This window comes from Mycobacterium sp. 852002-50816_SCH5313054-b (assembly GCF_001667185.1).
Lineage (GTDB): Bacteria > Actinomycetota > Actinomycetes > Mycobacteriales > Mycobacteriaceae > Mycobacterium.
On sequence record NZ_LZIC01000052.1, the window covers coordinates 1 to 55,130 of the forward strand.

48 protein-coding genes, 1 tRNA gene and 1 pseudogene are annotated in these 55,130 nt (G+C 68.2%); 19 read left to right on the forward strand and 31 right to left on the reverse strand.

Features of this window, described 5'->3' with window-relative positions:
• The 11 genes from A5787_RS10895 to A5787_RS10945 all read right to left on the reverse strand — a co-directional run.
• A partial coding sequence (locus A5787_RS10895) for a methyltransferase domain-containing protein (RefSeq protein ID WP_066965997.1) occupies positions 1-846 on the reverse strand: 846 nt, incomplete at its 3' end.
• Complete coding sequence (locus A5787_RS10900; protein ID WP_156763887.1) at positions 827-2,275, reverse strand: hypothetical protein; 1,449 nt, start codon at positions 2,273-2,275, stop codon at positions 827-829. The genes A5787_RS10900 and A5787_RS10895, both read right to left, overlap by 20 nt.
• Positions 2,272-4,284, reverse strand: coding sequence for a glycosyltransferase (locus A5787_RS10905; RefSeq protein ID WP_066965872.1), 2,013 nt, complete (start codon positions 4,282-4,284; stop codon positions 2,272-2,274). Before A5787_RS10905 ends, A5787_RS10900 begins: the two co-directional genes overlap by 4 nt.
• The gene (locus tag A5787_RS10910; RefSeq protein ID WP_066965874.1) at positions 4,281-5,771 is read right to left on the reverse strand and encodes an oligosaccharide flippase family protein; all 1,491 of its coding nucleotides are present in this window, start codon (positions 5,769-5,771) and stop codon (positions 4,281-4,283) included. The genes A5787_RS10905 and A5787_RS10910 overlap by 4 nt, the downstream gene beginning before the upstream one ends.
• A complete protein-coding gene (locus A5787_RS10915; RefSeq protein WP_082977164.1) occupies positions 5,771-7,276 on the reverse strand; it encodes a sugar transferase in 1,506 nt (501 codons plus the stop codon). Before A5787_RS10915 ends, A5787_RS10910 begins: the two co-directional genes overlap by 1 nt.
• A 17-nt stretch (positions 7,277-7,293) precedes the next feature.
• Complete coding sequence (locus A5787_RS10920; RefSeq protein WP_066965881.1) at positions 7,294-8,139, reverse strand: WecB/TagA/CpsF family glycosyltransferase; 846 nt, start codon at positions 8,137-8,139, stop codon at positions 7,294-7,296.
• Entirely contained in the window at positions 8,136-8,687 is a 552-nt protein-coding gene (gene rfbC, locus A5787_RS10925; RefSeq protein WP_066965883.1) for a dTDP-4-dehydrorhamnose 3,5-epimerase, read from the reverse strand. Before rfbC ends, A5787_RS10920 begins: the two co-directional genes overlap by 4 nt.
• Positions 8,684-9,730 carry an NAD(P)-dependent oxidoreductase gene (locus A5787_RS10930; protein ID WP_066965885.1) on the reverse strand — a complete coding sequence of 349 codons (1,047 nt, stop codon included), beginning with the start codon at positions 9,728-9,730 and terminating at the stop codon, positions 8,684-8,686. The genes rfbC and A5787_RS10930 overlap by 4 nt, the downstream gene beginning before the upstream one ends.
• Before the next feature lie 18 nt (positions 9,731-9,748).
• Complete coding sequence (locus A5787_RS10935) at positions 9,749-10,405, reverse strand: PIG-L deacetylase family protein (RefSeq protein ID WP_066965887.1); 657 nt, start codon at positions 10,403-10,405, stop codon at positions 9,749-9,751.
• Positions 10,402-11,196, reverse strand: a complete 795-nt coding sequence (locus tag A5787_RS10940; RefSeq protein ID WP_066965890.1) for a glucose-1-phosphate cytidylyltransferase — start codon at positions 11,194-11,196, stop codon at positions 10,402-10,404. Before A5787_RS10940 ends, A5787_RS10935 begins: the two co-directional genes overlap by 4 nt.
• 136 nt (positions 11,197-11,332) lie before the next feature.
• Complete coding sequence (locus A5787_RS10945) at positions 11,333-12,547, reverse strand: PPE family protein (RefSeq protein ID WP_066965893.1); 1,215 nt, start codon at positions 12,545-12,547, stop codon at positions 11,333-11,335.
• Between the two features lie 496 nt (positions 12,548-13,043).
• On the opposite strand from A5787_RS10945, the gene A5787_RS10950 reads away from it, so the two are divergent.
• Both A5787_RS10950 and A5787_RS10955 read left to right on the forward strand, forming a co-directional pair.
• A complete protein-coding gene (locus tag A5787_RS10950; protein ID WP_066965896.1) occupies positions 13,044-13,721 on the forward strand; it encodes a TetR/AcrR family transcriptional regulator in 678 nt (225 codons plus the stop codon).
• Between the two features lie 134 nt (positions 13,722-13,855).
• Positions 13,856-14,584, forward strand: a complete 729-nt coding sequence (locus tag A5787_RS10955) for a TetR/AcrR family transcriptional regulator (RefSeq protein WP_066965899.1) — start codon at positions 13,856-13,858, stop codon at positions 14,582-14,584.
• A gap of 101 nt (positions 14,585-14,685) precedes the next feature.
• Here the strand turns inward: A5787_RS10955 and A5787_RS10960 are convergent, their stop codons facing one another.
• Positions 14,686-15,048: a PAS domain S-box protein gene (locus tag A5787_RS10960; protein WP_082977165.1), complete on the reverse strand. Its 363-nt coding sequence runs from the start codon at positions 15,046-15,048 to the stop codon at positions 14,686-14,688.
• A gap of 143 nt (positions 15,049-15,191) precedes the next feature.
• A complete protein-coding gene (gene metG, locus A5787_RS10965) occupies positions 15,192-16,751 on the reverse strand; it encodes a methionine--tRNA ligase (protein WP_066965905.1) in 1,560 nt (519 codons plus the stop codon).
• A gap of 18 nt (positions 16,752-16,769) precedes the next feature.
• Between metG and A5787_RS10970 the strand changes: the two genes are divergently transcribed.
• The 5 genes from A5787_RS10970 (at position 16,770) to A5787_RS10990 (ending at position 22,723) form a co-directional block, all read left to right on the forward strand.
• Positions 16,770-17,621 carry a TatD family hydrolase gene (locus A5787_RS10970; protein ID WP_066965908.1) on the forward strand — a complete coding sequence of 284 codons (852 nt, stop codon included), beginning with the start codon at positions 16,770-16,772 and terminating at the stop codon, positions 17,619-17,621.
• Positions 17,622-17,795: 174 nt separating this feature from the next.
• Positions 17,796-18,923, forward strand: a complete 1,128-nt coding sequence (locus A5787_RS10975; RefSeq protein WP_066965911.1) for a resuscitation-promoting factor — start codon at positions 17,796-17,798, stop codon at positions 18,921-18,923.
• On the forward strand, positions 18,887-19,822 hold the full coding sequence (gene rsmA / locus A5787_RS10980; protein ID WP_066965914.1) for a 16S rRNA (adenine(1518)-N(6)/adenine(1519)-N(6))-dimethyltransferase RsmA: 936 nt from the start codon (positions 18,887-18,889) through the stop codon (positions 19,820-19,822). The genes A5787_RS10975 and rsmA overlap by 37 nt, the downstream gene beginning before the upstream one ends.
• 53 nt (positions 19,823-19,875) lie before the next feature.
• The gene (locus A5787_RS10985; protein ID WP_197507078.1) at positions 19,876-20,832 is read left to right on the forward strand and encodes a 4-(cytidine 5'-diphospho)-2-C-methyl-D-erythritol kinase; all 957 of its coding nucleotides are present in this window, start codon (positions 19,876-19,878) and stop codon (positions 20,830-20,832) included.
• Positions 20,833-21,088: 256 nt separating this feature from the next.
• Entirely contained in the window at positions 21,089-22,723 is a 1,635-nt protein-coding gene (locus A5787_RS10990) for a fatty acyl-AMP ligase (RefSeq protein ID WP_066966000.1), read from the forward strand.
• 90 nt (positions 22,724-22,813) lie between these two features.
• Here the strand turns inward: A5787_RS10990 and A5787_RS10995 are convergent, their stop codons facing one another.
• A complete protein-coding gene (locus A5787_RS10995) occupies positions 22,814-23,413 on the reverse strand; it encodes a TetR/AcrR family transcriptional regulator (protein ID WP_066965920.1) in 600 nt (199 codons plus the stop codon).
• Between the two features lie 140 nt (positions 23,414-23,553).
• Here A5787_RS10995 and A5787_RS11000 point away from each other — a divergent pair, with 140 nt between their 5' ends.
• Positions 23,554-25,119: an NAD(P)/FAD-dependent oxidoreductase gene (locus A5787_RS11000; RefSeq protein WP_066965923.1), complete on the forward strand. Its 1,566-nt coding sequence runs from the start codon at positions 23,554-23,556 to the stop codon at positions 25,117-25,119.
• Positions 25,120-25,126: 7 nt separating this feature from the next.
• Here the strand turns inward: A5787_RS11000 and pth are convergent, their stop codons facing one another.
• From pth to A5787_RS11040, 8 genes are all read right to left on the reverse strand, one after another.
• Positions 25,127-25,702, reverse strand: a complete 576-nt coding sequence (pth, locus tag A5787_RS11005) for an aminoacyl-tRNA hydrolase (RefSeq protein ID WP_066965925.1) — start codon at positions 25,700-25,702, stop codon at positions 25,127-25,129.
• Between the two features lie 12 nt (positions 25,703-25,714).
• Positions 25,715-26,377, reverse strand: coding sequence for a 50S ribosomal protein L25/general stress protein Ctc (locus A5787_RS11010; RefSeq protein WP_066965926.1), 663 nt, complete (start codon positions 26,375-26,377; stop codon positions 25,715-25,717).
• A 124-nt stretch (positions 26,378-26,501) separates the two neighbouring features.
• Positions 26,502-27,371: an oxidoreductase gene (locus tag A5787_RS11015; RefSeq protein ID WP_066965929.1), complete on the reverse strand. Its 870-nt coding sequence runs from the start codon at positions 27,369-27,371 to the stop codon at positions 26,502-26,504.
• Between the two features lie 15 nt (positions 27,372-27,386).
• On the reverse strand, positions 27,387-28,043 hold the full coding sequence (locus A5787_RS11020) for an LpqN/LpqT family lipoprotein (protein WP_066965931.1): 657 nt from the start codon (positions 28,041-28,043) through the stop codon (positions 27,387-27,389).
• On the reverse strand, positions 28,040-28,384 hold the full coding sequence (arsC, locus tag A5787_RS11025; protein WP_066965934.1) for an arsenate reductase (glutaredoxin): 345 nt from the start codon (positions 28,382-28,384) through the stop codon (positions 28,040-28,042). Before arsC ends, A5787_RS11020 begins: the two co-directional genes overlap by 4 nt.
• Positions 28,385-29,365, reverse strand: coding sequence for a ribose-phosphate diphosphokinase (locus tag A5787_RS11030; protein ID WP_066965936.1), 981 nt, complete (start codon positions 29,363-29,365; stop codon positions 28,385-28,387).
• Between the two features lie 100 nt (positions 29,366-29,465).
• The gene (gene glmU, locus A5787_RS11035; RefSeq protein WP_066965939.1) at positions 29,466-30,950 is read right to left on the reverse strand and encodes a bifunctional UDP-N-acetylglucosamine diphosphorylase/glucosamine-1-phosphate N-acetyltransferase GlmU; all 1,485 of its coding nucleotides are present in this window, start codon (positions 30,948-30,950) and stop codon (positions 29,466-29,468) included.
• Between the two features lie 96 nt (positions 30,951-31,046).
• Positions 31,047-31,118 (reverse strand) — tRNA-Gln (locus tag A5787_RS11040).
• 142 nt (positions 31,119-31,260) lie between these two features.
• On the opposite strand from A5787_RS11040, the gene A5787_RS11045 reads away from it, so the two are divergent.
• The 9 genes from A5787_RS11045 (at position 31,261) to A5787_RS11085 (ending at position 41,385) form a co-directional block, all read left to right on the forward strand.
• Positions 31,261-31,854 (forward strand): TetR/AcrR family transcriptional regulator, encoded by a 594-nt coding sequence (locus A5787_RS11045; RefSeq protein WP_156763892.1) that lies wholly within the window; start codon positions 31,261-31,263, stop codon positions 31,852-31,854.
• Positions 31,855-32,007: 153 nt separating this feature from the next.
• A complete protein-coding gene (mfd, locus tag A5787_RS11050) occupies positions 32,008-35,652 on the forward strand; it encodes a transcription-repair coupling factor (protein ID WP_066965944.1) in 3,645 nt (1,214 codons plus the stop codon).
• Complete coding sequence (locus A5787_RS11055; RefSeq protein ID WP_066965947.1) at positions 35,649-36,665, forward strand: nucleoside triphosphate pyrophosphohydrolase; 1,017 nt, start codon at positions 35,649-35,651, stop codon at positions 36,663-36,665. Before mfd ends, A5787_RS11055 begins: the two co-directional genes overlap by 4 nt.
• A gap of 116 nt (positions 36,666-36,781) precedes the next feature.
• On the forward strand, positions 36,782-37,510 hold the full coding sequence (locus A5787_RS11060) for a lytic transglycosylase domain-containing protein (protein ID WP_156763893.1): 729 nt from the start codon (positions 36,782-36,784) through the stop codon (positions 37,508-37,510).
• A gap of 44 nt (positions 37,511-37,554) precedes the next feature.
• On the forward strand, positions 37,555-38,844 hold the full coding sequence (gene eno / locus A5787_RS11065; RefSeq protein ID WP_066965953.1) for a phosphopyruvate hydratase: 1,290 nt from the start codon (positions 37,555-37,557) through the stop codon (positions 38,842-38,844).
• 11 nt (positions 38,845-38,855) lie between these two features.
• Positions 38,856-39,473 carry a septum formation initiator family protein gene (locus A5787_RS11070; RefSeq protein ID WP_066965956.1) on the forward strand — a complete coding sequence of 206 codons (618 nt, stop codon included), beginning with the start codon at positions 38,856-38,858 and terminating at the stop codon, positions 39,471-39,473.
• A complete protein-coding gene (locus A5787_RS11075; RefSeq protein ID WP_066965959.1) occupies positions 39,466-39,954 on the forward strand; it encodes a DUF501 domain-containing protein in 489 nt (162 codons plus the stop codon). Before A5787_RS11070 ends, A5787_RS11075 begins: the two co-directional genes overlap by 8 nt.
• Positions 39,948-40,892 (forward strand): Ppx/GppA phosphatase family protein, encoded by a 945-nt coding sequence (locus A5787_RS11080; RefSeq protein WP_156763888.1) that lies wholly within the window; start codon positions 39,948-39,950, stop codon positions 40,890-40,892. The genes A5787_RS11075 and A5787_RS11080 overlap by 7 nt, the downstream gene beginning before the upstream one ends.
• 205 nt (positions 40,893-41,097) lie before the next feature.
• Entirely contained in the window at positions 41,098-41,385 is a 288-nt protein-coding gene (locus A5787_RS11085; protein ID WP_066965962.1) for a hypothetical protein, read from the forward strand.
• A gap of 70 nt (positions 41,386-41,455) precedes the next feature.
• Here the strand turns inward: A5787_RS11085 and A5787_RS11090 are convergent, their stop codons facing one another.
• Genes A5787_RS11090 through kdpF form a run of 6 tightly spaced genes read right to left on the reverse strand, consistent with a single transcriptional unit; the run spans position 41,456 to position 49,546 of the window.
• Entirely contained in the window at positions 41,456-42,136 is a 681-nt protein-coding gene (locus A5787_RS11090) for a response regulator (protein ID WP_066965965.1), read from the reverse strand.
• Positions 42,133-44,700: a sensor histidine kinase KdpD gene (locus tag A5787_RS11095; protein WP_066965968.1), complete on the reverse strand. Its 2,568-nt coding sequence runs from the start codon at positions 44,698-44,700 to the stop codon at positions 42,133-42,135. The genes A5787_RS11090 and A5787_RS11095 overlap by 4 nt, the downstream gene beginning before the upstream one ends.
• Before the next feature lie 11 nt (positions 44,701-44,711).
• Positions 44,712-45,635 carry a potassium-transporting ATPase subunit C gene (locus A5787_RS11100; RefSeq protein ID WP_066965971.1) on the reverse strand — a complete coding sequence of 308 codons (924 nt, stop codon included), beginning with the start codon at positions 45,633-45,635 and terminating at the stop codon, positions 44,712-44,714.
• A 1-nt stretch (position 45,636) separates the two neighbouring features.
• Entirely contained in the window at positions 45,637-47,787 is a 2,151-nt protein-coding gene (gene kdpB / locus A5787_RS11105) for a potassium-transporting ATPase subunit KdpB (RefSeq protein WP_066965974.1), read from the reverse strand.
• The gene (gene kdpA, locus A5787_RS11110; RefSeq protein ID WP_066965978.1) at positions 47,787-49,457 is read right to left on the reverse strand and encodes a potassium-transporting ATPase subunit KdpA; all 1,671 of its coding nucleotides are present in this window, start codon (positions 49,455-49,457) and stop codon (positions 47,787-47,789) included. Before kdpA ends, kdpB begins: the two co-directional genes overlap by 1 nt.
• On the reverse strand, positions 49,457-49,546 hold the full coding sequence (gene kdpF, locus A5787_RS28120) for a K(+)-transporting ATPase subunit F (RefSeq protein WP_156763889.1): 90 nt from the start codon (positions 49,544-49,546) through the stop codon (positions 49,457-49,459). Before kdpF ends, kdpA begins: the two co-directional genes overlap by 1 nt.
• A 370-nt stretch (positions 49,547-49,916) precedes the next feature.
• Between kdpF and A5787_RS11120 the strand changes: the two genes are divergently transcribed.
• A complete protein-coding gene (locus A5787_RS11120) occupies positions 49,917-50,483 on the forward strand; it encodes a DUF6611 family protein (protein ID WP_369829106.1) in 567 nt (188 codons plus the stop codon).
• 185 nt (positions 50,484-50,668) lie between these two features.
• Here A5787_RS11120 and A5787_RS11125 read toward each other — a convergent pair whose 3' ends face one another.
• Positions 50,669-52,198: a cell wall metabolism sensor histidine kinase WalK gene (locus A5787_RS11125; RefSeq protein WP_066965987.1), complete on the reverse strand. Its 1,530-nt coding sequence runs from the start codon at positions 52,196-52,198 to the stop codon at positions 50,669-50,671.
• Positions 52,195-52,968: a response regulator transcription factor gene (locus A5787_RS11130; protein WP_066965990.1), complete on the reverse strand. Its 774-nt coding sequence runs from the start codon at positions 52,966-52,968 to the stop codon at positions 52,195-52,197. Before A5787_RS11130 ends, A5787_RS11125 begins: the two co-directional genes overlap by 4 nt.
• Before the next feature lie 703 nt (positions 52,969-53,671).
• Between A5787_RS11130 and A5787_RS11135 the strand changes: the two genes are divergently transcribed.
• Complete coding sequence (locus A5787_RS11135) at positions 53,672-54,985, forward strand: PPE family protein (protein WP_066965993.1); 1,314 nt, start codon at positions 53,672-53,674, stop codon at positions 54,983-54,985.
• Between the two features lie 66 nt (positions 54,986-55,051).
• Here the strand turns inward: A5787_RS11135 and A5787_RS11140 are convergent.
• Positions 55,052-55,130: pseudogene (locus A5787_RS11140) on the reverse strand (type VII secretion protein EsxI); the annotation flags it as partial.

A 55,130-nucleotide genomic window follows, 5' to 3' on the forward strand; every position in this document is an offset into this window, starting at 1 on the left:
GTCGACCTGGTGCAGCCCGGCGGCCTCCTCGAGGCGCATCACCTTCTCCACCCGTTCCGTCGGCTTTCCGGCGATCTCCGCAGACCGGGCCCAGACCCGGATGGACCCGCCATGGGTGGGCAGGAGCTCGACGTCGACCACGGCCAGCCCGGCGGTGGCCAGCGCGCAGATCGCCGAAAACAGCGTGTAGTACTGGAAGTGCTCGTGGTAGATCGTGTCGAACTGCCCGAGCCGCACCAGGTTCAGCGCGTGGTGCACCTCGATGCTCAGCCAGCCGTCGTCGTCCATCAGCGTCCGCAGGGACCGGGTGAAGCCGCGCAGGTCGGGGATGTGCGCGTAGACGTTGTTCGCCACAACGAGGTCGGCCGGACCGTGTTCGTTGCGGACCTTCGCCGCGATCTCCTCGTCCAGAAACGCCGTCACCGTGGGGACGTTGCGCTCGCGGGCGGCCGCGCCGACGTTCGCCGACGGCTCGATGCCCAGGCACGGCACGCCCGCCGCGACGACGTGCTGCAGCAGATAGCCGTCATTGCTGGCGACCTCGACCACGCGCGAGTCGGGTCCGAGCCCGAGCCGCCCCATGGCCGCGTCGACGAAGTCCTTGGCGTGCTGCACCCAGCTGTCCGAATACGAAGCGAAGTAGGCGTATTCGGTGAACGTGTCCTCGGGCGTGATCAGCGCCGGTATCTGCAGCAGTAGGCAGTCCGCGCACAGCCGCAGGTGCAGCGGGAAGGTCGGCTCCGGCAGATCGATCTCGTCGGCCGCCAAAAACTTCTCACACGGGGGAGTGGCGCCGAGATCCAGGATGCTGACCAGGCGGTCCGAATCACACAACCGACAAAGCATCTGACTCCCGATCCTCCCTGAGGGTGCTGCCGGCGACGGCCGACAAGTCCGCGAGATGCCGCGCCCGCCGCCGCGTGCCGTCGTAAATCAATTGGCCGAGCCCATTTTGGTACAGCCACAGGCTGTTCTGCTGGCCGGCGAAGGACTCCTCTCCGGCCATCACGCCCCACGGCCGGAACCCGCTGCCCAGCCCGGCCCCGAACACGCCCGGGATCGGTGTCCCGTCCTCGGCCAGCAGCCGCGCGTCCGGCGCGACCGCCGGGCCGCATCGAGCCAGCGGCACCCGGGCGCCGTGCGCGTCGTAGACGGGAATCGTGGCAAGGCGATAACCCAGCGCGGGAACGATGAGATCGCACTCCGTGAGAAGCCGCAGCAGGTCCGCGCGCGGCAGGCCGCCGATCGGTAAGGCGACGACGCGGTCGTCCCGCTCCGTGCCGGGCTTGCGATGCAGGCGCCGCCACACCTCCCGGCCATCGCCCTGCAGCCCGCCCAGCCGATGCACGCGGCCGGTGGCCGCGCACACGTCGGATTCGGAGAACTCGTAATAGTCGACGTGTGCGGCGGCGCGCGACGGGTACGTGGGCCGTGGTTCGCTGCGATGCAGGATCTGCACGCCGTGCTGGCCGAAGCTGTGGGCCGAAACACGTTCCAGCAGAAGCCACGCCGCCGCAAACGCACTGTGCGCGCCGCCCAGTACGACCACACGAGGGCTGCCGGGCGCGCGGGCCAGCCGGCGCGCCACCTCCTGGGCGCCGCCACGGCTGAGTAACCGGTGGCTGGAAACGATTTTGTCCCGCCAGTGCCCCAGGTGAACGCCGGGTGCCACCTGGATCTCTGACCACGACGCGTTCGGGCGCCCGCCGAGCGCCACGACCGCACTGGCGGCGCGGACCACCACGCGCCGCCCGTCCGTCGCGGTGGTGACGACCGCGACCGAGCCGTCATCCTGCAGGCGTATCGCCTGGGCGCGGGTCCCGGTGAAGGCGCGGCTGTTGGGGTGCCGGCCGAACTCGGCCACGATGGCGGCCCCCAGGCGGCGCCCGAAACGGCCGACCAATTCGAGGGTCGGGTGCGCGGCGCGGAAGCTTTCCAGTTCTGCCGCAACGGGATCGGTCCTCAGGTCGGTGAGAAAGGGCGCGCAGTCCGGGCCGTCCAGGCATTCCACGAAGGAGGTGCCGCGCGAGTCGGCGTTGAGCGGGTATTCGCCGAGCGATCCGCCCAGCTCCTCCGCCTGCTCGACCAGCGCCACGCCGCTGTCCAGCCACGCGCCCAAACGGCCGTGCCGCGCCGCCCAGACAAGCGGCCCGGTCCCGGCCGGTCCGCCGCCCAGGATCACCGTCTCGTACAACGGCGTTCGTTCGGGGTCGGCCGTCCGCCCGCGTCCCCGTCCGCGCAGGGGAGATTTCCACGTCGCTCGCAAACCGCTCACAGCACGGCCTCGATCGCCTGCAGGTAATCATCGGTCATCGCCTCGACCGTGTAGCGCCGGCGCATGCGCTCGTGGCCGCGCCGCCCCACCGAAGGCAGCGCCGCGGGGTCGGCGAGGATCTCCGCGAGGCGCTCGTGCCATGCCGGCACGGACGCGGGCTCGACGACATAGCCCGCGTTCCCGAAGTCCAGCATCTCCGGGACCGCGCAAATCGCCGACGCCGCAACCGGTACCGCCCGGGCCATCGCCTCGAGGATCGCCACCGGGAACGCCTCGGAGCGGCTGGGCACGCACAGCAGATCGGCCTCGGCCAGCGCCGGCCCCGGTCCGGCCGACCAGCCGCGCCAGTGCACCCGGTCGCGCAACGCGGCGGGGGTGCGTGCCTGCAGCCTCTCGCGGTCGGGGCCGTCACCGAAGATGGACAGCTGCCATGGCATGTCGGTGAGGCCGCCGAGCGCCTCGATCAGTAGGTGCGGGTTCTTGTGTTCGACGATGCGCGAGAGCATCACCAGGTTCACCGGCTCACCCGCGGCGCGGATCCGGGGTGCCGGCTCATCCGCCACGGCGACACCGTTGGGCGCGATGAATCGGCGCCCGCCGAGTCGATGATGCTCGGTCAGCATGTCCCAATGGCGCCGGGCCAGAACGACGAACGCGTCGCAGCGGCGCATCGCGGCGGCCAGCGGCCGCGAGTAGATGGGACGGTCGGGTTCCGGCGGAACGTGCGGCGCGACCAGCCAGCGGCGGTCGGCGCCCGCGGCCCGCCACAAGGTCGCGAACCCCGTCTCGGTGTTGGTGTCGCCGCTGATCAGCACCGCAGGTCCGGCGGGAAGGTCGACGGCCGGCGCCCACCAGGGCTGGCGTACCACCCGGACGCTGTGCGGAATCTCCCGGATCAGCGGTCCGAACCGTTGCATGCAGACAATGGTGACGGGGTAGCCGCGCCGATCCAACTCGGTGGCCAGCAAAGCTTTTTGGCGCTCGGCCCCGCCGTAGACCAGGCGGTTGGTGGTGATCACGATCGCCGGCTTTGCGGTTCGGCGGGCGACGGTCAGCGCCCGCCGGCGGGCCTCGCGCTTCGACCGCTGCATCCGCTCCAGCACCGTGGTGCCGGCCAGATAGGCATCCGCGTGGTGCACGCCGTCCTGATGTTCGAGCAGCAGCGCGATGTTGGCGCGCAGCAGGTCCCGATTGCGGCGGCGTTCGGGGGTCGAGACCTCGGCGCCGTGCGCGGCGTCGGGCTCCTCCGATTGGCCCGCGGCCGCCGGATTGCCGTGCTCGATGTCGGTTTCGTTGGCCAGCAGGATGCGCCAGCTGGCCCCGGTGGCCCGGGCCTGCCAATCGGTTTCTTCCCCGTAGAGGAAGAACTCCTCGTCGAAGCCGCCGATCTCGTTCCAGGCCGCACGATTGATCGCCAGGCAGGCGCCGCCCACGTAACCGTCGATACCGTGCGATTCGTCGGGCTGACGCGCGTACAGGTGTGAAATCGGCGTGCCGCGCAGGCGATCCGAGTAGCCGGCGGCGGCGACCAGCGCCCGGCTCAGGGTGCGGCGCCGCGTCGCGATGTCCCACTGCGCCGGCCCGGGCGCCCCGTCGTCGTGCACCATGGGCGATACCGCGGCGACCTTCGTCTGGAGCAGCAATTCCCGAGTGCGCGCGAGCCGCCCCTGCAACCGGGCGTCGGCGTTGAGCAGCAGCAGATCTGCATCTGGGGGGGTGTGCTCCACCAGGGCGTTGAACGCCGCGGCGAAGCCGAGGTTGACCGGACCCAGCACCCAGCGCACCTCGGGGTGGCGGGCGGCCAGTTCGTCGCGACCGGGATACCCGTCGCCGCTGTTCTCATAGACGTACACCGGCAGTTCGGGCAGGTGCTCGGCGACGCTGGCCAGGCACTGCTCGACCAGGTCGTGGCTTTTGTAGGTCACGATCATCACCACCATGGGCCGACCGGACCTGATGAGCGTGCCGACCGGGCGTTTCAGGTACGCCCGGTCCAATTCGCGCGTCATGCCACCACCCCCGTTTGGCGCAGTGCGGTCAATTGAGTGCGCAACGAAGACCAGGTGAACGGACCGACCGTCACGCTGGCGACCAAGTACACGGCAGCGGCGGCGGTCACGACCAGCGCCACATGGTGGCCCGCCAGGAGCAGCGCCACCGCGACACAGGCCCCCGTGGGCACCAGCAGCCGAAGCAGGAACGCCACCGGCGTGCGGTAGTCGCACGCGCGGCGCAGCCACCAGCTGGCAATCACCATGCCGAACAACTCGGTGCCCACCAACGCCAGACCGGCGCCCACCGCGCCGAACGGCTTGTCCAGCACCACGTTCAGCGCGATGTTGAACGCCAATGTGGCAATGGACAGCCGGAACAGGAACTTCTGCTGGTGGCAGGCGAACAGGCCCTGGCCGAGGGTGCCGGTGACGAAACGCAGTGCCACGGCGACGAAGAGCATCGCGAGTGTGGGTGCGCCGCGCTCCACGAACTCGCGATCGCCGAACAACTCGATCAGGGGGCGCGCCAGCAACGCCCCGACGACGGCGACCGGGACACCCACGAAATACATCAGCTCGACGCAACGCCGCAAGAAGCCGGCGAACGCTTCGACGTTGCGCGAGAACAGCTCCGTGGCGGTCGACAGCGTCGCCTTGAGGAAGAACATCGAGACCACCAGGGTGTTGAACGCGACCGTGTAGGCCAGCCCGTAGACCCCGACCTCGGAATGCGTGCTGACCTTCGACAGGATGACGCCGTCGGTGCGCCAGTACAGGACGCCGACCACGGCCACGCCGATCGGAAAGATGCTCTCCCGCAACAGGTCCGCGACCTCACGCGGCGCGAAGATCGGCCGCAGCGAGATGTGCCGTGCCGCCGCGCTGCCCTGGATCAGCAGCTGCAGCGCCGGCGGTATGAGCTGTGCGACCGCGAACCAGACGACGTCGGCGCGAACGGCCACCAGGTAGCTGACCATGCCGAGCGTGCCCAGCCGGCCCAGCACGTCGGAGATCGCCACGGCCGAGAAGCGGACGGTGGACAAGAACACCGGCTCGAACCGCGTCGTCATGGTCAGCATCAGCAGCTGGCCCGACAACACCACCAGCATGACGCGGACGTCGGCGTCGCCATAGAGCAGCAGACCCGTGCCGGCCGCCGCCGCCGCGACCGGGAGGCAGTACACCAGCGACAGGCCGCTGTTGACGCGGACCAGCCGTTCCAGGTCGCCGGTGCCGGAGGTGACCCGGCGCACGATCACGGTGCCGATGCCGAGATCGGCCAGGCTGGCCCACATTCCGACGAAGGCGACCGCGATGGTGAGCTGGCCGTAGCGCCCCGGTCCGAGGTAGCGGGCGGTCATCGCGACCGAGACCACCGAGGCGAGCATCCCCAGCGCCCGGCAGATCAGTTGGACGGAGAACGCGTGCGCGATCCGCGACCGCGACACCGAGGCGCCGGTCGGCTCCGTCGCGGCCGGCTCAATCGTGTTCTGGCGCACCATCAGTAGGCCCCGTCACTCGACATGACGGCCTTGAGCGTCCGGGCGATGATCAACAGGTCGCCGGTCATCGACCAGTTGTCGACGTAGGACAGGTCGAGCCGCACCGAGTCCTCCCAGGAAAGGTCCGAACGGCCGCTGACCTGCCACAGCCCGGTGACTCCCGGCTTCACCAGGAGCCGCCGCTTGACCTGGCCGTCGTAGTTCTCGACCTCGCGGCGCAGCGGCGGCCGCGGGCCGACGACGCTCATGTCCTGCTTGAGCACGTTGATGAACTGCGGCAACTCGTCGATGCTGAAACGGCGAAGTATCTTGCCGACGGGCGTCACCCGGGGATCCTCGCGGATCTTGAACAGCATGCCGCCGGCGCCCTCGTTCAGCGGAAGCAGGCATTCGACCTGGGTGTCGGCGCCGTTTACCATCGTCCGGAACTTGAGCATCGTGAAGGGCTTGCCGTCCAGGCCGATGCGCTCGGCGCGGTAGAAGACCGGCCCCCTGCTCGTCGCCTTGATCCAGATGGCCGCGGTGATGAGCAGCGGCGACGTCCCGATCAGCGCGGCCAGCGAAAAGCAGAAGTCGAACGCGCGCTTCTGGAACCGTTGCGTGCCTTCGTATTGCGGCTTGTCGACGTGCAGCAACGGAAATCCCGCGATCGGCTTCAGGGTCAACCGCGCCCCGGCGACGTCTGCCACCCCGGGCGCCACCACGAGGTCGACGTCCATCGTCTCCAACTGCCACATCAGATCCCGGATGCCGTGCAAGCCGAAATGCTCGGTGCGGGTCACCGCGACGGTGTCCGCGCCGCAGCCCGCGATCGCGGTCACCGCGGTGGTTTCGTCGCCCAGGATCGCGATCGTCTGGCCTTGGACGGTGAGCGTTTCGCCGCGCGGCGGACCGTAGCCCGGAATGCACACGCCGACCACCGCGTAGCCGTCGTTCGGGTTGCGGATCAGCTCGCGGGCCAGCTGCGAGACACCGAGCCGGTCACCGATCGCCAACACCATTGACTGGTAGTCGCCCTGCGCCCGTTTGCGCCAGACGTGCTTGCGCCACAGGTTGCGGCTCGTCAGCAGTCCGATGGTGCCCACGGGAAGCGCGACCGCCAGATAGCCGCGGGCCAGTTCGATCTTGGCGAGCAGCGTGACCATGGCGATGAACCCGAACGTCCAGAACGATGCGCTGGCGATGCGCCGGTACTCGTCGATTCCGGCGCCGATGATGCGCGTCGACCGCGTCTGAAACATCGACATCGACGAAAGCCACAGTGCGGCAAAGAGCGCCGAGAACAGCGTCATCACCGGGCCGGGGTATCCCGACGTGTTCGGCTCGTCCCCGAACCGGACGAACTGAGCGAGCGCGACCGCGGCGCACACGATCGCCGAGTCGGTGACCCGCAGCCGGGCCGAATACCTCTGCTGCCAGCGCGAAACGCCCTTGGCGCGCGGCCGCGGCACGGCCGGCGGCCGAAGCGGCGATACGCCGCTGTCGGCTCGAAGCGTTGTCGTCATGCTGGCGGCTCTCTGGCTTAGGCCGTCGCCGATTCGGCTGCGCCGGACAGGGTCCGGGCAACGTGCTGGATGGGCGTTCCGGCGTAGTAGGAGCCGGGATAGCAGATCAGCTGGGCCCGCGATGCGCGCAACAGGGCGAGCGGACCCTGGAGCAGGTACCGGCGGGCCAGCCGGCGCGGTTCGCGGGTCAGCCGATAGAGCCACTCGAGCCCGACCCGTTGCATCCAGTCCGGTGCGCGCCGGGTCTTGCCGGCCAGGAAGTCGATCGCGCCACCGGACGGCAGGAAGACCCGCGCCCCGGTGGCGAACCCGTGCCGGTCGATCCATTGCTCCTGACGCGGCTTGCCCAGGCTGACCACCAGAATGTCGGTGCGCGCGGTGCGGATGGCGGAAACGAAAGCGTCAGAACCTGATTCGATGTCCGTCGGGCCCGGTGCCCACATCCCCGAGATCGCGAGCCGGGGGTACTGCGCCCGCAGGTGCTCTGCCAGCAGGAGGTGGGTCTCGGCGCTGCCGCCGAAGAAGCCGACCCGTTGGCCCGTCGATTCGGCCAGCGTCAGGACCGCGGGCAGCAGGTCGGCTCCGGTGACGCGTGGCCAGGGCTGCGCGGTCAGCAGTTGTCCTCGCCACGCGATCGGCATGCCGTCGGCCACTAGCAGCCATTCCAGCCGGCCCGCCGGCGCCGCACCGAGGCTGCGAAAGTGGTGGAGGTGATCGAGGTTCACCGAGCCCACCGCCAGGCCGGGCGACCCGGAGTCCAGGCGGTCCGCGATGATCGACAGCACTTCGTCGGTGTCGCAGCGTTCGACGACGCTCCCGCTGACGACCATGCGTACCGGTAGCGTTGACACGGCCGACGTCATGACGCCTCGCTCTCCACCGACTCCTCCAACGAGGGCCAGCTCGCGTCCTTCTCCGACATGACGGTCACCGGCAGCGGCCACTTGATGCCGAATTCGGCTTCGTCCCAGCGGAATCCCTCTTCGCTGTCCGGCACGTACGGACCGCTGATCTGGTACAGGATCTCGGTGTCGTCGGTCAGCGTCTGAAACCCGTGCGCCACGTAGGGCGGCAGGAACAGCGCCCGGTGGTTGTCCGCGCTCAGCTCCACCATCACGTGCGCGCCATAGGTTTGCGACTCGGGGCGGACGTCGACGGCGACGTCGGCGATGGCGCCCCGGACGCAGCGCACCAGTTTGGCCTCCGCGTGCGGCGGCGCCTGCCGGTGCAGGCCGCGCACCGTGCCGCGCGTGTAGTTGAAGCAGATGTTCGTCTGTGCCACTTCGGGAATCAGACCGTGGTTGAGGAATTCGTCGGCGCAGAAGGATCGAGAGAAGAAGCCGCGATGGTCGCGATGGGGCTCGATGTCAATGATCGTGACCCCTGCGACAGTCGTGGGCGTGTACTTCACTGCGTCTCCTTCCAGAACAGTCGCTCGTCGACCTGCTCCGTCTTGAGCAGGTATTCGATCTGCTTGAGGCGCGTGTGCCCGCGGCCGTAGAACGTCTCGGGTTCCATGGCGATGGCCTGGAACACGCGGTGCAGTTGCGCCGCACCCGCCGCGACGTCCCACGCGGCGCGGAAATCGGCGAATACCTCCTGGATCTTGCTGAAGGAGACGCGGTAGCTGCGGTTGTCCGCGTTGGGCGGGCCGAAGGTGAGTTCGCAACCGGGGAACTCGGCGCTGACCGTCTCCGCGATTTCGCGCACGGTGCGGTTGTTTTCGTCGCTGCCGACGTTGACCACCAGCTTGTGCACGGTCTGCCGGTCGGCGCGCAGTGCGCACCGGATCGCCTGGGCGATGTCGAGCGCGTGGACCAGCGGTCGCCACGGCGTGCCGTCGCTGGTCATCGCGATTCGGTGTTCGGTCCACGCGAGGCCGGCCAGATTGTTCAGCACGATGTCGAAGCGCATCCGCGGTGAGGCGCCGAATGCCGTTGCGTTGCGCAGGAATGCCGGCGAGAAGTCGTCGTCGGCCATCGCGGTGAGGTCGCGTTCGACCAGGGCTTTGCATTTGGCGTACGGGGTCAGCGGGTTGATGGGACTGGTCTCGTCGACGGTCCCGTCCGCGATGCCGTACACGCTGCACGACGACATGTAGATGAACCGGCTGACACCCGCGCGTTTGGCGCACTCGGCCAAGTGCACGCTGCCGCGGTGGTTTACCTCGAAAGTCACATCGCCGATCAGGTCGCCGATCGGATCGTTGCTCAGCTCCGCCATGTGCACGACCGCATCGACCCCGCGCAGGTCCGCGACGGTGACGTCGCGAATGTCCTTGATGAGGCTCAGCGGTGCGACTCCGTGGGGGCTGTCGGCGAGCGGGCCGGGGCACAACCAACCGGCCTTGTAGTAGCCCGTGTCCAGTCCGACGACGTCGTGGCCGTCTTCGAGAAGTAGCGGTGCCAGAAGGCAACCCAGGTAGCCTTCCGTGCCGGTGACCAGCACTCGCATCGTCGTGTCGCTCCTGTCCTATGATTGGGCGCCGAATGGACGCAAGATCGCCTTCTCGCTCACGAAGGCCTCGGCGTAGCGAACGCGCGACTGCACGCCGCGGAACCGCATGAGGCCCAGGAACGCTTCGTCGTCGAACCAGTCGCGACCCGCCTGAGACGGATACGACTCCGCGAGCAGCTCCGTCTTGCGGCGGGCCGCCTCGTCCGGAATTTCTACGTAGAGAGTCGGATTCGGCAAGTCGGACTCCCATTTGAGAATCTCGTAGCCCAGCACCAGATGCGCACGAAACTCGGTCGGGATGAGCTCGGCGACCAGGCGGTGGTCCTGGTGGTAATCGTGGCGGTGCGGACCGATCACCAGGTCGGGCTCGCATTGGCTGCGGAACCGGGCGAGGTGTTGCTTGACGGATCCCCAGTGGTCCGGCAGGCGGCCGTCGGGCAGATCGGCAACCGTCAACCGAACCTCCGACCGCGGGAACAGGGCCGCGAAGGCGTTCTTCTCCTCGATCTCGCGCTCGGTCCCGGCGCCGGTCAATACCAAGGCGTGCACGACGACATCGGGGTTGTGCCGGGCGATTTGCAACAGCGTCGCGCCGGCGCCGATGACGATGTCATCGCAGTGCGCCCCCAGGACCGCAACCGAATTGATTGCGCCCGTGTGCAGGCCGATCATGCCGAACGTCTCGCCGGAGACTGCTCCCAGACCATCCACGGGCGGTTCCCCGCGTTATAGTCGGCGTCGAGTTCGGCGCGCTCCTTGAACGTGTCGGCCGGCTTCCAGAAGCCGTCGTGCTGATACCCCAGGAGCCGGCCGGTCCCCGCCAGCGACATGCAAGCATCGCCGACAAGGTCGCCGTTTTCGGGGATGAGGTCGAAGACCTCCTGGGTCAGCACGAAATAGCCGCCGTTCACCCAGATGGGGAACTTGGCGATCGGGGCGATCTCCTTGATGTCGCCGGCGGAGCTGACATCGACGCAGTGGAACGACGACTGCGGCGGCACGATGAGCATGGAGGCCGCCGCGCCGCTGGTCTTCAACCGGTCGACCATGGTGTCGAGCGGCGCGTCGGTCAGCACGTCGGCGTAGTTGGCCAGGAAGTACTCGTCGCCCGCGACGTACTTGCGCACCCGGCGCAGCCGCTCGCCGATCGGCGACTCCAGCCCGGTGTCGACGAAGGTGATGGTCCAGTCGGACATGTCGGAATCGAGCAACTCGATCTCACCGGCGCGCATGACGAAGTCGTTGGACTCCATCTCGCGGTAGTTGAGGAAGAAGTCCTTGACCATCGCCTGGCCATAACCGAGGCACAGGATGAATTCCTTGTGCCCGTAGTGGGCGTAGTAGCGCATCACGTGCCACAGCAGCGGTCGGGGACCGACCATCTGCAGCGGCTTGGGCACCAGGTCGCCTTCGGCCGTGCGCATACGCATGCCGTAACCGCCGCAGAAAAGTACGACCTTCATGACACCCAACCCTTCGGACGACGGACCGCGCGCGGAGAGCGCGCGACGGGGTGAAAACCAGGTATCCGCTCAGCGGCGATAACCAATACTTTTGGTATCTCAGGCATCGGCCGGTGTCCGGCGCCCACGGACGGGGTCATATGATCGCCGCCCCGTAGCCGCCGGACGGCGGTTGCGCCATCACGGTGGGGATCAGCCCGTACCGCGGGCCGGGGGCTCCACGGCCTGCGGCGCCCCGCGGCAGGCCACCGAGCATGCTTGGGGGCATGCCCGCCCCGCCGGGAGCGGCTGCGTTCGCCAGCTCCGCGCCGGCGCTGGTCAGATGGGCGGTGGGGATGACGCTGGTCCAGCTGGCCGGCACCGACAGCGAGCCGAGGGAGGCCGCCTGGCCCATGCTGCCGACCAGGCCCGCACCCGCGGCCTCGGCCGCGCCGGCGGCCTCGGCGGCGGCTGAACCTGCGACATCGGCCACGCCCGCGGCCGCCGTGGTCGCCATCCCCTGCAGGGTCTGGGCCATGCCGAGCACGCTGGACAGCCCGTACAAGGGCGTCGCGGCCACCATCAGATAGCCGGGCAGCAGGGCGGGCATGTTGCTTTCGAACTCGCTCATGAAGCTCGACAGCGAGAGCCCGCCCGTCCCGGACGAAAGGCCGCCCAGCAGCGTTCCCCACGGCGTCGTCTCGGCCGCGCTCGCCGTGGCCGGGGTGGCCAGGCTCTGCAACATCGAGGACAGCGCGGACATCAGGCTGGACAGGGTGAGTTGTTGGGTGGACGAGCCCGCGGCCGCTTCCGAAAGCGCGCTGGCCTGGCCCGCGGCGCCGGCCGGGTCGGCGACCTCGGGCGCCGACGCGAACGGCGTCAGCTCCGCGGCTTCCGCCGCGTTCGCGGCGTATTGATACATCGCTGCGGCGTCCTGGGCCCACATCTCGCCGTATTGGGCCTCGTTGGCCGCGATGGCCGGCGAGTTCTGGCCGAAGAAGTTGGTCGCGGTCAGCACCGCGAGTTGAACCCGGTTCGCGGCGACCGCCACGGGCGGCACGGTCATCGCGAAGGCGGCCTCATAGACCTCCACGGCAAGCCTGGCGTGACTGGCCGCCTCCTGGGCCCGGGCGGCCGCGCCGGCCGTCCATGCCGCATAAGGCCCAAACGCGGAGGCCATGGCCAGCGACGATGGGCCCAGCCACCGCCCGACCGTCAGCCCCGAAATCACCGATCGGTAGGACGCCGCGGCGGAGTGCAGTTCGGCGGCGAGGTCATCCCACGCCGCCGAGGCCGCGGACAGCGAGCCCGGGCCGGGGCCGGCGTACATCCTCGCGGAGTTGATCTCCGGCGGGAAAGCACCAAAATCCATCGTTTTCTACCCCTGGCCTCGCCGGGCGGCGGCCGGCGCCGGCCGCCGCGAAGTGACCAACGACACACGCGGTGTGCACTGCATACGGGCCGCCCTGCGCAGTGGTTGACGTAGCGCGCCGGGCACCCCGGGCCCCGCAGCAGGCCGCTGACCAGGCAAACAAACTGAGAACCACATAGATGACGATTCTACATACTTTTAGTTCGTAGTACAGCCGGAACGCTCACCACAAGTATTTCCAAGTTCATGATGCCGACCCGCAGCGTTGAAGCCTCGGCGCGACGACTGACTGCTAACCTCAGAGACGGCCGTATTGCCCCCGAGACCCGCCGGTGAGTGCTGGCTCTAGAACCGAGGTGCGGGCCCTGCTCGAGGAAGGCTTCGTGAACGTGACACTGATCGATCCGGGCCATGACGCAGGCCCCGGAATGATCACTCGCGTTGCTTACCCAGGAACGCGATCAAGCCGCTCCGGACAGCCGAGTTACCGGTTCCAATGACGACCCACTCGACCGACGGACGCGCGGACGCGACGCGGCGACAGATTTTGCGGGCCGCCTCGCATCAGTTCGCTCGACGGGCCTACCACGATGTCGGCCTCGACGACATTCTCGCGGAGGCGGAACTGACCAAGGGCGCGATGTATTTCCACTTCCGGTCCAAGCACGCGTTGGCCGTCGCGATCATCGAACGTCAGACCGTCGCCGGTGCCACCGCGGTGGAAGATCTGCTGACGCGCGGACTTTCGGGCCTGGAAACCCTCATCGACTTCTCCTACCTGATCGCCGTCGGCGACATCAAGACCGACGGGGTCAGGGCGGGGCTGAACCTGCTCGAGTCGGTCGGCCGGTCGGAGGGGCTGCAGAAGCGGTTGCTGGAGGAATGGGCCAAGGCGCTGGCCGGAGTCGTCGAGCAGGCCATCGCCGAGGGCGACATCGACCAGCATTGTGATCCGCAGGACGTGGGGCGCATGATGGTCTCCCTGCACATGGGGTTGCGGCAGACCAGCAATCTGGAAGAGCCGGAGCGCTTTCTGCACGACCTGGAAAAGTCCTGGCTGCTGCTGCTGACCGGCGTCTTGCAGCCGGAACGGATCGACTACTTCCGTCAGTTCCTCAAGCGGCGCGCGGCACTCGCGGTCACCACCAGCTCGACGCCAGCGGATTCGGAATAGTGTGCGGCCTGCGCATCGCGCGATCGGGACCGGTGGGGTCGGCTGTTAGTCTTGACGCTTCGGCCGGAAGATTCGTGAACACGTCGAGATCCGGAATTTAAGCCCATCGACCGAATTCCGGAGGTGCAGACGCGATGGCGCGCCAGGTTCGATCGGAAGCCACCCGGCGAAAGATCCTCGATGCCGCAATAGACGTTTTCGGTGAGGTCGGGTATGCCGCGGCGGGGTGGAACACGATCATCGAGCGGACGGGCATGACCAAGGGTGCCCTGTATCACCACTTCGATTCGAAGGAGTCGTTGGCGTCCGCCATCATCGAAGAAGGTTCGGAGACAATACTTGTCGCGTTCCGCAACGTATGCGGGTCGTCATCGCCGGCGCTCGAGAACATGATCCACGGCACGTTCACCATCGCGAATATGCTCACCACCGACAAAACAGCCCGCGCCGCCGAGCAATTGACGGCCGCCCTGAGCGGATTCAACGAAGCCGCCACGCGCTTCTGCGCGAGCCTGGTTGAGCTGATGGCGGCTCAGGCGCGCAGGGCCGCCGCCGAAGGCGACCTGCGTGGGGAGCTCGACGCGGAGATGATCAGCGAGTCGCTCCTCGGCGCCATCTTCGGAACGCGTTTGCTGTGCAACGCGATCGCGGCCAGGGGCATTGCGGGTCATGAGGAAGCCGGTGGCGTCACCGATCGTCGCGCCGGCCCCCCGAGTCAAATCTGGGAACTGATGCTGGCCGGCCTCGTCACCGAGGCGTCGCTGCCTTACTTCCGCGAATTTCTTTCGCGCGAGGCCCTCCGCCATGCCCGGCCCGCCGCACCGGCCCCCGCCGGCGCCGCGCCGGTCCCGGAGGTCGGCTAGGCGGCGCGGCCGACCGCGTGGAGGAGATGGCCGGCGCGAAAAAGGCCATACTGCAAGTATCTAATTGCGCCCCAATGATTCCTAATGGTTTATCGGCGGCGCTAGCGTTCTTCTTCCCACAATTGCTCGGTCAGATCCTGGAAAGCGGCCAGCACGAACTGATCGTCCGCTCGCATCAGGGCGGACTTGCTCATCAGCGCGCGCACCATCGAGCCGTCCTTGTGCGCCAATTTGACGACCATGTTCGCGAGGGCGTGGACCACCGAGAGCAACGATTCCGACTCCGGCGCCTCGTGGAATATCTCCTGAAACCGCAGCTTCAGGACTTCTTCGGGCTCGAACCCCAGCATCTCGGCGAACGCGGTGTTGGTGAACAGGATGCCGCCGTCGTTCCCGATCGCGAGCACGGGGACCGGAATCCTTTCCAGGACGACCAGCGCAGGCAACTGCTGCAAAGTAGTCAGCGGCTCGCTCGATTGCGGGTTTCGTCGTCGCTCCACAGCCCGATTATGTCCTATGACCGGAGGTCGTTCGGGCGCTTTTATCCGGGGCGGCAAGATATTTACCGAATGGGCCTGCCGTACAACTCAATAACCGCTCTCGGGGCTCACTGGACTTCGGTGTCGGATGGCGGCTGATAACGCGGGAACACACCGGTCGGTGCCGGCAGCGCGGTGCCCGGGACCAGCCGCGCGCCGATGGCGCCGAAAGCGCGCCGGTCTTCGGCCTGACCGAGCAGGTCCAGCAGCCTGGCGGCCGACTGGGGCATGACGGGTTGGACCAGCAGCGCCGCGATGCGGACCGCCTCGCAGGTGGTGTACAGCACGGCGCGAAACCTCGCCTGATCGGCCTCGGACTCGCTCTTGCGCAGGACCCACGGCTGCTGGGCGGAGAAGTACCTGTTCGCCTCCCCGAGCATCAGCCAGATCGCCTCGAGCGCCAGATGCATTGCCTGCGCGTCAAAGTGGGCGCGCACCCGCTCGAGCAAGCCGTCGGCGGCCGCCAGCAGTTCGCTGTCGGCGGCGCTCAACTCGCCCGGGTCGGGCACCAACCCGCCCAGGTTCTTGGCCACCATCGACAGCGACCGTTGGGCCAGGTTGCCCAGCTCGTTGGCCAGGTCGGTGTTGATCCGGGTGATGATCGCCTCTTCGCTGTAGCTGCCGTCCTGGCCGAACGGCACCTCGCGCAACAGGAAATAGCGCACCTGATCCACCCCGTAGGTGTCGACCAGGTCCGCCGGGGGAACGATGTTGCCCACCGACTTGCTCATCTTCTCGCCGCGGTTGAGCAGGAACCCGTGCGCGAAAACCCGTCGCGGCAGCTCGATTCCCGCCGACATCAAAAATGCCGGCCAGTAGACGGCGTGGAACCGGATGATGTCCTTGCCGATCATGTGCAGGTCGGCGGGCCAGTAGCGGCGGAACAACTCGGAGTCGGTGTCGGGGAATCCCGCGCCGGTCAGGTAGTTGGTGAGCGCGTCGACCCAGACGTACATGACGTGATCGGGATGCTCGGGGACCTTTACGCCCCAGTCGAACGAGGTCCGCGAGATCGACAGGTCACGCAGCCCGCCGGAAACGAAGCTGACCACCTCGTTCCGCCGCACCTCGGGGGCGATGAAGTCGGGGTGCGCCTCGTAGTGGGCCAGCAGCTTGTCGGTGTACGCGGATAGCCGAAAGAAGTAAGTCTGTTCCTCCGTCCACGTCACGGGGGTGCCGGTCTCGGTGGCGATCCGTGTCCCGTCCACGACTTCGGTCTCCGATTCGACGAAGAATCGCTCGTCGCGCACCGAGTACCAGCCCTCGTAGGCGTCCAGGTAGATATCACCGGCGGCCTCCATCCGTCGCCAGATTTCCTTGGATGCCTCGTGGTGGTCGGCGTCGGTGGTGCGGATGAACCTGTCGAAGGAGACGTTGAGCCGCTCCTGCAGCCGCTGGAACACGTCGGAGTTGCGGCGAGCCAGCTCGGCGGTGGGCAGCCCTTCGGCCGCAGCGGCCTGCGCGACCTTCAGGCCGTGCTCGTCGGTTCCGGTCAGGAAGCGCACGTCGAAACCGTCGAGGCGCTTGAACCGCGCGATGGCGTCGGTTGCGATGTACTCGTACGCGTGCCCCAGGTGCGGCGCGGCGTTGGGGTACGTGATCGCGGTGGTGACGTAGTAGGGCTTCATCGGGACTCACCCTATTGTGTGGCGGTGGGCTCCAACCGCTCCGGTAATCGCGAGGCGCCGCCGGCGCCCGAGCCGCTGGCGCCGCTGATCGACGCGCACACCCATCTCGACGCATGCGGCGCGAGCGACGCGGCGGGGGTGCGGGCCGTGCTGGACCGCGCCGCGGCCGTCGGGGTGGGCGCGGTGGTCACGATCGCCGACGACCTGGACTCGGCGCGTTGGGTGGCGCGGGCCGCCGAGTGGGATCCCCGGGTGTATGCCGCCGTGGCGTTGCACCCGACCCGCGCGAACGCGCTGGACGACGCCGCCCGCGCCGAGATCGAGCGACTGGTCACCCTGCCCAGGGTGGTGGCCGTCGGCGAGACCGGGATGGATCTGTATTGGCCCGGGCGCCTGGACGGCTGCGCGGAGCCCGGCGTGCAGCGGGAGGCCTTCGCGTGGCACATCGACCTGGCCAAGCGGTCCGGGAAACCGCTGATGATCCACAACCGGGAGGCCGACGCCGCGGTGCTTGACGTGCTGGCGGCCGAGGGCGCCCCCGACGCCGTGATCTTTCACTGCTTTTCCTCGGATGCCGCGATGGCCCGCCGCTGCGTGGACGCCGGGTGGTTGCTGAGCCTGTCGGGGACCGTGAGTTTCCGCAACGCCCGCGCCTTACGGGAGGCGGTGCCGCTGATACCGCTGGAGCAGCTTTTGGTGGAAACCGACGCGCCGTATTTGACGCCGCACCCCTACCGGGGCGCAGTTAACGAGCCCTACTGCCTTCCCTATACTGTGCGGGCGATCGCTGAACTGCTGGAGCGTCGTCCGGAGGAATTGGCGCAGATTACGACCAGCAATGCTCGACGGGTCTACGGGCTGGCCTCGTGACCGGCGCGATCGGCGGGTGATTCCCTAACAACGTCGTGCCGGAGTTGCCGAACATTGGCCGGTTCGTTACCGTCTTGTGATCGTACGGACGGGGCCTTGTGGCCCCGCTGTCGTTTGTAGTCATTTTCTTGCTGAGTGGTTCGTGACTGGTTGCTGAGGTCGGGGTAGCGCGCGTTGACTGTATTGACAAAACTTCATCACAATTCATCGCCCTCGTTGCGCCTCCTAGTCGGAGCGCTGTTGTTGGTCCTGGGGTGCGCCGGTGGGCTTGCGGTCTCCGCGTCCAAGACGGTCACGCTGACCGTGGACGGAATCGCCATGCGGGTGACGACCATGAAGTCGCGGGTGATCGACATCGTCCGGGAGAACGGCTACACCGTCGACGATCGCGACGACCTTTACCCCGCCGGCGATGTGCAGGTCCACGACGCGGCCGACATCGTGTTGCGGCGCAGCCGGCCGCTACAGATTTCGCTCGACGGCCGCGACGCCAAGCAGGTATGGACGACGGCGTCGACCGTCGACGAGGCGCTGGCCCAACTCGCGATGACCGACACCGCCCCGGCCGCGGCCTCCCGCGGTAGCCGCGTGCCCCTCGCGGGTATGACGCTGCCAGTCGTCAGCGCCAAGACGGTCCAGATCAATGACGGCGGCGCGGTGCGCACCGTCCACCTGCCGGCGCCCAACGTCGCGGGGCTGTTGAACGTCGCCGGCGCGCCGCTGCTGGAGAGCGACCAGGTGACCCCCGGCGCCGCGTCCCCGATCGTCGACGGGATGCAGATCCAGGTCACCCGCAACCGCATCCAGCGGGTCACCGAGCGGGTTCCGCTGCAACCGCCCGCACGCCGGATCGAGGATCCGGAAATGAACGTCAGCCGCCAGGTCGTCGAGGACCCGGGCAGCCCGGGCACGCAGGACGTGACCTTCGCGGTGGCCACCGTCAACGGAGTCGAGACCGGGCGGCTGCCCGTCGCCAACTCGGTGATCACGCCGGCACGTGAGGCCGTGGTGCGCGTGGGCACCAAGCCCGGCACCGACGTGCCCCCGGTGAGCAACGGGTCCGTCTGGGACGCCATCGCGGGCTGCGAGGCCGGCGGCAACTGGGCGATCAACACCGGCAACGGGTATTACGGGGGTGTGCAGTTCGACCAGGGCACCTGGGAGCGCAACGGCGGCCTGCGGTTTGCACCACGCGCCGACCTCGCCTCCCGCGAGGAGCAGATTGCCGTTGCCGAGGTGACCCGGGCACGGCAGGGCTGGGGTGCCTGGCCGGTGTGCAGCGGAAGAGCTGGTGCGAGCTGACCATCCGGCTCCTCGGGCGCACCGAGATCAGGCGGCTGGCCAAAGAACTGGAATTTCGGCCACGGAAGTCTCTGGGGCAGAACTTCGTCCACGATGCCAACACCGTGCGACGGGTGGTGTCGACCTCCGGCATCGGCCGGTCCGACCACGTCCTGGAGGTCGGTCCCGGCCTCGGTTCGCTCACCCTTGCGCTGCTGGACCGGGGCGCCACCGTCACCGCCGTGGAAATCGACCCGGTGCTGGCCGGCCGGCTGTCCCAGACCGTCGCCGAGCATTCGCACAGTGAGGCCCACCGCCTGACGGTGTGCAACCGCGACGTGCTGACCCTGCGCCGCGACGAGCTGTCCGCCGAACCCACCGCCGTGGTCGCCAACCTGCCGTACAACATCGCCGTCCCCGCCTTGTTGCATCTGCTCGCCGAGTTCCCGTCCATTCGCGTCGTCACGGTGATGGTGCAGGCCGAGGTCGCCGAGCGGCTGGCCGCGGAGCCCGGCGGCAAGGACTACGGCGTGCCCAGCGTGAAGGTCCGCTTTTTCGGGCGGGTTCGTCGCTGCGGCACGGTTTCGCCGACCGTCTTCTGGCCGATTCCCCGCGTCTATTCCGGGCTGGTTCGCATCGACCGGCACCCGACGTCGCCGTGGCCGACCGACGAAGCCTTCCGCCGGCGGGTGTTCGAGTTGGTGGACATCGCCTTCGCCCAGCGGCGCAAGACGTCTCGCAACGCGTTCGCCGCGTGGGCGGGCTCGGGCAACGAATCGGCGAATCGGCTGCTGGCCGCCAGCATCGATCCGGCCCGCCGCGGCGAGACGCTGGCCATCGACGACTTCGTGCGCCTGTTGCGGCGCTCGGGCGACGGCGACACCGCGCCGCACGTGTCGGGGCACGCTTCCGCGAGCTGACCGGGTGCCGTTGCGTGTGGTTGGCCCGGCGCAGCGATAGTCTGCTGCCGTGGCTGACAATGTCTGACGGCAACACCGCCGCGCAGTGGGTGCCCACCGGGTCGGTCACCGTCCGCGTGCCGGGAAAGGTCAACCTGTACCTGGCTGTGGACGATCGCCGCGAGGACGGCTACCACGAGCTGACGACGGTGTTTCAGGCCGTTTCGCTGCTCGACGAGGTGACCGTCCGCAACGCCGACGTGCTGTCGCTCGAGCTCGTCGGCGAGGGCGCCGCCACGCTGCCCACCGACGGGCGCAACCTCGCCTGGCGAGCGGCCGAGCTGATGGCCGACCACGTCGGCCGGGCGCCCGACGTCTCGATCATGATCGACAAGTCCATTCCGGTGGCCGGCGGCATGGCGGGTGGCAGCGCGGACGCGGCCGCGGTGCTGGTCGCGATGAACTCGCTGTGGGAGCTCAACATGCCGCGCCGGGACCTGCACATGCTCGCCGCGCGGCTGGGCAGCGACGTGCCGTTCGCTCTACACGGCGGCACCGCGTTGGGAACCGGTCGTGGCGAGGAGCTGGCAACCGTGCTGTCCCGCAACAGCTTCCACTGGGTGCTGGCGTTCGCCGCCGGTGAGCTGCTCACCCCCGACGTCTTCACCGAGCTGGACCGGCTCCGTGACGGTGGGGATCCGCCGCGACTCGATGAGCCGGGGCCGGTGCTGGCGGCCCTGGCCGCCGGCGACCCCGAGCAACTGGCGCCGCTGCTGGGCAACGAGATGCAAGCGGCCGCGGTGAGCCTCAACCCGTCGCTGCGCAACGCGCTGCGCGCCGGCGTGGAGGCCGGCGCCCTGGCGGGCATCGTGTCCGGCTCGGGCCCGACGTGCGCCTTCCTGTGCACTTCGGCGGGCGAGGCAGTCGATGTCGGGACGCGGCTGTCGGGCGAGGGCGTCTGTCGCACCGTCCGGGTCGCCAGCGGACCGGTGCCGGGCGCCCGCGTGGTGCCGACCCCCACTGAAGTGTGAAATTGCGCTCACCGCGCGCCACAGTTTGGCAGTTACTTAAGAGGAGTTTAAGATGACTCCCGGTGACGAGCAGCGCTAAGCACGACCACTCGATTCCGTCGTCCGCCGGGCATCCCGGCGGACTCGTCGGCTCATCACCGCTTCGAGACCTAACCGCTGCCCAACTGTGCTCGCGCGCCTGCTACCCAGCGGCGCCCAGCAGGCGGAATATGAGAATCCGGGCCTTGGGGAAATCGCCGGAACCGAGGAGGTTTTTGTGAGCAGGTTTACCGAGAAGATGTTCCGCAATGCCCGCACGGCGACGACGGGCATGGTCACCGGTGAACCGCACGAACCCGTCCGGCACACCTGGGGCGAGGTTCACGAGCGCGCTCGCCGCATCGCGGGCGGCCTGGCCGCCGCGGGCATCGGCCTCGGCGACGCCGTCGGCGTGCTCGCCGGCTTCCCGGTGGAGATCGCCCCGACGGCGCAGGGCCTGTGGATGCGCGGCGCCAGCCTGACCATGCTGCACCAGCCCACGCCGCGCACCGACCTGGCCGTGTGGGCCGAGGACACCATGACCGTCATCGGCATGATCGAGGCCAAGGCCGTCATCGTCTCCGAGCCGTTCATGGTGGCCATTCCCGTGCTCGAGGAGAAGGGCATCACGGTCCTCACCGTCACCGACCTGCTGGCGTCGCAGCCGATCGACCCGGTCGAGGTCGGCGAGGACGACCTGGCGCTGATGCAGCTGACGTCCGGCTCGACCGGATCGCCCAAGGCGGTCCAGATCACCCACCGCAACATCCACTCCAACGCCGAGGCCATGTTCATCGGCGCCCAGTACGACGTCGACAAGGACGTCATGGTGAGCTGGCTGCCCTGCTTCCACGACATGGGCATGGTCGGCTTCCTGACCATCCCGATGTACTTCGGCGCGGAGCTGGTCAAGGTCACGCCGATGGACTTCCTGCGCGACACGCTGCTGTGGGCCAAGCTCATCGACAAGTACCAGGGCACCATGACGGCGGCCCCCAACTTCGCCTATGCGCTGCTGGCCAAGCGGTTGCGCCGCAATGCCAAGCCCGGTGATTTCGACCTGTCCACGCTGCGCTTCGCGCTGTCGGGCGCCGAGCCCGTCGAACCCGCCGACGTCGAGGACCTGCTCGACGCGGGCAAGCCGTTCGGCCTGAGGCCCTCGGCGATCCTGCCGGCCTACGGCATGGCCGAGACGACGCTGGCCGTGTCGTTCTCGGAGTGCAACGCCGGCCTCGTCGTCGACGAGGTCGACGCCGACCTGCTGGCCGCCCTGCGCCGGGCCGTGCCCGCCACCAAGGGCAACACCCGCCGGCTGGCCACGCTGGGTCCCCTGCTGACGGACCTCGAGGCCCGCATCATCGACGAGAACGGCAACGTGATGCCCGCGCGCGGCGTCGGGGTCATCGAGCTGCGCGGCGAGTCGCTGACGCCCGGCTACCTCACCATGGGCGGCTTCATCCCGGCCCAGGACGAGCACGGCTGGTACGACACCGGTGACCTCGGCTACCTGACCGAGGAGGGCCACGTCGTCGTCTGCGGCCGCGTCAAGGACGTCATCATCATGGCGGGCCGCAACATCTACCCGACCGACATCGAGCGGGCCGCCGGCCGCGTCGAGGGCGTCCGGCCGGGCTGCGCCGTCGCGGTGCGCCTGGACGCCGGCCACTCCCGCGAGTCGTTCGCCGTCGCGGTCGAGTCCAACGCCTGGCAGGACCCGGTCGAGGTGCGCCGCATCGAGCACCAGGTCGCCCACGAAGTGGTGGCCGAGGTCGACGTGCGGCCGCGCAACGTGGTGGTGCTGGGCCCCGGCACCATCCCGAAGACGCCGTCGGGCAAGCTGCGTCGCTCCACGTCGGTCAGCCTGGTCAGCTAGCGCCGGTCAACTTCTGTCGCGAGCGCGCGCAAATTGCCATGGTTTGCGGCGCGTCGCCGTACAAACGCGCGCGCTCGCGGTCAGGCCGAGTCACCTGAGCGGGGAAAGGCCGGACCGCACCAGATCCAGGCATGCGGCGGTGATCGCCGACAGGTCATCGACACAGCCGTTACGGCCCCACGTCTCCACCCCGACGACCATCGCCGCCGCCAGCGTGGTGCCCGCCACCTGGGCGACCAGATCGATGTTCGGCACATCGGGGTAGCGGCGCTTGACGAAGTCGGTGAACACCGCGGCGAATGACGACTGCACCACTCGCAGGTGGCCGGCGACCTGATCCCCGGTGATCAGTTCGGCGCGGGCGAGGGCCGCCTGTCGAACAACTTCGAGGTCGTGCGGGAAGCTTTCGATGCTGGCCCTGACTGCGTCGAACAGCGACTCGGAGCGCGGACGTTGCGCGAGCGCGTCGGCCAGCCACTCCACCTGGGTGTCGTAGTCCTGGAACAGCACGGCTTCCTTGGTGGGGAAGTGCCGGAAAAACGTGCGCTCGGTGACGCCGGCTTCCTGCGCGAGCTGCTGCACCGTGACGTTGCCGAAGCCCTCGCTGGCGAACCTCTTCAGGGCCACCTGCCGCAGCGCCTCATGCGTCCTGCTGCGGCGCAGCTTGTGCAGATTCGTCCGCTCGCCCATAACCCGCATCCCATCACATCGATGGCTTGTCAGTGCCGACATCTTTCAATTGAGTCAGTACTGACATATATTGGGGGCGCCCCGCGGTGGGTGCCCGGGCCGGGTCGCCTCGAAGACCATTCGGAGAAGGAGCATCAGCGATGACGGATTATGACGCGATCGTGGTCGGGGCCGGCCACAACGGGTTGACCGCGGCGGCGGTCCTGCAGCGCGGCGGCATGCGCACGCTGTGCCTGGAGGCCAACACCTACAGCGGCGGAATGGCGGCCACGGTCGAGTTGATCGACGGATTCCGTTACGAGATAGCGGGTTCGGTGCAATTCCCCACCGCCCCCGAGATCACCAAAGAGCTCGGGCTGGACACACTGCCCACCGTTGACGCCGAGGTCCAGTCGGTCAACCTCGGCGACAACGGCGAAGAACCCATGATCTTCTACCGCGATCCCATGCAGCTGATGACCCACCTCGCGGAGAAACTCGGGACCGAGGCCGTCACGGGCATGGCCGAGATGATCGGCTGGAGCCAGGGGCCGGCAAAGGCGCTCGGCCGCTTCGAGGTGCGCACGCCGCCCAAGACGCTCGATGAGATGTACGCTTGCGCCGCAAACGAATTCGAACGCAGGGCTATTCACGAGGTGCTGTTCGGGACGGCGATGGATGCCATCGACCGCTTCCTGCCCGACAAGGACAAGCACGCGGTGCTGCGCGGCATGCTCGCCTTCCTCGCCATCAACTCCACCTACCGCGGGCCCTACACCCCGGGTAGCGCAACGTGTTTGGCGTTCGCGCTCGCCGTCCCGAACGAGGGCACCGCGATGATGACCAAGCTCGAGGGCGGAATCGGGGCGCTCGGCCAGCACCTGCACGAGCTGTTCGTCTCCCACGGGGGCGAGATCCGGTATCGCGCCAAGGTCGAGAAGATCCTCGTCGAGAACGATCGCGTGACGGGCGTGCGCCTGAAGGACGGCTCCGAGATCAGCGCGCCGGTCGTCGTGTCCAACCTGTCGCCCGACTTGACCATGATCGATCTGGTCGGCGCCGAGCACCTGAGCGCGGACCTGGTCACCCGGCTCAGCGGGCGCGACCACCGGGCGCCGTTCGTGCAGATCCACTTCGCCCTCGACGGCCTGCCGGAATTCGCCCCGCCGTACGACTTCCTCAACGAACCCGGCATGCAATCGTCCATCGGCATCTTCGGCTCACCCGAAGAACAGCAACGCCAATGGGAGGAGTGCAAGCGGGGCATCATTCCCGACAATCCGTCGATGGGCATGCAGATCCCGTCCGTGCACGATCCCGGCATGGCGCCCCCGGGCAAGCATGCGGCGAGCGCGTTCGCCTATGCGTTCCCGGTCGAAACCCCCCGCGAACTCCACGGCCAGCTCAAAAACGCGATGGCCGAGAAGGTCATCGACAAGATCACCCGCTACGCACCCAACTTCCGCGACATCCAGATCCGGCACATCACGTTCGCGCCGTACCACATGCAGACGATGTTCGCGGCACCCGCGGGCGACTTCTGCCACGGCATGCTGCATCCAGACCTGATGGGGCCCAACCGGCCCGGGCCGAAGGGCTTCCTCGACATGCCCCTCGGCATCGAGGGGCTGTACCTTGGCAGCGCGGGATGCCATGGGGGACCGGGGATTACCTTCACTCCCGGCTACAACGCCGCCCACCAGGCGCTGGAGGACGTCTCGGGATGACCTTGGGTTACCAGGCGTGGACGCGGTTCTGCGCCGGCTCCAGCCCCAGCTCGATGAGCAACTCGGTGGCGTCGGCGGCCTGCTCGCAGATCGTCGGGACCTCGCCGCGCTCAGCGGCGGTGAAGTTCTCCAGCACGAACGCCGCCGGGTCTTTGCGTCCGGGCGGACGGCCGATGCCGACGCGCACGCGCTGAAACTCCTTGGTGCCCAACGCCGCCACCACCGAGCGCAGCCCGTTGTGGCCGCCCTCGCCGCCGCCGATCTTGAGCCGGATGCTGCCGAACTCCAGGTCGAGGTCGTCGTGGATGACGATGATGTCGGCCGGGGCAACGGAGTAGAACTTCGCCAGCGGCCCGACCTGGCGGCCGGACTCGTTCATGAAACAGCGCGGCTTGGCCAACAACACCGAGTGTCCGGCGAGCCGACCGCTGACGACCTCGGCCCCGGATCGCTTGTGCGCCTTGAACTTTGCTCCCAACCGCGCCGCGAGCAGGTCGGCCACCATGAACCCCAGGTTGTGCCGGGTGCGGGCGTAGTTGTCTCCGGGGTTGCCCAGGCCGACCACCAAAAGCGGTTCGGCCACGTCGCGAACCGCCTACTCGGACTCTTCGCCGGAGGCCTCGGCTTCTTCGCCCTCTTCCGCCTCCGGAGCCGCTGCTTCGCCCTCGGGGGCCTCGCCGGCGCCCTCTTCCGCGAGGTCCGCGGCGGTCGGCGCGTTCACCACGTTGACCACCAGCAGGTCGGGGTCGGAAACGAGGCTGACGCCGTTCGGCAGGGCGATCTGCCCGGCGGTGAACTGGGTGCCCGGAGGGGCATCTTCGACCGACACGGTCAGCTGCTCGGGAATCGACATGGCCTCGGCCTCGATCTCGATCGTGTTGGTCTCCTGGGTGACCAGAGTGTCGGGCGCGGCGTCGCCCTCGATGACGACGTTGACCTCGACGTGAACCTTCTCGCCGCGGCGCACGACCACCAGGTCGGCGTGCTGAATCGTGCGGCGGATCGGGTGAATGTCGAGCGCCTTGGTCAGCGCCAGCTGTTCCTTGCCGGCAATGTCGAGGGTCAGCACCGCGTTGGCGCCCGAGTGCCGCAGCACCGCCGCGTAGTCGTGACCGGGCAGTTCCAGGTGCTGGGGGTCGGCGCCGTGACCGTAGAGGACGGCGGGAATCTTGCCGTCGCGGCGGGCCCGGCGGGACGCGCCCTTGCCGGTCTCGGTACGCACCGTCACCGCGAGTTGGTTGACTGCTGACTTGGCCATCGTGTCGCTCCTGTTGCTCCTCGTTCGGGGCACGGCCAGGTCGCGACGATAACGTCGGTCTCCGTCGATGACGGTGTGCTAGCACCCTCGCCGTGACGCCCGGTCAGGTTAGCGCATGTGCACCTCAGAGCGGAAATTTGGTGCTCGTGAGCCGCTCGGACAGCTCCCACAGCGCGCTCGCGGTGGCCGCATCCTTCGACCGGCGGCTGCGCCCGACCGGTTGGGTGCGGCCCAGGTAGCCGAACCGCGGGCCGACGAACGTGTCGCCCGGCACGTCCTGCGACGCGGCGTACAGGGTCTGCCGGGCGCCGAAGTCGGCGTCGGTGGCCACCACCCGCGTGGCGGCCGACATCAGGGCGTCGCCCAGCTTGCGGCCGGACGCGCCCTGCAGGTTGGTGTGCGAGTAGCCGGGGTGGGCGGCCAGCGCCCGCAGCGGCGAGTGCACCGCATCGAGCCGGCGCTGCAACTCGCTGGTGAACAGCAGGTTGGCGAGCTTCGACTGGCTGTAGGCCAGCCAGGGGGAGTACCGCCGGTTCGTCCAGTTCAGGTCGTCGAAGTCGATGCGGCCGGCCCAGTGCGCCATCGACGACACCGTGACGACGCGGTCGGTGAGCTTGGGCAACAACAGGTTGGTGAGCGCGAAATGACCGAGGTGGTTGGTGCCGATCTGGCTCTCGAAGCCGTCGGCGGTCAGCGCGTAGGGCGCGGCCATGATGCCGGCGTTGTTGATCAGCACGTCGGCGCCGTCCACGCCGTCGGCGAACTGGCGCACCGACGACAGGTCCTGCAGGTCGAGTCGGCGCACCTCGACGTTCCCGTTCATCTGCCGCGCTGCGGCATCGCCCTTGCCCGTGTTGCGGACGGCCATCACGATTTTCGCGCCCCGGCTGGCCAGCTCGCGCGCCGTCACCGCGCCCAGCCCGCTGTTGGCGCCGGTGATGATCACGGTGCGCCCGGCGAACGACGGCAGGTCAGCGGCGGTCCAGTTGGTCATGTCTGATGAGCTTAGTTACTTTGCGGCCACGACGAATCCGTGGATGATCGCCTCGATGTCGGGTGCCTGCGCGGCCGCCTGGTCGGCCAGGCTGGTGATGGTCAACTGCGCCAGGTAGCGCTGGTTCGCGGGCGGCGACCCGGTGGGGATGACGATCCGGTTGAAGCTGTGCAGCCGGGTTCCGTCGAGGTCGTAGCTGCCCTGGACCATCGACGACGGAAAGCCGTTGTAATTCGCCGTCGAGGCGTCCAGCTGCTTGAAATCCTCGAACAGCTGGGCATCGTCGTTGCCGTGCTTGATCACCTGCGCCGGGTCGAAATCCCCCACCAACTTGAAGACCACGAGCCGGGCGGTCGGATACTTGCCGCCGCGCGAGATGATCACCGTCTCCTTCGTGATCTTCGGGCTGCTAAAGGGCGACCAGCCCGGCGGTGTCGGTATCGACACGGTCAGATCGGGCAGGGAGCCCGGCGCCACCTGTTGCCCGGTGACGCCGATGTCTTGCAGATACTGCGACAGGGGCACGGGCTTCTGCGTCGTCGTGGGGGCGGCGCCGGTCGTCGAGCTCCTCGTCAGGATCGACTGGTAGTCAGGGGCTTTCGGCTGGTCGCAGGCCGCCACGGCCGTGCTCAGCGCGACCGCCACGACAGCGGCGCCCCAGTGCAACCTCACAGAATCTCGCGCACCGCGTCGATCGGCCGCGCCAGCCGGGTGCCCTTCGGTGTGACGACGAACGGCCGTTCGATCAGGATGGGATGCTCGGCCATCGCGTCGAGCAACTGGTCATCGGTCGCGTCGGCGAGATTCAGTTCGGCGTAGAGCGATTCGCGCTTGCGCACGGCCGTGCGGACGTCGATGCCGGCGTCGCGGATCATGCCGACCAGTTCCGCCCGCGACGGCGCTGTTTTCAGGTACTCGACAATGGCGGGCTCAAGGCCGTTGTCCCGCAACAAATCCAGCGTCTTGCGCGAGGTGCTGCATTTCGGATTGTGGTAGATGACGGTATCGCCCATCTAGGCATCTCCGTCGAAAAGCCCTGTCACCGAGCCGTTGTCGAAGACGGCGCGAATGGTGCTGGCGAGCAGCGGCGCAATGGACAACACCGTGAGCTGCGGGAAGCGCTTCTGCTCGTCGATGGGAAGCGTGTTGGTGACGATCACCTCGCGGGCGCCGCAGGACGCCAGGCGCTCGGCGGCCGGGTCGGACAGCACGCCGTGGGTCGCCGCGATCACCACGTCGCTGGCGCCGTCGTCGCGCAGCAGGTTCACCGCGCCGGCGATGGTGCCGCCGGTGTCGATCATGTCGTCGATCAGCACGCAGGTGCGGCCTTCGACCTCGCCGACGACCCGGTTGGACACCACCTGGTTGGGCACGCGCGGGTCGCGGGTCTTGTGGATGAAGGCCAGCGGCACGCCGCCCAGTGCGTCGGCCCACTTCTCGGCGATGCGCACCCGGCCCGAGTCGGGGGAGACCACCACCATGTTGCCGTCCGGGTAGTTGTCCTTGATGTAGCCGGTCAGCAGGTTCTGGGCGCGCATGTGGTCGACCGGACCGTCGAAGAAGCCCTGGATCTGGTCGGTGTGCAGGTCGACGGTCACGATTCGGTCGGCGCCCGCGGTCTTGAGCAGGTCGGCGACCAGCCGCGCGGAAATGGGCTCGCGGCCGCGGTGCTTCTTGTCCTGCCGGGCGTAGGGGTAGAACGGCATGACCGCGGTGATCCTCTTCGCGCTGCCGCGTTTGAGCGCGTCGATCATGATCAGCTGTTCCATCAGCCAGTTGTTCACCGGCGCCGGGTTCGATTGCAGGACGAATGCATCGCAACCGCGCACCGACTCGTGGAAGCGAACGAAGATCTCGCCGTTGGCGAATTCCCGCGCGGTCTGCGCGGTGACGTGGACGTCGAGTTCCTTGGCCACCTGTTCGGCCAGCTCCGGATGCGCCCGGCCGGAGAACAGCATCAGGTTTTTTCGGTTATCGGTCCAGTCGTGGCTCAACGCACTGCCCTCGCCGTATCGGGATTGGAATCTAGAGAGGAAGGCCCAATCGTACGAAGCGAATCGTACGGAAAAGCGGCGGGGTTGCCAGCAGCCGAATTCACGGTGTCGACTCGGGTGCTGCGGAAGTAGTGGTCGGCGGTTCGGCTTCGGTGGCTTTCTCGGCCGCTTTCGCGGCCCCGCTGCCCGGCCGTTTGCGCTGCACCCAGCCCTCGATGTTGCGTTGCGGCCCCGCCGACACCGCCAGGGCGCCCGGCGGGACGTCGTCGCGCACCACCGTGCCGGCGCCCGTGTAGGCCCCGTCGCCGACCGTGACCGGCGCGACGAACATGGTGTCCGACCCGGTGCGGACGTGCGAGCCGACCGTGGTGCGCCGCTTGGTCTCGCCGTCGTAGTTGACGAACACGCTGGACGCGCCGATGTTGCTGTGCTCACCGATGTCGGCGTCGCCGACGTACGTCAGGTGCGGGACCTTGGTGCCCGTCCCGATGTTGGAGTTCTTGGTCTCGACGAACGCGCCGAGCTTGCCGTCGGATCCCAGCGCGGTTCCCGGCCGCAGATAGGTGTACGGGCCGACCGTGGCGCCGTCCCCGATCGACGAGGAGGTGCCGTGGGTGCGGACCACCGAGGCGCCGTCACCGACGATGACGTCGGTCAGGGTGGTGTCGGGCCCGACGACGCAGCCGCCCCCGACCCGGGTGCGGCCGTGCAGCTGAGTGCCGGGGTGGATCACGGTGTCGCGTCCGATCGTCACGTCGACGTCGATCCAGGTGCTGGCCGGATCGACGATGGTCACGCCCGACATCTGATGGGCGGCGACGATCCGGCGGTTGAGTTCGGCGCCCAGTTCGGCCAGCTGTACGCGGTTGTTGACGCCCGCGACCAGCGCGCTGTCGGCGACCTGCTGGGCGTGCACGGTCCGGCCGTCGCCGCGCAGGATGGCGATGGCGTCGGTCAGGTAAAGCTCCTGCTGGGCGTTATTGGCGCTCAGCCGGCTCAGCGCCGACCGGAGCGCCGCGATGTCGAAGGCATAGACGCCGGCGTTGACCTCGTGGATCTCGCGTTGCGAGGGCGTTGCGTCGGTGTGCTCGACGATCCCCATCACCTCGTTGTCCTGGGTGCGCAGGATGCGGCCGTACCCGACCGGATCCCTCAGCGTCGTGGTGAGCACGGTGACGGCGGCGGACTCGGCGCTGTGGGTGGCGACCAGGCCGGCCAGGGTGTCGGAGTCCAGCAGCGGCGTGTCGCCCGAGGTGACCACGACGATGCCGGCGTAGTCGTCGGGCAGGGCCGACAGGCCGCACAGGACCGCGTGGCCGGTGCCCAGCGGCCGGTCCTGCAGCGCCACGTCGATCGCGCGGCCGAGGGACTCGCCCAGCTCGGCGACCAGCGGCTCGACGCGCTCGTGGTCGTGGCCGAGGACCACCACCAGATGCTGGGGCGCCACCTTGGCGACGGCGTGCAGGGAATGCGCCAGCATGCTGCGGCCGGCGATCGTGTGCAGGACCTTCGGGGTGTCGGAGCGCATCCGGGTGCCGGGTCCGGCCGCGAGAACCAGGACCGCGGTGTCACCACGAAACGACACGGATCTCCCTTCTTCGCGCCAGCGTGGGTGCCAGTGCACCGGACACGCCTTCAAGCGTGTCATTTCATGCACGCTCGCCGCAAAGACCCACGCCAGCTCCGTCGCCAGGACTCGAACCTGAACTCTCAGAACCAAAATCTGATGTGCTGCCGATTACACCACGACGGACTGCAGGCCCATAGGCCGCGCCAACAAGACTCTAGACGGGGCGGCTGCGCCGCGCCGAACCGATACGCTGATTGACGTGGCCGTTCTCGACCCCCAAACGCAAAAGGAGCCGGACAAGGAAGCCCGGGCGCCACGCGCCCGCATGACCGGCAGCGAGCGCCGCCAGCAGCTCATCGGCATCGCACGCTCGCTGTTCGCCGAACGCGGTTACGAGGGCACCTCGATCGAGGAGATCGCGCTGCGGGCCAACGTCTCCAAGCCCGTCGTCTACGAACATTTCGGCGGCAAGGAGGGCTTGTACGCCGTCGTCGTCGACCGCGAGATGTCGGCGCTGCTGGACATGATCACCTCGTCGCTGACCAACAACCGGTCCCGGGTGCGGGTCGAGCGCGTCGCGCTGGCGCTGCTCACCTACGTCGAAGAACGCACCGACGGCTTCCGGATCATGCTCCGCGACTCGCCGGCCGCGATCAGCTCGGGCACCTACTCCAGCCTGCTCAACGACGCCGTCAGCCAGGTCAGCTCCATCCTGGCCGGCGACTTCGCCCGCCGGGGTTTGGATGCGGACCTGGCCCCGCTCTACGCGCAGGCGCTGGTGGGCTCGGTGTCGATGACGGCCCAATGGTGGCTCGACACCCGCGAGCCCAAGAAGGAAGTGGTGGCCGCGCACCTGGTCAACCTGATGTGGAACGGCCTGACCCACCTGGAGGCCGATCCCCGACTGCAGGACGAGTAGGACCTACCGCCGCACCCCGCCGAGGAAGTTGTTCAGGGCCAACTGGTTTGAACTTCCCCCGGTGCCGAGTCGTTCCGCCGCTATCAAACCTCGGGCGACTGGCAACGACGGTCGGATCTTGACGCTGTCCGGCGTCCCTAGAATGGATTCATCATGACCGCACCGGGGCCTGCCCACCCAGAAACCCCGATCGCGGGGCTCGTGGATCTGGCGCTGAGGGCGCCGACCTTCCAGCAGCTGATCGACAGCGCGGCCACCCGACCCGCCGAATTGAGCCTGGTCGGACCGGCCAGCGCGCGTTTGTTCGTGGCCGGCGCGCTGGCGCGGCTGGGTCCCTTGCTCGTGGTCACCGCGACCGGGCGCGAGGCCGACGAGCTGACCGCCGAACTGCGCGGGGTGTTCGGCGACGCGGTGACGGTCTTCCCGTCCTGGGAAACCCTTCCGCACGAACGTCTTTCACCCGGCATCGACACCGTCGGGACCCGAATGCTGGTGCTGCGCCGGCTGGCCCACCCCGACGACGCGCGGCTGGGCCCGCCTCTGCAGGTGGTGGTGACGGCGGTGCGGTCGCTGTTGCAGCCGATGACGCCGCGGCTGGGCGACGTGGAGCCGGTCACCCTGAGCGTCGGCCGGGAGATCCCCTTCGAGGACGTCGTCGCCCGGCTGGTCGAGCTGGCCTACACCCGGGTGGACATGGTCGGCCGGCGCGGTGAGTTCGCCGTGCGCGGCGGGATCCTCGACGTCTTCCCGCCGACCGCCGAACACCCGGTGCGCGTCGAGTTCTGGGGCGACGAGGTCAGCGAGATGCGGATGTTCTCGGTCGCCGACCAGCGCTCCATCCCCGAGATCGAGGTCGACGCGGTCATCGCGGTGGCCTGCCGCGAACTGCTGCTCACCGACGACGTGCGGGAGCGCGCCGCCGCGCTGGCCGCCCGGCACTCCACGGGCGAACCCGCCATCACCGGGAGCGTCACCGACATGCTGGCCAAGCTGGGCGAGGGCATCGCGGTCGACGGCATGGAGGCGTTGCTGCCGGTGCTGCGGCCCGGCGAGCACGTGCTGCTGACCGACCAACTGGCCGGCGGCACCCCGGTCTTGGTGTGTGACCCGGAGAAGGTGCGCACCCGCGCGGCCGACCTGATCAAGACGGGCAGCGAATTCCTCGAGGCGTCGTGGTCCGTCGCGGCGCTCGGCACCGACGCGCCCGTCGACGTGGCGCAGTTCGGCGGATCCGGCTTCACCGAACTGGACGACGTGCGGGCCGCGGCGGCCCGCGCCGATCATCCGTGGTGGACGCTGAGCCAGCTCTCCGACGAGTCGGCGGTGGAGCTGGCGGTGCGGGCGGCGCCGTCGGCCCGCGGGCATCAACACGACATCGACGGCATCTTCGCGATGCTGCGCGCGCACGTCGCCACGGGCGGGCACGCCGCGGTCGTCGCGCCCGGCACCGGGACCGCCCATCGGGTGGTCGAGCGGCTCGCCGAGTCCGAAACCCCGGCCGCCATGCTGGAACCGGGTGCGGCCCCGAAACCCGGGGTGGTGGGCGTGCTCAAGGGCCCGCTGCACGACGGCCTGATAATCCCCGGCGCCAACCTGGTGGTTATCACCGAGACGGACCTGACCGGCAACCGGGCCACGGCCGTCGAAGGCAAGCGGCTGGCGGCCAAGCGGCGCAACACCGTCGACCCGCTCGCGCTCACGGCCGGCGACTTGGTGGTACACGACCAGCACGGCATCGGGCGGTTCGTGGAGATGGTCGAGCGCACCGTCGGCGGCGCGCGGCGGGAGTACCTGGTTCTCGAGTACGCGTCGAGCAAGAGGGGCGGCGGGTCCGACAAGCTGTACGTGCCGATGGATTCGCTGGACCAGCTGTCCCGGTACGTCGGCGGGCAGGCCCCGGCGCTGAGCCGCCTGGGCGGCAGCGATTGGGCCAACACCAAGACCAAGGCGCGCCGGGCCGTGCGCGAGATCGCCGGCGAGCTGGTGTCGCTGTACGCCAAGCGGCAGGCCAGCGCCGGGCACGCGTTCGGGCCGGACACCCCGTGGCAGGCCGAGATGGAGGACGCGTTCGGGTTCACCGAGACCGTCGACCAGCTGACCGCGATCACCGAGGTCAAGGCCGACATGGAAAAGCCGGTCCCGATGGACCGGGTGATCTGCGGCGACGTCGGCTACGGCAAGACCGAGATCGCGGTGCGGGCGGCGTTCAAGGCCGTCCAGGACGGCAAACAGGTCGCCATCCTGGTGCCCACCACGCTGCTGGCCGACCAGCACCTGCAGACGTTCAGCGAGCGGATGGCCGACTTTCCGGTGACCGTCAAGGGGCTGTCCCGGTTCACCGACACCGCCGAGTCCCGCGCCGTGATCGACGGCCTGGCCGAGGGCACGGTCGACGTCGTGATCGGCACCCATCGGCTGCTGCAGACCGGGGTGCGCTGGAAGGACCTGGGCCTGGTCGTCGTCGACGAGGAACAGCGGTTCGGCGTCGAGCACAAGGAGCACATCAAGTCGCTGCGCACCCACGTCGACGTGCTGACCATGAGCGCCACCCCGATCCCCCGCACGCTGGAGATGAGCCTGGCCGGGATCCGCGAGATGTCGACGATCCTCACCCCGCCGGAAGAGCGGTATCCGGTGCTGACGTACGTCGGCCCGCAGGACGACAAGCAGGTGGCGGCCGCGTTGCGGCGCGAGCTGCTGCGCGACGGCCAGGCGTTCTACGTGCACAACCGGGTCAGCTCCATCGACCGGACCGCGGCCCGGGTCCGCGAGCTGGTGCCCGAGGCGCGCGTCGTCGTCGCGCACGGGCAAATGCCCGAGGAGCGGCTGGAACGCACCGTGCAGGGGTTCTGGAACCGCGAGTACGACATCCTGGTCTGCACCACGATCGTGGAGACCGGCCTGGACATCTCCAACGCCAACACGCTCATCGTCGAGCGCGCCGACACCTTCGGGCTGTCGCAGCTGCACCAGCTGCGCGGCCGCGTCGGCCGCAGCCGTGAGCGCGGCTACGCCTACTTCCTCTATCCGCCGCAGGTGCCGCTGACCGAGACGGCCTACGACCGGTTGGCGACCATCGCGCAGAACAACGAGTTGGGCGCCGGGATGGCCGTCGCGCTGAAGGACCTCGAGATCCGCGGCGCCGGCAACGTGCTGGGCGTCGAGCAGTCCGGGCACGTCGCCGGGGTCGGCTTCGACCTGTATGTGCGGCTGGTGGGTGAGGCCGTGGAGGCGTACCGGGCGGCCGCCGACGGCCAAACGGTCACCTCGCCCGAGGAGCCCAAGGATGTGCGGATCGACCTGCCGGTGGACGCGCACCTGCCGCCGGACTACATCGCCAGCGACCGGCTCCGGCTGGAGGGCTACCGTCGGCTGGCGGCGGCCTCCGACGACGCGGCCGTCGGCGCCGTCGTCGATGAGCTGATCGACCGCTACGGCGCGCTGCCCGAGCCCGCCGAGCGGCTGGTGGCCGTGGCGCGGCTGCGGCTGCTGTGCCGCGATGCCGGCATCACCGAGGTCTCGGCCCCGTCGGCGGCGACCGTGCGGCTGTCGCCGGTGACGCTGCTGGACTCGGCCCAGGTGCGGCTCAAGCGGATGTATCCGGCGGCGCACTACCGCGCCACGACGAACACGGTTCAGGTGCCCATTCCGCGGGCGGGCGGGGTCGGGGCGCCGCGCATGCGCGACGTCGAGTTGCTGCAGATGGTTGCCAACCTCGTCACGGCACTGCAGGGAAAACCACAGATAGAGATTGGTATAACGGGTTCACCAGCGACCGGGGAGGAGCGGCGCGCATGATCGTCGTCTTGTTCGACCCCCGCCGCCCGTCGCTGGTGCCGGTCGAGGCCATCGAGCACCTCGCCGGCGAGGTGCAATACACCGAGGAGATGCCCGTCGCGGTGCCCTGGTCGCTGCCCGCCGCGCGGCCGGTGCACTCCGGGGACGACGCGCCGGTGCTGCTGTCCTCCGATCCGGACCACCCCGCCGTGGCCGCCCGGCTGGCGGCCGGGGCCCGGTTGATCTCGGCACCGGACCGGCCGCGCGGCGAGCGACTGGTCGACGCCGTGGCGTTGATGGACAAGCTGCGCACCGCGGGACCGTGGGAAAGCGAACAGACCCACGACTCGTTGCGCAGGTTTTTGCTCGAGGAGACCTACGAGCTGCTGGACGCCGTGCGCAGCGGCAATGCCGACCAGCTGCGCGAGGAACTCGGAGACGTGTTGCTGCAGGTCCTCTTCCACGCCCGCATCGCCGAGGACGCGCCCCAGTCGCCGTTCACCATCGACGACGTCGCGGCCGCGTTGATGCGCAAGCTGGGCAACCGGGTACCGGGGGTGCTTGCGGGGCAATCTATTTCGCTCGAAGAGCAGTTGGCGCAGTGGGAAGAGCGCAAGTCCGCCGAAAAGGCGCGAAACTCGGTGATGGACGACGTGCACACCGGTCAACCGGCACTGGCTCTGGCGCAGAAGGTGATTCAGCGCGCCGAGAAGGCGGGGCTGCCCGCCGAGCTGATCCCCGCCGAGCTGACCGCCGTTTCGGTGGCCGCCGACATCGATGCGGAAAGCGCGCTTCGCGCGGCCGTTTTGGAGTTCGTGGACACGGTCCGCGGCGTGGAGACGGCGATCGCGGCCGCGCGCCGCGGCGACAACGTTCCGGTCGAACTCGACGTCGCGCAGCTGGGCGAGGTCACCGCGGAGGAGTGGCGCGCGCACTGGCCCGTCGCGGAATCGGCCGCGGACGAAGCGGTCGGTTCCGAGTCCGCGGCCAAGGCGTCCGGTGGGGGCTCCAAGCGTCGCAAAGGGCGGAAATAGGGCCCTGGATCGGTGCGCCTGCGGCAGGAATCGACGGGGTAGCCGGGCAACCCGTGGGACGATGGTCCTGGCCGAAGTTTGTGCAGGGGAGCAGTAGGGGAGCTTAAACGGGCATGGTGTCGCCGAGGCGTTGGTTGCGTGCGGCCGCCGTGATCGGCGCGACCGCGATGCTGCTCGCGTCCAGCTGCACCTGGCAGCTCAGCCTGTTCATCCCGGCGGGCGTCCCGCCGCCGGTCGGGGACCCGGTGCCGCCGGTGGACACGCACGTCAGCGGTCGGCCCGCGGATCAGCTGCACCAATGGGCCCAGCAACGGTCGGCGGCATTGGAGATTCCGGTCATCGCGCTGGAGGCCTACGCGTACGCCGCCAGGGTCGCCGAGGTCGAGAACCCGAAATGCCATATCGCCTGGACCACGCTGGCGGGTATCGGGCAGGTCGAGAGCCACCACGGCACCTACCGGGGCGCGACGCTGTCGCCGAACGGGGATGTGAGTCCGCCCATTCGTGGTGTTCGGCTGGACGGCAGTGGGGGGACCCTGCGCATCGTCGACGCGGAGGAGGGTGCCGACGGCGAGCCCAGTGTGGTGCGCGCGATGGGCCCGATGCAGTTCATTCCCGAGACGTGGCGGTTGTACGGGGTGGACGCCCACAACGACGGCCGCGTCAGCCCGGACAACATCGACGACGCGGCGCTGGCGGCGGCGGGTTACCTGTGCTGGCGCGGAAAAGACCTCGGGACACCGCGGGGGTGGATCACCGCGCTGCGGGCCTACAACAACTCCGGCGTCTACGCGCGGGCGGTGCGGGACTGGGCGACCGCCTACGCGGCGGGTCACCCGCTGTAGCAGGATGTATCGCTGACCCACGCTTTACGACGCAAGGAGATCCAGTGCCGATTATCGAGCAGGTCGGGGCCCGCGAGATCCTCGACTCCCGCGGCAACCCGACCGTCGAGGTCGAGATTGCTCTGATGGACGGGACGTTTGCCCGCGCCGCGGTGCCGTCCGGCGCGTCGACGGGCGAGCACGAGGCCGTTGAGTTGCGCGACGGCGGGAAACGTTACGGCGGCAAAGGCGTGCAGAAGGCGGTCCAGGCCGTCCTCGACGAGATCGGCCCCGCGGTCATCGGCCTGGCCGCCGACGACCAGCGACTGGTGGACCAGGCTCTGGTGGACCTCGACGGCACCCCCGACAAGTCCCGGCTGGGCGGCAACGCGATCCTGGGCGTCTCGCTGGCCGTCGCCAAAGCGGCCGCCGATTCCGCGGAGTTGCCGCTGTTTCGCTACCTCGGCGGCCCCAACGCCCACATCCTGCCGGTGCCGATGATGAACATCCTCAACGGTGGTGCCCACGCCGACACCGCCGTCGACATTCAGGAGTTCATGGTGGCGCCGATCGGCGCGCCCAGCTTCGCCGAGGCGTTGCGGTGGGGCGCCGAGGTGTACCACGCGCTGAAGTCCGTCCTGAAGAAGGAGGGGCTGTCGACCGGCCTGGGCGACGAGGGCGGGTTCGCCCCCGACGTGGCCGGCACCACCGCGGCGCTGGACCTGATCGGCCGGGCCATCGAATCGGCCGGTTTCAAACTCGGCAGTGACGTCGCGCTGGCCCTCGACGCGGCGGCCACCGAGTTCTATACCGACGGCACCGGCTACACCTTCGAAGGCTCGACCCGCACCGCCGAGCAGATGGCCGAGTTCTACGCCGGCCTGCTCGGCTCCTATCCGCTGGTGTCGTTGGAAGACCCGCTGTCCGAAGATGATTGGGAAGGTTGGGTGGCGCTGACCGCCTCGATAGGCGACCGGGTGCAAATCGTCGGCGACGACATCTTCGTCACCAACCCCGAGCGCCTCGAAGACGGGATCGAAAAGGGCGTCGCAAACGCCTTGCTGGTCAAGGTGAATCAGATCGGGACGCTGACCGAGACGCTCGACGCGGTCGCACTGGCCCACCACAGCGGATATCGCACGATGATGAGCCATCGCAGCGGCGAGACGGAAGACACCACGATCGCCGACCTGGCGGTGGCCGTAGGTTCCGGCCAGATCAAGACCGGCGCGCCCGCCCGCAGCGAGCGCGTGGCCAAATACAATCAGCTGTTGCGGATCGAGGAAGCCCTCGGTGACGCGGCACGGTACGCAGGCGATCTGGCGTTCCCGCGGTACGCGCTGGATCAGAAATAGGTTGAAACAGTTTGACGCCCAAGCCCGATCCGAAGCGGCGCTCCCCGGCATCGCGCCCGGGGAAGGCCGGCGATTCGGTTCGGCGCCGCCGCGCCGTCAAGCCGTCGCAAACGGCCAACCATACGACCCGGTCGCTGCAGGAGCGTGTCGTCGAACCCATCAAGCGGCAGGTTGCGGAATCCGTCGAACAGCGGTCCGACCAGCGGCTGGGGTTCACCGCGCGCCGGGCGGCGGTGCTGGCCGCGGTGATCTGCGTGCTCACGCTTACCATCGCCGGCCCGGTGCGCACCTACTTCGCGCAGCGCACCGAGATGAATCAGTTGGCCGCCAGCGAGGCCGCGCTGCGCAGCCAGATCGCCGACCTCGAACAGAAAAAGGTCAAACTCGGTGACCCGGCCTACATCGCGGCGCAGGCCCGCGAGCGCCTGGGTTTCGTGATGCCCGGAGACATTCCGTTCCAGGTTCAGCTTCCGCCGACGGCGGCGGTACCCTCGCAGCCCGGAGCGGACGCGACGAAGCCGGCCAGCCACGACCCGTGGTACACCTCGCTGTGGCACACCATCGCCGATGCCCCGCACCTGCCTCCGGCGGCGCCGGAAGCGCCCAATCCCACGGCCCCCGGTGGTTGATCGTGCCGACCTGGATGCGGTGGCGCGTCAGCTCGGGCGTGAGCCGCGCGGGGTGCTGGAGATCGCCTACCGTTGTCCCAACGGCGAGCCGGGCGTGGTGAAGACCGCGCCGAAACTTGCTGACGGCACGCCCTTTCCGACGTTGTACTACCTGACGCATCCGGCGCTGACCGCGGCCGCGAGCAGGCTCGAGACGACGGGATTGATGGGCGAGATGACCGAGCGGTTGCGGCAGGACCCCGAATTGGCGGCCGCGTACCGCCGGGCACACGAGTCGTATTTGGCCGAGCGCGACGCGATCGAGCCGCTGGGGACCACATTCTCCGCCGGGGGAATGCCGGACCGGGTCAAGTGCCTGCACGTGCTGATCGCGCATTCGCTGGCCAAGGGTCCGGGCGTGAATCCTCTTGGCGACGAGGCGTTATCGATGTTGGCCGGTGACCCCGCGATGGGCCCGGTGCTGGTGGCGGGGCAGTGGTGAGCCGGCTCGCCGCAATCGACTGCGGTACCAACTCGATCCGGTTGCTGATCGCCGACGCCGACGATGGCCGGCTCAGCGATGTGCATCGCGAGACGAGGATCGTGCGGTTGGGCCAGGGTGTCGACGCGACGGGCGAGTTCGCGCCGGACGCGATCGCCCGGACCCGGGCCGCGCTGGTCGATTACGCTGCGCTGCTGAAGGGGCATGGCGTCGAGCGGGTGCGAATGGTGGCCACCTCGGCGGCTCGCGACGTCGCGAATCGCGATGTCTTCTTTGCGATGACGGCCGAGGTGCTGGGCGCCGTGTTGCCCGGCGCGGTTGCCGAGGTGATCACCGGTGCCGAGGAAGCCGAGCTGTCCTTCCGCGGTGCGGTCGGCGAGTTAGACGGTGATGCAGCGCCTTTCGTTGTGGTCGACCTCGGCGGCGGCTCGACCGAGATCGTGGTCGGCGGGGATGCGGTGGTGGCCAGCTACTCGGCCGACATCGGCTGTGTCCGGCTCACGGAGCGCTGCCTGCATTCGGATCCGCCGACGCCGCAGGAAGTGGAGGCGGCCCGCCAGGTGGTGCGCGAGCGGCTGGACGTCGCACTGGGCGTGGTGCCCGTCGAGGGGGCGCGGACCTGGGTCGGGCTCGCCGGGACGATGACGACGCTGTCCGCCCTGGCGCACAACATGACGACGTATGACTCTGCGGCCATTCATCTTTCGCGCGTCGCGGGCGGTGACCTGCTGGGGGTGTGCGAGCGGCTGATCAGCATGACGCGATCCGAGCGGGCGGCGCTGGGACCGATGCACGAGGGCCGGGCCGACGTGATCGGCGGCGGCGCGATCGTGGTGGAGGAATTGGCGCGCGAGCTGCGTGCCCGCGCCGGCATCGATGAGCTGATCGTCAGCGAACACGACATCTTGGACGGCATCGTGCTGTCGCTCGCCGACTGAGTCACATCCGCCACAGGGGTCCCGCGAGGAGGCGGCACCCTTGGTGCCCGCCTCACACCGACAACTTGAGGTGATGTCGTAGCGAGCGCAATTGCCGAGTAAGTCACATCCGCCACACTCGTCCCTCCGCGGAGGGGGCACCCTTTGTGCCTGCCTCATAGCGACAACTTGAGGTGATGTCGTACCGATATGCCACCCTGCGCCAATGAACCTTCAAGGAATCGAGCTCCGTTACGTGCTCACGATGCATCTTGCCCACAATGGGCGAGCGACCATCGCCGAAATGCTGGATTCACTCAAGGGGCAGGGCTTTTGCGTCCCTGGTAGGGCATCAAAAACCATCTCGGATGCGCTGCGCTGGGAGGTTGGCCGCGACCGGGTGCGCCGGCTCGGCCGAGCTCTGTACGGGCCGGGATACATCCCGCGCAGCACCGAACACCGAATACATCAACGCGTGCTCGGTTTGCGCGCGGTGGCGAAGTTGTCGCTGTGAGGCGGGCAAAAGGTCGGGTGCTTCCGGCGCAGAGGCGCATGGTGCGCATGTGATTCAACGCGAACGCGCGTCAGGCCTCGAACCGGTAGCCCATGCCCGACTCGGTGAGCAGGTGCTTGGGATGCGACGGGTCATCCTCGAGTTTGCGTCGCAACTGCGCCAGATACACACGTAGGTAATGGGTTTCGGTGGCATACGCCGGCCCCCACACCTCTTTCAACAATTCCTCGCGACCCACCAGCTTGCCCCTGTTGCGCACCAGCACCTCGAGCATGCCCCATTCGGTCGGCGTCAGGTGCACCTCCACCCCGTCCTTGGTGACCTTCTTGGCGGCCAGATCGACGGTGAACGCGTCGGTTTCGACCACCGGCTCATCCACTTCGGATGCCGCCGCGTTACGGCGCACCGCCGCGCGCAGCCGAGCCAGAAACTCGTCCATACCAAAGGGTTTCGTCACGTAATCGTCGGCGCCGGCGTCGAGGGCCTCGACTTTGTCCGACGAGTCCGTGCGTGCCGACAGCACGATCACCGGCGCCGAGAGCCAGCCGCGCAGGCCGGCCAGCACCTCGATGCCGGAGATGTCGGGCAGGCCGAGGTCCAGGATGACCACGTCGGGCTTGTGCTCGGCGGCCGCGCGCAGCGCTCCGGCACCGGTCGAGGCGGTGATGACCTCGTAGCCCCGCACCGACAGGTTGATCCGCAGCGCGCGCAGGATGTGCGGCTCGTCGTCGATCACCAAGACCCGGGTCATAGCGCACCAAACGCCTGCGGCGCGGGCAGATCCACCACGACGGTCAGGCCGCCGCCCGGGGTGTCGCCCGCCGAAATGGTGCCGCCCATCGCCTCGACGAAGCCGCGCGCCACCGACATGCCCAGGCCCACACCGGTGGTGTTGTCGTGATCGCCCAGCCGTTGGAAGGCATCGAAGATCTGGTCCTCGGTGCCTTTCGGTATTCCGGGGCCTTCGTCGATGACGTTGATCAGGACGCGATCGCCCACCCGCCCCGCGTTGACTCGAACCACGCAGTTGGGCGCGTAGCGCAGCGCGTTGTCGATCAGGTTGGCTAAGACCCGTTCCAGCAATCCGGCGTCGGCCATCGCCACCGCGTCGCCCATGTCGACCTTGACGCGGTCGATGGCCGATCGGTAAAACCCGGTGGCGCCCTTACCGATACTGACCAGGGCGCGCTGCACCGTTTCCTCCAGATAGACGCGCCGCAGGTCCGGGTGGATCACCCCGGCGGCCAGGCGCGAGGAGTCCAGCAGGTTGCCGACCAGCGCGGTCAGCTGGTCGATCGATTCCTCGATGGTGGCCAGCAATTCGGCGGTGTCCTCGGGGGAGAACGCCACGTCTTCGGCGCGCAAGCTGGACACCGCGACCTTGGCCGCGGCGAGCGGTGTGCGCAGGTCGTGGCTGACCGCCGAGAGCAGGGAGCGCCGCAGCTCGTCGGCCCGCACGACCGCCTCGGTCCGGCTGGCCTCTTCGGCCAACTCGCGCTGCCGGATCAGGCCTACCGCCTGCTTGGCCACCGCGCTGAGCACCCGGCGGTCGCGCGTGGAGAGCTTCTTGCCGGCCATCAGCATCCAGAACTCTTCATCGCCGACCTCGATCGCGGTGTCGGCCGAATCGACGCTCACGCAAGGATCTTTGCCGACGCAGGCGACGATGTAGCCCTTCCTTCCGCTGGCACGCTCTTCGTCGCTGGGTTCGCGCAGCATGCTGACAGCGCGCTGTGAATAGGTCTCGCGCACGCGCTCCAACAGGGTCTCGAGGTCAGCGCCGCGCAGCACAGACCCGGCGAAGAGCGTGAGCAGCTCGGCTTCTTGGGATGCGCGGCGGGCTTCCCGGGTGCGTTTGGTGGCGCCGTCGACGAGTACCGCGACCGCGACCGCGATCATCATCAGCACCAACTCGGTGATGGCGCTGTTGGGCTCGGCGATGGTGAAGCTGTGCCGCGGGGCCGTCAGGTAGTAGTTCAGCAGCAGCCCGGACAGCACCGCCGAAAGAACCGCCGGGGCAACGCCCCCGAGCAGCCCGACGCACAGCACCCCGACGAAGAACAATGCGCTCTCGCCGGCGTTGTTCAGATACCGGTCCAACAACGTCACCGTCACGGCGCAAATGACCGACGGCACGATGACGGCCGCCAGCCACGAGGCGACGCGTCGCTCGCGTGGCGCGAGTGACGCCAGATGAAAGCCGCGCCTGGATTCATCGTGGGTGACGATGTGCACGTCGATCTTCCCGGACCGCTCGACGATCGTGGGGCCGATCCCCTCCTCGAAGATGCGGGCCCAGCGGGGCCGCCGGGACGTGCCGATGACCAGCTGGGTCGCATTGTTCTCGCGGGCGAAATCGAGCAGGGCCGTCGGTACGTCGTCGCCGACCACGGTGTGCAGGGACGCGTCCAGGCTGTTCGCCAGCTCACGCACCTTGGTCATTCTGCGCTCCGAGAGACCGGCCAATCCGTCACCGCGGATGACGTGCACCACCATCAGCTCGGCGCTGGACTTCGACGCGATCCGGGATGCGCGCCGCACCAACGTCTCCGACTCCGGGCCACCGGTGACCGCCACGACGACGCGCTCGCGCGCCTCCCACATGTCGGTGATCTTGTTCTCGGCACGGTACTTTGCCAGCGCGGTGTCTACCTGGTCCGCCAGCCAGAGCAGCGCCAATTCCCTGAGCGCGGTGAGATTTCCGCGGCGGAAGTAATTCGACAGCGCCGCGTCGATCCGTGCCGGCGCATAGACGTTACCGTGGGATAGCCTGCGGCGCAGCGCCTCCGGCGTGATGTCGATGAGCTCCACCTGCGAAGCCTCGCGCACGATCGAATCGGGTATTGTCTCTTGCTGTTCGATGCCGGTGATCTGGGCGACGACGTCGTTGAGGCTTTCCAGGTGCTGGATATTGACGGTGGAGATCACCGTGATTCCGGCCTCGAGCAGCTCTTCGACGTCCTGCCAACGTTTCTCGTTCTTGCTGCCCGGCGTGTTGGTATGCGCGAGTTCGTCGACCAGCACCACCTGCGGGTGCCGCGCCAGCACGGCCGGCACGTCGAGCTCGGGAAAGCTGCCGCCGCGGTACTCGACGAACCGGGGCGGGATGACCTCGATGCCCTCAATCAGCTCAGCGGTTTTCGCCCGCCCGTGGGTCTCGACCACGGCCGCCACCACGTCGGTGCCGCGCTCCAGCCTCCGGTGGGCCTCGCCGAGCATCGCGTAGGTCTTGCCGACACCGGGAGCGGCACCTAGGTAGATGCGTAGTTCCCCGCGCTTGGGACGGTGGTCGGTCACGCTCACGTCAACCATCATCCCCCTACGGGTTAGCCCGAGACCGGATACTGGTGATCGAGTTGCGCGTTGAGCTGTAGCACGTTCACGGTCGGCTCACCGAAGATCCCGAGGTCGCGCCCGCTGCGGTAGTGCGCGAGGACCGCCCGGATCTGATCCGGGCTGACGTGACGGGCCTTGGCCACCCGGGTGACCTGGATGTCGGCGTATGCCGGGGAGATGTTCGGATCCAGACCGCTGCCGCTGGCCGTGACCGCGTCCGCCGGCACGGTGGGGCTTTCGGGCGCGGTGCCGCGGACGGGCACGATCTGGCCGATCGTGTAGTCCTCGCCGAACTTGGCGCACTCGACCCGCACTCCCTCGTAGATCGACAGGAACGGCGCCTGTGTCGACTGGCACGGCTCGTTGACGCTGACCACCCGGGTAGGGTGGGCGACGTTTCCGCGGGCGTCGCGCGGGCCGATCACCGACAGCACCGCGCCGACGCCGCCGCCCGTGCAGAACGGACGCGACCCGTCCACCCCCTCGAGCTGCCCCACCGCGGAACTGCGCGTGCAGACCTGTGTGAGCAGGCTCGGCTTGAAGCCGGCATCCGACGCGGACTTGCCGGCCGTCATTTGCGACGGGTCCGCGGGTGTGTCGACGGTGCTCTCCGGCCCGAGGTTGCTCGCGCCCGACGAGAGCGGGTCGTAACCGGTGCCGGCCGCCGACGGGCGGCTCTGAAAGTACTGCGGCAGCGCGTTGCCGTCCTTGTCGGTGAACAGCTGGCCGATGAGCCTGCTGCCGACCGCCTTCCCGTTGGCGGTCAGGATCGACCCTTCGGCCTGATCGTGCAGGCCGGGTATCTGCGCGACGAGCCAGATGAACACGGGAAAGGCGAGGCCGGTGAGCACCGTCAGCACCAGCAGCGCGCGGAAGGCCGCCCAGTGCACGCGGATGAAATTGGAGAACTTCATGTCAGGACATCCCGGGGACGAATTGGACGATGAGGTCGATTGCCTTGATCCCGATGAACGGGGCGACGATGCCGCCGAGCCCGTAGACATAGAGGTTACGGCTCAACAGTTTTGACGCGCTGCTCGGCGTGTAGCGCACGCCGCGCAGCGACAACGGGATCAGTATGACGATGATGATCGCGTTGAAGATGACCGCCGACAGGATCGCCGACTGAGGGCTGTGCAGCCGCATGATGTTGATCATGTCCAGCCCGGGAAACAGCGCGACGAACATCGCCGGGATGATCGCGAAGTACTTGGCGATGTCGTTGGCGATGGAGAACGTGGTCAGCGCGCCGCGGGTGATCAGCAGCTGCTTGCCGATCTCGACGATCTCGATGAGCTTCGTGGGGTCGGAGTCGAGATCGACCATGTTGCCGGCCTCTTTGGCCGCCGACGTTCCGGTGTTCATCGCCACGCCCACATCGGCCTGGGCCAGCGCCGGTGCGTCATTGGTGCCGTCACCGGTCATCGCGACGAGCTTGCCGCCCTCCTGCTCTCGCTTGATCAGCGCCAGCTTGTCCTCGGGCGTGGCCTCGGCGAGGAAGTCGTCGACGCCGGCCTCGTCGGCAATCGCTTTGGCGGTCAACGGGTTATCGCCGGTGATCATCACCGTTCGGATGCCCATCTTGCGCATCTCGTCGAAGCGCTCCCGCATGCCCTGCTTGACGACGTCCTTGAGGTGAATGACACCGAGCACCGCCGCCTCGCCGTTCAGGCACTCCCCGACGACCAGCGGGGTGCCGCCGCCGGCGGAGATGCCGTCGACGATCTCACCGAGCTGTATGGGCACGTTACCGCCTTGCCCGCGAACCCATTCCGCGACCGAGCTCGCCGCGCCCTTGCGCAGCAGGTGCCCGTCCAGGTCGACGCCCGACATCCGTGTCGCCGCGGAGAACTCCACCCAATGGGCGTGCGCGAGTTCGCCCGGCGTGCGGGCGCGCAGCCCGAAATGCTGCTTGGCGAACACGACGATCGAGCGTCCCTCCGGTGTTTCGTCGGCGAGGCTCGACAGTTGCGCGGCGTCGGCCAGCTGTTCCGGGGTGACGCCGTCGAGTGGGACGAACGCGCCGGCCTGCCGGTTGCCCAGGGTGATGGTGCCCGTCTTGTCGAGCAGCAGCGTGTTCACGTCGCCGGCGGCTTCCACCGCGCGCCCGGACATCGCCAGCACGTTGCGCTGCACCAGCCGGTCCATCCCGGCGATGCCGATCGCCGACAGCAGCGCGCCGATCGTCGTAGGGATCAGGCACACCAGTAGCGACACCATCACGATTCCGGTGACGCCACTTCCGTTGAGCGCCTGGGTGTCCGGGACTCCCGGGTTGTTCATCTTGGAGTAGATCGCCAGCGGCTGCAGGGTCGCGACGGCGAAGACGAAGATGATCGTCAACGCGGCCAAGAGGATGTTCAGCGCGATTTCGTTCGGGGTCTTCTGCCGGTTTGCGCCCTCGACGAGCGCGATCATCCGGTCGATGAAGCTTTCGCCCGGCTTTTGGGTGATTTGCACGACGATCCGGTCGCTCAGCACGGTGGTGCCGCCGGTGACCGCCGAACGGTCGCCACCGGATTCGCGGATCACCGGCGCCGACTCTCCGGTGATCGCCGATTCGTCGACCGACGCAATGCCTTCCACCACGTCACCATCGCCGGGTATCACCTGCCCGGCCTCGATCACGACGATGTCGCCCTGCTGCAGCAGCGGTGCCGCGACCTCTTCCTCCATCCCGGGGGCGCCGGGTTCCCAATTCCTGAGCCGTCGGGCCAGGGTCTGGGTCTTGGCTCGGCGCAGCGTTTCCGCTTGGGCCTTGCCGCGGCCTTCGGCCACCGCCTCCGCGATATTGGCGAAGAGCACGGTCAGCCACAGCCATACCACGATCAGCCAAGCGAACCAGGTTTCGTTGATGACCGCCAGCGCCGTGCTCCAGGCGGCCCCGATTTCGACGATGAACATCACCGGGTTGTGCCACAGGGTGCGCGGGTCGAGCTTGCGCAGCGCGTCCGGGGTCGACCTCCACAGCATCTTGGGGTCGAGCAACCCGCCCTGCACCCGCTTCGTGCCCGTCTGGCCCGAAGGCTGCGTCTGCTCGGACGAATCGACAGCGGTCGCGGTCATCAGTGGATTCCTTCAGCGAGAGGCCCAAGCGCGAGCATGGGCAGGAAAGTGAGGGCAACGAGGATCACCGTGACGCCGGCGACCATCCCGACGAACTGCGGCCGATGGGTGGGCAGGGTGCCCGCCGATTCCGGCGTGTGGCCCTGCTTGGCGAGCGATCCGGCCAGCCCCAATACGAGCACCATCGGCAGGAATCGGCCGAAGACCATGGCCAACCCCAGAGCGGTGTTGTACCAGTTGGTGTTGACGCTGATCCCGGCGAAGGCGGAGCCGTTGTTGTTCGCGGCGGAGGTGAACGCGTAAAGCACCTCCGACAGCCCGTGTGGGCCGGTGTTGAGCATGCCGGCGCGTTCGCCGGGCAGCGCCATCGCAATCGCGGTGCCGGTCAGCACGATCAGCGGGGTGACCAGGAAATAGCTTGCGGCGAGCTTGATTTCGCGGGGGTTGATCTTTTTCCCGAGGTATTCCGGGGTGCGCCCGACCATCAGCCCGGCGACGAAGACCGTGATTACCGCCAGGATCAGCATCCCGTAGAGGCCCGATCCGGTGCCGCCGGGGGCGACCTCTCCGAGCTGCATGTTGAACAGCGTGATCATCCCGCCGAGGCTGGTGTAGGAGTCGTGGAACGAATCGACCGCACCGGTGGAGGTGAGCGTCGTCGAGTCCGCGAACACCGCGGAGTTGGCGATGCCGAACCGCTGCTCGACGCCTTCCATGGCGCCCCCGACGGCGCTGGGTACCGTGCCGTGGTGCTGCAGCTGGAACCACATCATGAACGACACGCTGATCGCGTACAGGGTCGCCATCACCGATGCGATCGCGTAGCCCTGCTTGGTGCTGCCCACCATGCGCCCGAAGGTGCGCGGCAGCGAGAAGCTGATCACCAGCAGCAGGAAGATCTCCAGCCAGTTGGTCCACACCGTCGGATTCTCGAACGGATGCGCAGAGTTCGCGTTGTAGAACCCGCCGCCGTTGGTGCCGAGCTCCTTGATCGCCTCCTGGCTGGCGACCGGGCCGCCGGTGATCGTCTGCTGGGTGCCGCCGAGGGTCGAGGCGACCTGGTCGTGCAGGTGGAAGTTCTGGATCGCCCCGCCCGCGATGAGCAGGATCGCGGCGACGATCGAGATGGGCAGCAGGATGCGCAGCACCGTGCGCACCAGGTCGACCCAGAAGTTGCCCAGATCGCCGGTGCGCTTGCGGGCAAAGCCGCGCACCAGTGCGATCGCCACCGCCATGCCCACGGCGGCCGAGACGAAGTTCTGCACCGCCAGCCCGGCCATCTGGACCAGATGGCCCTGCGTCGACTCGCCGGAGTAGGCCTGCCAGTTGGTGTTGGTAGTGAAGCTGACGGCGGTGTTCCACGCCAGCCCCGGAGTCATTTGGGTGGCCGGATCACGCAGGTGCAGCGGCAATTTGCCCTGCACGAGCTGGAACACGAAAAGGAACAGGATGCTGAGCGACGAGAACGCCAACACGCTGCGCGCGTAGGCGCCCCACGTCTGCTCCGAGCGTGAATCGACACCGATAAGCCGGTAGATCACCCGCTCGACGGCGGAGTCCTTCTCCGACGTGTACACCCGGTACATGTAGTCGCCGAACGGCACATGCACCACCACCAGCGCCACGACGAGGACGGCGAGGAAGATGATCCCCGCTGTTGTTGTGCTCACTAGAACCTCTCCGGAAGCAGCAGCGCGGCTGCGAGATACACGGCAAGGAGCACGGAAAGCGCCAAGCCGATAACGTTTTCGTAGCTCACAGTCGCTCGACCAGCTTCTGCGCCAGCCCGAGCACGGCGAACACCGCGATCGTCAGCAAGACGTAGATCAACACGCCCATCGTGTCTCCATTCCATTCCGCATAAACCCTGCGCACACTTAATGGCCTCATCGAGTCAGCCGCAGCGCAGTACTCGGAGGCAATGCCAGATTGAAACTAGACAGCGTCTATCGGATAGGGCCTTTGGTTGACACTTTCCTAACGGCGCCGCAGTGCGCCTTTACGGTTTCTTTACGCCCCTGGTGGCGTCCCGCCCCTCTGCCGGGTTGGCGTTAAGGTTGGGCCGTTGCCTGTATGGATGTCGTTTGGATTGATAGTGGGCGTTGCGAATTGGGCGTAGACCCAAGTCCATGCGAAGAACCACGCAACGAGACGCTGAATCGCGCATCCTCCAGCCGGGCGCCCCGAAACGACCGCAGTGGTGGTCGCGCCTGCTCGACGGCCCCCACCAGTGGGGATCTCTCGATGCCACGGTTGGTAGATACGGCGTGCAACGCGACCGATTGATCGTCTACCCGCCCGGAAGCACTCCCGCCGATCGTCGGATGGCGCGGCTGTGGCGGGGGTGGCCGATAACGGGCGCTGCGCTCGGGTTGCTCGCGATCATGCTGCTGGGCCACGCCGGCGTCGCACCCGACAAGGTGCTCGCGATCTTCGTAGTCGCTTACGTGGGCATCGGCGCGCTGCTGTTCCTGCGGGCCGGGCCCACGCGCGTGAAAGTCAGGTCGATGTCGGTCATCCTCTTGCCCAACAGCGCCGACGCGCATGAGGAACAGAGCCACACCGAGTGCCGAACCTTGGCCGACATGTTGGTCCGGGCCGACCATCTGTTGGAGAGCGGAGCAATCTCACTGGTCGAGCACGAGGCGATCTGGTGGGACGCCTACGACCGGATCGACGCGATTGCTCATGTCTGACACCCTGTCGCAGACCCCCGAGGCTGTCGCTGCGGCAGCGACTCTGCTGACCGTGTACTTCTTGGCGCGGCGAGGACACGGGCGAAGCCGCATCGAATCGTGGCCGGGCCGGCGAAATCGTAAGGCGTAGAAGCAAAAAGCTGTGCCAAGGAAGCTTCCAATCGCCCCCCTCGGGGGATCGGCGGCTAGCCGGGCCGATCGGTGACCGAATCCTCGATCAGCGGAAGGCGCACCCTGAAGACCGTTCGGCCCTCGGTGGATTCGGCGGTCACCGAACCGTGATGGGCCCTGACGATGGAACTCACGATGGCCAGCCCCAGCCCGATCCCCGAACCGTCAGATCGGGAGGTGTCCGCCCGGACGAACCGCTCGAACAGCCGGGGCAACAGATCCGCGTCGATGCCGGGCCCGTCGTCGGCCACGGTCAGTTCCGCATAGGCAGCTTCCGTCCCGCGGTGGCAGGTGATCCCGGTCGTTACCGTGACGCCCGGCGGCGTGTGCAGCCGGGCGTTGCTGAGCAGATTGCTGACCAGTTGGTGTAGCCGGGCGTGGTCGCCGCGGACCCACACCGGTTCTTCGGGCAGGTCTTTGACCCAACGGTGTGTCGGCGCCGCGACCGCGGCGTCGTTCACCGCGTTGATGACGAGGTCCGCCAGATCGACATCCTGGGTCTGCAGGTCTTCGCCCTCGCCCAGGCGCGAGAGCAGCAGCAGCTCGTCGACGAGCACCGCCATGCGCCGCGCCTCCGACTCGATGCGGGCCAGCGCGTATTCGGTGGTCGGCGGCAGCGCCGAGCTGTCCTGACGCGTCAGCTCGGCGTAGCCCTGAATCGCCGCCAGCGGAGTTCGCAACTCGTGGCTGGCGTCGGTGATGAATTGCCGCATCCGCAAGTCGGACTCGGCCCGATGCGCCAAAGCGCTATCGACGTTGTCCAGCAACCGGTTCAGCGTGTGTCCGACGATTCCGACTTCGTTGTTCGGATCGGTATCGGTCGGTCGCACCCTGGCGCTGATCCGGTGGTCGCCGTCGGTCAGCGGCATCGCGGCAACCTCGCCGGCGGTCGCGGCGAGCCGGCGCAGCGGGCGCAGGGTGGACCCGACCACCCACACGGTGAGCCCGGCGGTCACCGCCAGGGCCGCCGCGACCAGCAGCGTGGTGGTGAGTTGCTTGCGAACGATGATCTGGTCGGCCCGGGCTAGCGATACCCCGACGATCAGAAGGTCGGCCCCGTTGATGCGGCTGTCGACGCGATACGAACCGAGGCTGCCAAGCTTCTCGGTCCGTGGCGGCGCGTCGGGCCAGGACTGCGCTTCCAGGGCGCGGACGACGTCGGGCGGCGCGGGCCGCGCTTCGGCCTCGGAGAAGACCGCCGAGCCGGTCACCCTGCCGTCGTGCAGCACGGCGATGAGATTGCCCGGCGTTTGATCGGTGAATTCGAGCATGGCCTGCGCGATCGGCTGGGTGCTCCGTTGCGCCGCGGGATGTTCGCCGTAGCGGTACCTGGTGTACGAATTGCTGAGGGCGTCAAGGGATTGGTCGACGTCGGCATCGCTCATCGCGGTGACATACCCGCGCAGGCTCAGCACCGAGACGATGCCGACGGTCACCAGCACCAGGCTGACGACGGCCAACACGCCCAAGAGCAACTGGCGGCGCAGCGAGTGGGGAAGCCACCGCGGACGGTCCCTGGATGCCGTGTTCCCCTCGCCGGTCATTCCGGCGGTCGCAGCATGTATCCCACGCCACGGACGGTGTGGATCATCGGCTCGCGGCCGGAGTCGATCTTCTTTCTCAGGTACGAGATGTACAAATCCACGATGCTGGTGCGGCCGGCGAAGTCGTAATTCCAGACGCGGTCCAGGATTTCGGTGCGGCTCAACGCGCGCCGGGGATTGCGCATCAGGAAGCGAAGCAATTCGAACTCGGTCGACGACAGGGATATCGGTGTGCCACCGCGGGTGACCTCGCGGCTGGCGGTGTCGACGTGCAGGTCGCCGATTTTCAGGGATTCGGCCGCGGGTGGCGGCTGCTGGGTGGAGCGGCGCAACAACCCCCGGAGCCGCGCGACGAGTTCCTCGAGGCTGAACGGCTTGGTCATGTAGTCGTCCGCGCCGGCGGTGAGGCCGGTGACGCGGTCCATCACCGAGTCGCGCGCGGTGAGGAACAGCGTGGGGGTGTAGGCGTCGGATTCGCGGATCCGCTGCAGGATCCGCAGCCCGTCCACGTCGGGGAGCATGATGTCGAGCACGAGCACGTCGGGGCTGACGCTCTCGAACTTTGCGAGGGCCTCGCGCCCGTTGTGGGCGATGTCGACGACCCAGCCCTCGTAGTGCAGCGCCATCTTCACCAAGTTGGTCAGTGCGGGCTCGTCGTCGACCAGCAAAACCCGGATCGGCGAGCCGTCGGCACGATATATGCGGGGCAGCTGCCCCAGGATGGCCTGGCGTGGCCGTTGGCTGCCTGCGCGTCCCGTCATCACGGTCATGTTCCTATATTCTCCCAAGCGCACATGTCGTTGTCACGGAGCTCATAGAGTTCTCAAATAAACCCTGTTTCGTGGCTAACATCAGGGCCCGCTCAAATATGTGTTTTGTAGGTGTCGCATCAGCGAGCTTGAGATGAGATAATCATCCAAAAATACTGGCATGCATGGATGTTGGTTTGACAGCGCCGAGGCGCTTGGGGCGGTAGTGCTCCAAATCACAGCCATACGATTGGAATTCATTGATCATGAGGCGCTGTGCTTCAGCAGATGCCGTCGCGGCCGGATGGGTGCGCACGACGGCCGAAGACAAAGTTGTCCCGAGTCTCGTTAACGCAGAGTTTCGTGATGTTACGAATGTTGGCATCTCTCAATGAGTTTCATCGCGCGAGTGTCGTGCGCCCCGTCGAGAGCGGATTCGTCGACGGTTGCTGATTGTGGGGCGTTCGGTTTTGCCGGCTGCCCGACTTGCGCCGCAGAACCCGGTGGTCGCGCTTCGGTCGAGCGGGCAAGCCCGACGGGCGTCGACGGCGATGTTCCCGCGTCCGTCGGCGCACTTGGTGGTGATCGCCGCCCCCGGGCGGCGGGGCACCGCTCGCGTTGGAGACGTGCTCGCACTCACCACGGCCGTCCGCGGCATCGGCGCCCCGTACGCGAGCTCCGCATAACGGGACCAGCAAACTCGAGCAAAGGATAGGAACGGGCGATGGACTTTGGCGCGCTGCCACCGGAGATCAACTCCGGTCGGATGTATCTGGGACCGGGACCCAGAACCTTGTTGACCGCTTCAGCGGGGTGGGAATCGCTGGTCGCCGAACTGACCGACGCCGCCAGCGGATACCAGTCGGTGATCGCCGGTCTCACCGACGAGTCCTGGCTGGGACCGACGTCGCTGTCGATGGCGGCCGCGGTGACGCCCTACATCTCGTGGATGACGGCGACCGCCGCGCAATGCCAGCAGTCGGCCACCCAGGCGACGGCCGCCGCGGCGGCCTTCGAGACGGCATACGCCATGACGGTGCCGCCGCCGCTGATCGCGGCCAACCGCGCCCAGCTGATGGGGTTGATCGCTACCAACATCTTCGGGCAGAACACGCCGGCGATCATGGCCACGGAAGCCGAGTACAGCGAGATGTGGGCGCAAGACGCCACGGCGATGTACAGCTACGCCGCCAATTCGGCCGCGGCGTCGGCATTTTCGACATTCACCCCGCCGCCCCAGACGACCAACCCGGGCGGCGTCGCCGGGCAGGCCGGCGCCCAGGTCGGCAGCAACGCCCAGCCGAAGACGGCGCAGTTGATGTCCTCGGTGCCCCAAACCTTGCAGACCCTGGCGACCCCGGGCGCCGCCTCCAGCACCGGGCTGTCGCCCGCGGCGGCGGGCACCGCGGTGTCGCTGGGCTCGTCGGGGGCTTCCGCCCCGCTCAGCGCGCTGTCGAGTCTGACCGGCGCGAGCAAAACCGCCACGAAGGGCGCCAGCACTGGCGCGAGTGCGCTCTCCGGATTGACCTCGAGCCTCACGTCCGCGTTGGGCGGGAACGGACCCGCCCTGCTCGATGTGTTCGGCCTCGGCTCCGACCTGGCCGGCCTGGGCGGCGACGGCGCCGGTTTAGGTACCGATGGCGCCGGAATGGGTTTCGACGGGTATGGCCTGAGCCTGGATTTCGCGGGCTTGGGTTCGCTTGAGGGAGCCGACGGGGGAGCCGCCAGCGGTCTGGGAGGCCTTGGGCCCCTCGGGGGCCTCGGCGCGGCAGCGTCCGCGAGCGTGGGTCAGGCGCCCTCGCTCGGCACCTTGTCGGTGCCGCCGACGTGGGCCGACGCCGTCTCGTCGGTCACTCCGCTGCCCGCCCTGGACGCCAACGCGATGCCGGGCGGCTGGGGTGCGGCGCCCGCGTCAGCGCCCACCGCGGGCATTTCGAAACTACCGTTGGGTGGCATGGTCGGGCGCGAGTCCGAGGGTTCGGTCCAGCGAATCGGGTTCCGCCCCACGATGTTTCCGCGCTCGCCCGTGGCCGGGTAGCGCGGCCGGACAAAACGACGGGGCCGCACACCCACGGGTGTGCGGCCCCGTTTCGAACGTGCGGTGTCAGGCCCAGCTGGACCCGACGGCGCTGTCGGTGCTGGCCATGTTGCTGCCGGCGCTTTGCACCTTCTGGCCGTGGGAG

Coding starts and splice junctions, on each gene's coding strand:
- A5787_RS11100 (WP_066965971.1), bottom strand. CDS start 45,635: ATGAAGTTCTCCAATTTCATCCGCGTGCACTGGGCGGCCTTCCGCGCG.
- A5787_RS11090 (WP_066965965.1), bottom strand. CDS start 42,136: ATGACCCGGGTCTTGGTGATCGACGACGAGCCGCACATCCTGCGCGCG.
- A5787_RS11125 (WP_066965987.1), bottom strand. CDS start 52,198: ATGACCGGCGAGGGGAACACGGCATCCAGGGACCGTCCGCGGTGGCTT.
- A5787_RS10905 (WP_066965872.1), bottom strand. CDS start 4,284: ATGACGCGCGAATTGGACCGGGCGTACCTGAAACGCCCGGTCGGCACG.
- A5787_RS11055 (WP_066965947.1), top strand. CDS start 35,649: ATGATCGTCGTCTTGTTCGACCCCCGCCGCCCGTCGCTGGTGCCGGTC.
- A5787_RS10950 (WP_066965896.1), top strand. CDS start 13,044: ATGACGACCCACTCGACCGACGGACGCGCGGACGCGACGCGGCGACAG.
- A5787_RS10955 (WP_066965899.1), top strand. CDS start 13,856: ATGGCGCGCCAGGTTCGATCGGAAGCCACCCGGCGAAAGATCCTCGAT.
- A5787_RS11015 (WP_066965929.1), bottom strand. CDS start 27,371: ATGACCAACTGGACCGCCGCTGACCTGCCGTCGTTCGCCGGGCGCACC.
- kdpB (WP_066965974.1), bottom strand. CDS start 47,787: ATGACCGCGACCGCTGTCGATTCGTCCGAGCAGACGCAGCCTTCGGGC.
- A5787_RS10910 (WP_066965874.1), bottom strand. CDS start 5,771: ATGGTGCGCCAGAACACGATTGAGCCGGCCGCGACGGAGCCGACCGGC.
- metG (WP_066965905.1), bottom strand. CDS start 16,751: ATGAAGCCCTACTACGTCACCACCGCGATCACGTACCCCAACGCCGCG.
- A5787_RS10935 (WP_066965887.1), bottom strand. CDS start 10,405: ATGATCGGCCTGCACACGGGCGCAATCAATTCGGTTGCGGTCCTGGGG.
- A5787_RS11120 (WP_369829106.1), top strand. CDS start 49,917: ATGCGAAGAACCACGCAACGAGACGCTGAATCGCGCATCCTCCAGCCG.
- A5787_RS11045 (WP_156763892.1), top strand. CDS start 31,261: ATGACCGGCAGCGAGCGCCGCCAGCAGCTCATCGGCATCGCACGCTCG.
- A5787_RS10995 (WP_066965920.1), bottom strand. CDS start 23,413: ATGGGCGAGCGGACGAATCTGCACAAGCTGCGCCGCAGCAGGACGCAT.
- A5787_RS10920 (WP_066965881.1), bottom strand. CDS start 8,139: ATGACGTCGGCCGTGTCAACGCTACCGGTACGCATGGTCGTCAGCGGG.
- A5787_RS11095 (WP_066965968.1), bottom strand. CDS start 44,700: ATGATGGTTGACGTGAGCGTGACCGACCACCGTCCCAAGCGCGGGGAA.
- A5787_RS11010 (WP_066965926.1), bottom strand. CDS start 26,377: ATGGCCAAGTCAGCAGTCAACCAACTCGCGGTGACGGTGCGTACCGAG.
- arsC (WP_066965934.1), bottom strand. CDS start 28,384: ATGGGCGATACCGTCATCTACCACAATCCGAAATGCAGCACCTCGCGC.
- A5787_RS10940 (WP_066965890.1), bottom strand. CDS start 11,196: ATGAAGGTCGTACTTTTCTGCGGCGGTTACGGCATGCGTATGCGCACG.
- A5787_RS11085 (WP_066965962.1), top strand. CDS start 41,098: ATGAACCTTCAAGGAATCGAGCTCCGTTACGTGCTCACGATGCATCTT.
- A5787_RS11000 (WP_066965923.1), top strand. CDS start 23,554: ATGACGGATTATGACGCGATCGTGGTCGGGGCCGGCCACAACGGGTTG.
- A5787_RS10930 (WP_066965885.1), bottom strand. CDS start 9,730: ATGCGAGTGCTGGTCACCGGCACGGAAGGCTACCTGGGTTGCCTTCTG.
- A5787_RS11130 (WP_066965990.1), bottom strand. CDS start 52,968: ATGACCGTGATGACGGGACGCGCAGGCAGCCAACGGCCACGCCAGGCC.
- A5787_RS11135 (WP_066965993.1), top strand. CDS start 53,672: ATGGACTTTGGCGCGCTGCCACCGGAGATCAACTCCGGTCGGATGTAT.
- A5787_RS10915 (WP_082977164.1), bottom strand. CDS start 7,276: ATGACGACAACGCTTCGAGCCGACAGCGGCGTATCGCCGCTTCGGCCG.
- A5787_RS10945 (WP_066965893.1), bottom strand. CDS start 12,547: ATGGATTTTGGTGCTTTCCCGCCGGAGATCAACTCCGCGAGGATGTAC.
- mfd (WP_066965944.1), top strand. CDS start 32,008: ATGACCGCACCGGGGCCTGCCCACCCAGAAACCCCGATCGCGGGGCTC.